The organism is Halomonas sp. MMH1-48, from assembly GCF_022348105.1.
Classification (GTDB): domain Bacteria; phylum Pseudomonadota; class Gammaproteobacteria; order Pseudomonadales; family Halomonadaceae; genus Vreelandella; species Vreelandella piezotolerans.
Window position 1 is genome coordinate 1 of the sequence record NZ_JAKRFL010000020.1, and the last position, 57,589, is coordinate 57,589.

Annotated in this window: 50 protein-coding genes and 1 pseudogene; 31 read left to right on the forward strand and 20 right to left on the reverse strand. The window is 58.3% G+C overall.

Annotated features, from left to right (window positions below):
* Window positions 1–123 precede the first annotated feature (123 nt).
* From MHM37_RS14560 to MHM37_RS14585, 6 genes and pseudogenes are all read right to left on the reverse strand, one after another.
* Window positions 124–513: pseudogene (locus tag MHM37_RS14560) on the reverse strand (LysR family transcriptional regulator); the annotation flags it as partial.
* 49 nt (window positions 514–562) lie between these two features.
* Window positions 563–1,624 carry an oligopeptide/dipeptide ABC transporter ATP-binding protein gene (locus tag MHM37_RS14565; RefSeq protein WP_139528145.1) on the reverse strand — a complete coding sequence of 354 codons (1,062 nt, stop codon included), beginning with the start codon at window positions 1,622–1,624 and terminating at the stop codon, window positions 563–565.
* Window positions 1,621–2,637 carry an ABC transporter ATP-binding protein gene (locus MHM37_RS14570; RefSeq protein WP_239297138.1) on the reverse strand — a complete coding sequence of 339 codons (1,017 nt, stop codon included), beginning with the start codon at window positions 2,635–2,637 and terminating at the stop codon, window positions 1,621–1,623. The genes MHM37_RS14565 and MHM37_RS14570 overlap by 4 nt, the downstream gene beginning before the upstream one ends.
* A 7-nt stretch (window positions 2,638–2,644) precedes the next feature.
* A complete protein-coding gene (locus MHM37_RS14575; protein ID WP_239286228.1) occupies window positions 2,645–3,589 on the reverse strand; it encodes an ABC transporter permease in 945 nt (314 codons plus the stop codon).
* A complete protein-coding gene (locus MHM37_RS14580) occupies window positions 3,586–4,635 on the reverse strand; it encodes an ABC transporter permease (protein ID WP_239297137.1) in 1,050 nt (349 codons plus the stop codon). Before MHM37_RS14580 ends, MHM37_RS14575 begins: the two co-directional genes overlap by 4 nt.
* A gap of 134 nt (window positions 4,636–4,769) precedes the next feature.
* Window positions 4,770–6,341, reverse strand: a complete 1,572-nt coding sequence (locus MHM37_RS14585; protein WP_239297135.1) for an ABC transporter substrate-binding protein — start codon at window positions 6,339–6,341, stop codon at window positions 4,770–4,772.
* A 276-nt stretch (window positions 6,342–6,617) separates the two neighbouring features.
* Between MHM37_RS14585 and MHM37_RS14590 the strand changes: the two genes are divergently transcribed.
* Entirely contained in the window at window positions 6,618–7,130 is a 513-nt protein-coding gene (locus tag MHM37_RS14590) for a hypothetical protein (protein WP_239286222.1), read from the forward strand.
* A gap of 6 nt (window positions 7,131–7,136) precedes the next feature.
* On the opposite strand, the gene MHM37_RS14595 is transcribed toward MHM37_RS14590, so the two are convergent.
* Window positions 7,137–7,529, reverse strand: coding sequence for a glutaredoxin (locus MHM37_RS14595; RefSeq protein WP_239297133.1), 393 nt, complete (start codon window positions 7,527–7,529; stop codon window positions 7,137–7,139).
* A gap of 239 nt (window positions 7,530–7,768) precedes the next feature.
* On the opposite strand from MHM37_RS14595, the gene mpl reads away from it, so the two are divergent.
* Genes mpl through MHM37_RS14610 form a run of 3 tightly spaced genes read left to right on the forward strand, consistent with a single transcriptional unit; the run spans window position 7,769 to window position 10,439 of the window.
* Complete coding sequence (mpl, locus tag MHM37_RS14600) at window positions 7,769–9,154, forward strand: UDP-N-acetylmuramate:L-alanyl-gamma-D-glutamyl-meso-diaminopimelate ligase (RefSeq protein ID WP_239297132.1); 1,386 nt, start codon at window positions 7,769–7,771, stop codon at window positions 9,152–9,154.
* Window positions 9,151–9,819, forward strand: a complete 669-nt coding sequence (locus MHM37_RS14605; protein WP_239286216.1) for a flavin prenyltransferase UbiX — start codon at window positions 9,151–9,153, stop codon at window positions 9,817–9,819. Before mpl ends, MHM37_RS14605 begins: the two co-directional genes overlap by 4 nt.
* Window positions 9,816–10,439: a LysE family translocator gene (locus tag MHM37_RS14610; RefSeq protein ID WP_174788519.1), complete on the forward strand. Its 624-nt coding sequence runs from the start codon at window positions 9,816–9,818 to the stop codon at window positions 10,437–10,439. The genes MHM37_RS14605 and MHM37_RS14610 overlap by 4 nt, the downstream gene beginning before the upstream one ends.
* Before the next feature lie 10 nt (window positions 10,440–10,449).
* Here the strand turns inward: MHM37_RS14610 and MHM37_RS14615 are convergent, their stop codons facing one another.
* The 3 genes from MHM37_RS14615 to MHM37_RS14625 are packed head-to-tail and all read right to left on the reverse strand — an operon-like array spanning window position 10,450 to window position 13,653.
* Complete coding sequence (locus tag MHM37_RS14615; RefSeq protein WP_239297131.1) at window positions 10,450–11,847, reverse strand: bifunctional DedA family/phosphatase PAP2 family protein; 1,398 nt, start codon at window positions 11,845–11,847, stop codon at window positions 10,450–10,452.
* Window positions 11,848–11,875: 28 nt separating this feature from the next.
* Entirely contained in the window at window positions 11,876–12,802 is a 927-nt protein-coding gene (locus MHM37_RS14620) for a diguanylate cyclase (protein ID WP_239297130.1), read from the reverse strand.
* Window positions 12,799–13,653: a hypothetical protein gene (locus MHM37_RS14625; protein ID WP_239297128.1), complete on the reverse strand. Its 855-nt coding sequence runs from the start codon at window positions 13,651–13,653 to the stop codon at window positions 12,799–12,801. Before MHM37_RS14625 ends, MHM37_RS14620 begins: the two co-directional genes overlap by 4 nt.
* A 143-nt stretch (window positions 13,654–13,796) precedes the next feature.
* On the opposite strand from MHM37_RS14625, the gene MHM37_RS14630 reads away from it, so the two are divergent.
* The 11 genes from MHM37_RS14630 (at window position 13,797) to lipB (ending at window position 24,308) form a co-directional block, all read left to right on the forward strand.
* Window positions 13,797–15,104, forward strand: coding sequence for a glutamate-5-semialdehyde dehydrogenase (locus tag MHM37_RS14630; protein ID WP_139528134.1), 1,308 nt, complete (start codon window positions 13,797–13,799; stop codon window positions 15,102–15,104).
* Entirely contained in the window at window positions 15,101–15,775 is a 675-nt protein-coding gene (nadD, locus tag MHM37_RS14635; RefSeq protein ID WP_239297126.1) for a nicotinate-nucleotide adenylyltransferase, read from the forward strand. Before MHM37_RS14630 ends, nadD begins: the two co-directional genes overlap by 4 nt.
* 140 nt (window positions 15,776–15,915) lie before the next feature.
* Window positions 15,916–16,302, forward strand: coding sequence for a ribosome silencing factor (gene rsfS, locus MHM37_RS14640; RefSeq protein ID WP_153843855.1), 387 nt, complete (start codon window positions 15,916–15,918; stop codon window positions 16,300–16,302).
* Entirely contained in the window at window positions 16,299–16,766 is a 468-nt protein-coding gene (gene rlmH, locus MHM37_RS14645; protein ID WP_139528132.1) for a 23S rRNA (pseudouridine(1915)-N(3))-methyltransferase RlmH, read from the forward strand. The genes rsfS and rlmH overlap by 4 nt, the downstream gene beginning before the upstream one ends.
* An 86-nt stretch (window positions 16,767–16,852) precedes the next feature.
* Window positions 16,853–18,760: a penicillin-binding protein 2 gene (gene mrdA / locus MHM37_RS14650; RefSeq protein WP_139528131.1), complete on the forward strand. Its 1,908-nt coding sequence runs from the start codon at window positions 16,853–16,855 to the stop codon at window positions 18,758–18,760.
* Window positions 18,761–18,762: 2 nt separating this feature from the next.
* Complete coding sequence (rodA, locus tag MHM37_RS14655; RefSeq protein ID WP_139528130.1) at window positions 18,763–19,923, forward strand: rod shape-determining protein RodA; 1,161 nt, start codon at window positions 18,763–18,765, stop codon at window positions 19,921–19,923.
* 44 nt (window positions 19,924–19,967) lie between these two features.
* Entirely contained in the window at window positions 19,968–20,993 is a 1,026-nt protein-coding gene (mltB, locus tag MHM37_RS14660; protein WP_239297124.1) for a lytic murein transglycosylase B, read from the forward strand.
* Complete coding sequence (locus MHM37_RS14665) at window positions 20,986–21,951, forward strand: septal ring lytic transglycosylase RlpA family protein (protein ID WP_239297122.1); 966 nt, start codon at window positions 20,986–20,988, stop codon at window positions 21,949–21,951. The genes mltB and MHM37_RS14665 overlap by 8 nt, the downstream gene beginning before the upstream one ends.
* A gap of 69 nt (window positions 21,952–22,020) precedes the next feature.
* A complete protein-coding gene (locus tag MHM37_RS14670) occupies window positions 22,021–23,220 on the forward strand; it encodes a D-alanyl-D-alanine carboxypeptidase family protein (RefSeq protein WP_139528127.1) in 1,200 nt (399 codons plus the stop codon).
* A gap of 105 nt (window positions 23,221–23,325) precedes the next feature.
* Entirely contained in the window at window positions 23,326–23,637 is a 312-nt protein-coding gene (locus MHM37_RS14675; RefSeq protein WP_139528126.1) for a DUF493 domain-containing protein, read from the forward strand.
* Between the two features lie 2 nt (window positions 23,638–23,639).
* Window positions 23,640–24,308 (forward strand): lipoyl(octanoyl) transferase LipB, encoded by a 669-nt coding sequence (gene lipB / locus MHM37_RS14680; protein ID WP_239297121.1) that lies wholly within the window; start codon window positions 23,640–23,642, stop codon window positions 24,306–24,308.
* Window positions 24,309–24,353: 45 nt separating this feature from the next.
* Here lipB and lipA read toward each other — a convergent pair whose 3' ends face one another.
* A complete protein-coding gene (lipA, locus tag MHM37_RS14685) occupies window positions 24,354–25,406 on the reverse strand; it encodes a lipoyl synthase (protein WP_239297119.1) in 1,053 nt (350 codons plus the stop codon).
* Window positions 25,407–25,586: 180 nt separating this feature from the next.
* Entirely contained in the window at window positions 25,587–26,585 is a 999-nt protein-coding gene (locus MHM37_RS14690; RefSeq protein ID WP_239297118.1) for a LysR family transcriptional regulator, read from the reverse strand.
* A gap of 280 nt (window positions 26,586–26,865) precedes the next feature.
* On the opposite strand from MHM37_RS14690, the gene MHM37_RS14695 reads away from it, so the two are divergent.
* From MHM37_RS14695 to MHM37_RS14720, 6 genes are all read left to right on the forward strand, one after another.
* A complete protein-coding gene (locus MHM37_RS14695; RefSeq protein ID WP_239297117.1) occupies window positions 26,866–29,250 on the forward strand; it encodes a DUF3141 domain-containing protein in 2,385 nt (794 codons plus the stop codon).
* Window positions 29,251–29,571: 321 nt separating this feature from the next.
* The gene (gene topA / locus MHM37_RS14700) at window positions 29,572–32,199 is read left to right on the forward strand and encodes a type I DNA topoisomerase (protein ID WP_219863494.1); all 2,628 of its coding nucleotides are present in this window, start codon (window positions 29,572–29,574) and stop codon (window positions 32,197–32,199) included.
* A complete protein-coding gene (locus MHM37_RS14705) occupies window positions 32,196–32,657 on the forward strand; it encodes a DUF6586 family protein (RefSeq protein WP_153843809.1) in 462 nt (153 codons plus the stop codon). Before topA ends, MHM37_RS14705 begins: the two co-directional genes overlap by 4 nt.
* A gap of 119 nt (window positions 32,658–32,776) precedes the next feature.
* Window positions 32,777–33,241, forward strand: a complete 465-nt coding sequence (locus MHM37_RS14710; protein WP_153843808.1) for a 2-hydroxyacyl-CoA dehydratase — start codon at window positions 32,777–32,779, stop codon at window positions 33,239–33,241.
* Window positions 33,242–33,426: 185 nt separating this feature from the next.
* On the forward strand, window positions 33,427–34,059 hold the full coding sequence (locus MHM37_RS14715) for a L,D-transpeptidase (protein ID WP_139528118.1): 633 nt from the start codon (window positions 33,427–33,429) through the stop codon (window positions 34,057–34,059).
* Window positions 34,060–34,283: 224 nt separating this feature from the next.
* Window positions 34,284–34,547 (forward strand): Lpp/OprI family alanine-zipper lipoprotein, encoded by a 264-nt coding sequence (locus MHM37_RS14720; protein WP_016914087.1) that lies wholly within the window; start codon window positions 34,284–34,286, stop codon window positions 34,545–34,547.
* A gap of 99 nt (window positions 34,548–34,646) precedes the next feature.
* Here MHM37_RS14720 and MHM37_RS14725 read toward each other — a convergent pair whose 3' ends face one another.
* Together MHM37_RS14725 and mfd are read right to left on the reverse strand one after the other, a co-directional pair.
* On the reverse strand, window positions 34,647–35,780 hold the full coding sequence (locus MHM37_RS14725) for a L,D-transpeptidase family protein (protein WP_239297115.1): 1,134 nt from the start codon (window positions 35,778–35,780) through the stop codon (window positions 34,647–34,649).
* Between the two features lie 98 nt (window positions 35,781–35,878).
* A complete protein-coding gene (gene mfd, locus MHM37_RS14730) occupies window positions 35,879–39,328 on the reverse strand; it encodes a transcription-repair coupling factor (protein WP_239297114.1) in 3,450 nt (1,149 codons plus the stop codon).
* Between the two features lie 242 nt (window positions 39,329–39,570).
* On the opposite strand from mfd, the gene MHM37_RS14735 reads away from it, so the two are divergent.
* From MHM37_RS14735 to sthA, 9 genes are all read left to right on the forward strand, one after another.
* A complete protein-coding gene (locus MHM37_RS14735; RefSeq protein ID WP_139528115.1) occupies window positions 39,571–41,025 on the forward strand; it encodes a glyceraldehyde-3-phosphate dehydrogenase in 1,455 nt (484 codons plus the stop codon).
* Between the two features lie 316 nt (window positions 41,026–41,341).
* Window positions 41,342–42,691: a Na(+)-translocating NADH-quinone reductase subunit A gene (locus MHM37_RS14740; protein WP_139528114.1), complete on the forward strand. Its 1,350-nt coding sequence runs from the start codon at window positions 41,342–41,344 to the stop codon at window positions 42,689–42,691.
* Window positions 42,691–43,917 (forward strand): NADH:ubiquinone reductase (Na(+)-transporting) subunit B, encoded by a 1,227-nt coding sequence (locus tag MHM37_RS14745; protein ID WP_139528113.1) that lies wholly within the window; start codon window positions 42,691–42,693, stop codon window positions 43,915–43,917. The genes MHM37_RS14740 and MHM37_RS14745 overlap by 1 nt, the downstream gene beginning before the upstream one ends.
* A complete protein-coding gene (locus MHM37_RS14750) occupies window positions 43,917–44,738 on the forward strand; it encodes a Na(+)-translocating NADH-quinone reductase subunit C (RefSeq protein ID WP_139528112.1) in 822 nt (273 codons plus the stop codon). Before MHM37_RS14745 ends, MHM37_RS14750 begins: the two co-directional genes overlap by 1 nt.
* Before the next feature lie 2 nt (window positions 44,739–44,740).
* On the forward strand, window positions 44,741–45,409 hold the full coding sequence (locus tag MHM37_RS14755) for an NADH:ubiquinone reductase (Na(+)-transporting) subunit D (protein ID WP_139528111.1): 669 nt from the start codon (window positions 44,741–44,743) through the stop codon (window positions 45,407–45,409).
* A 1-nt stretch (window position 45,410) separates the two neighbouring features.
* Window positions 45,411–46,028: an NADH:ubiquinone reductase (Na(+)-transporting) subunit E gene (gene nqrE, locus MHM37_RS14760; protein ID WP_044628064.1), complete on the forward strand. Its 618-nt coding sequence runs from the start codon at window positions 45,411–45,413 to the stop codon at window positions 46,026–46,028.
* 68 nt (window positions 46,029–46,096) lie between these two features.
* Complete coding sequence (gene nqrF / locus MHM37_RS14765) at window positions 46,097–47,329, forward strand: NADH:ubiquinone reductase (Na(+)-transporting) subunit F (RefSeq protein WP_219863504.1); 1,233 nt, start codon at window positions 46,097–46,099, stop codon at window positions 47,327–47,329.
* 212 nt (window positions 47,330–47,541) lie between these two features.
* Window positions 47,542–47,796, forward strand: a complete 255-nt coding sequence (gene nqrM, locus MHM37_RS14770; RefSeq protein WP_139528109.1) for a (Na+)-NQR maturation NqrM — start codon at window positions 47,542–47,544, stop codon at window positions 47,794–47,796.
* Between the two features lie 117 nt (window positions 47,797–47,913).
* Window positions 47,914–49,305, forward strand: coding sequence for a Si-specific NAD(P)(+) transhydrogenase (sthA, locus tag MHM37_RS14775; protein WP_139528108.1), 1,392 nt, complete (start codon window positions 47,914–47,916; stop codon window positions 49,303–49,305).
* A 65-nt stretch (window positions 49,306–49,370) separates the two neighbouring features.
* On the opposite strand, the gene MHM37_RS14780 is transcribed toward sthA, so the two are convergent.
* From MHM37_RS14780 to leuS, 5 genes are all read right to left on the reverse strand, one after another.
* Window positions 49,371–50,306, reverse strand: a complete 936-nt coding sequence (locus MHM37_RS14780; RefSeq protein WP_239297113.1) for a PA2778 family cysteine peptidase — start codon at window positions 50,304–50,306, stop codon at window positions 49,371–49,373.
* Window positions 50,307–50,319: 13 nt separating this feature from the next.
* Entirely contained in the window at window positions 50,320–50,718 is a 399-nt protein-coding gene (locus tag MHM37_RS14785) for a PA2779 family protein (RefSeq protein WP_139528106.1), read from the reverse strand.
* 98 nt (window positions 50,719–50,816) lie between these two features.
* Window positions 50,817–51,884, reverse strand: coding sequence for a DNA polymerase III subunit delta (gene holA, locus MHM37_RS14790; RefSeq protein ID WP_139528105.1), 1,068 nt, complete (start codon window positions 51,882–51,884; stop codon window positions 50,817–50,819).
* Window positions 51,881–52,375, reverse strand: a complete 495-nt coding sequence (gene lptE, locus MHM37_RS14795; RefSeq protein WP_239297111.1) for an LPS assembly lipoprotein LptE — start codon at window positions 52,373–52,375, stop codon at window positions 51,881–51,883. The genes holA and lptE overlap by 4 nt, the downstream gene beginning before the upstream one ends.
* On the reverse strand, window positions 52,372–54,957 hold the full coding sequence (gene leuS / locus MHM37_RS14800; protein ID WP_239297110.1) for a leucine--tRNA ligase: 2,586 nt from the start codon (window positions 54,955–54,957) through the stop codon (window positions 52,372–52,374). Before leuS ends, lptE begins: the two co-directional genes overlap by 4 nt.
* Before the next feature lie 162 nt (window positions 54,958–55,119).
* Here leuS and MHM37_RS14805 point away from each other — a divergent pair, with 162 nt between their 5' ends.
* A complete protein-coding gene (locus tag MHM37_RS14805; RefSeq protein ID WP_159341934.1) occupies window positions 55,120–55,638 on the forward strand; it encodes a zinc ribbon-containing protein in 519 nt (172 codons plus the stop codon).
* 3 nt (window positions 55,639–55,641) lie between these two features.
* Here MHM37_RS14805 and MHM37_RS14810 read toward each other — a convergent pair whose 3' ends face one another.
* On the reverse strand, window positions 55,642–56,955 hold the full coding sequence (locus tag MHM37_RS14810; protein ID WP_239297109.1) for a hypothetical protein: 1,314 nt from the start codon (window positions 56,953–56,955) through the stop codon (window positions 55,642–55,644).
* Window positions 56,956–57,589: the final 634 nt, after the last annotated feature.

Sequence of the window (57,589 nt, forward strand, 5' to 3'; positions counted from 1 at the left end):
GCGGGAGCAGCTTCTTGAGGATGGCTTCCCGGCGCTCGTCGGAGTACTTCATCGGAACCTCGTCACGCCCCACATCGTTCAGAGTCTAACAGCCGCTGACACTCCAACTAGCTTGACAGTGGGGGCCACCCAGCCCGTCGCGCGAAGGTAGGGCTGAATGCGCTCCTGCCAGCCGCTGCTGGCTAACCATTCCGGTAGAAAATGCGCCAGCAGACTTTGCGGTGCGGCTACCATGATTCGCCGCTGCTGACCGGCGCTAATTTCACGAACGCGGTCGCGCGTCAAACGCACCCGGTCGGTGACCTGTTCGCAGAGCGTCAAGAACTCTTCACCCGCAGGCGTCAACGACAGCGGTAACGTTTGTCGGTTGATCAACGTGACGCCCATTTCCTCTTCGAGCAGTTTGATCCGCCTTGAAAAGGTAGGCTGCGTGACGTGTTGTTCGTCGGCGGCGCGGGAGAAGTGTCGCGTTCTGGCCAGGGCAATGAAGTCTTCTAGCCAGCGAATTTCCATGCCTTACCTCGCAAAACGACCAAGCGTATGGCGCTTGAAGGGGCCGCGCTCATAGGCGGCCTTCCTCAACAGCGTGACACGCTACGCGGGTGCCGTCATCCTGGGTTATCAAAGCAGGTATTTCTTGCTTACAGCGGGCGTTAGCATGGGGACAACGACCATGGAAAACGCAGCCGCTGGGTAAGTTGACCGGTGTCGGCACTTCACCCGACAGGCGAATATGCTGGGGGCGGTCGTCCTCCAAGCGGGGAATGGCCGACAGCAATGCCTGGGTATAGGGGTGGCGGGGCTTGGCAAACAGCGTGGCGGTCGTGGCGACTTCACATACGGTGCCCAGATACATCACGGCCACCCGTGTCCCAAAGTGCTCGACCACCGCCAAATCGTGGGTAATGAACAGATAGGTCAGGTTGCGATCCCGCTGGGCATCCATCAGCAGGTTGAGCACCTGTGCTTGGATAGAGACGTCCAGCGCTGAAATGGGCTCATCGGCGACGATGAATTCGGGATCGACGGCCAGCGCACGGGCAATGGCAATTCGCTGACGCTGACCGCCAGAAAACTCGTGGCCAAAGCGCTTGCCCCAATCGGGGTCGATACCCACCGAACGCATCACCTCCTCGACTTTATCGAGGATCTGCTGGCGGTTCCAGTCGGGATGGTGCAGCCGCAGTGGCTCTTCCAGCGTCTGCTGAATGGTCATGCGTGGGTTCAGCGACGCGTAAGGGTTCTGGAAGATCATCTGCATGCGCTTGCGGTAGGGCAGGAGCTGCTTCGAGCTGAGATCGTCGATGCGCTGGCCGTCGTAGCGAATTTCGCCCTCTGAGGGAGAAATCAGCCCCATGACCGTGCGCGCCACTGTGGACTTACCGCAGCCAGATTCACCCACCACGCAGAGCGCTTCGCCGCGCTTGATGTCCAGATTGACGCCGTTAATGGCGTGGACATACTCCTGGTGGCGAATCAGCTTGCCGCCTTTGAAGCGTAGCTGCTCCAGAAAATCACCGGAGAGTGAGAAACGCTTTTTAAGACCGCGAATTTGCAGTAGCGAGTCGTTGCTCGCTTCGTTTTGAGTCGGCATGGTCGCGATCGTTTCCGCCTGGGCATTCATAGGCTCTCCTCCTTCAAGCGGCGATCTTCCAACATTTCCGCCACCATGTGGCAGGCCACGCGACAGTTGCCAGACTCGACGAAATCGGGGACTTGCTGGGTGCAGGCCGGCCGGGGGAGCCCGTCGGCTCGGTTGATAAAGTCACAGCGGGTATGGAACGCACAGCCGCTGGGCAAATTAGAGAGTGACGGCATACTGCCACGAATCTGGTTGAGTTTTTCACCCGGCGTCGCCATTTGCGGCAGCGCATTGATCAAGCCTTGGGTGTAAGGATGTTGCGGGTCGTTGATGATTTCCCGCGTAGGGCCCTGCTCGATGACGCGGCCAGCGTACATCACCAGCATACGCTGGGTCACTTGGCTTACCACCCCCAGATCGTGAGTGATCAAAATCAAGCCCACGTTGTGCTGTTCGCATAGCTCCAGCAGCAGCGCCATGATTTCGGCTTGAATCGTCACGTCCAGTGCCGTGGTGGGTTCGTCGGCAATGATGATGTCAGGGTCGAGTAGCAGGGCAATGGCGATGATGATGCGCTGGCGCATCCCGCCGGAAAGCTCGTGGGGGTACTGATCCAAGCGCTTTTCGGGAGAGGGGATCTGCACCTGGCGTAGTTTGTCCAGGGCGATGGCCCGGGCTTCTTTGGTGGAGATGCGGCGGTGGGCCTTCAAGCACTCCACCATCTGTTCGCCGATGGAGAGCACTGGATTCAATGTCATCATCGGGTCTTGGAAGATCATCGAAATGCGGTTGCCGCGCACTTTGCGCAGGCCTCGCTCCGACATGCTGTTGAGCTCTTTGCCTTCGAACGTGATGCTTCCGCCCGCAATGAAACCGGGTTTGGCGATCAAATTCAGCAACGAGAAGGCGGCGACGGATTTACCCGCGCCAGATTCGCCGACGATACCCAGGCGCTCGCCGCGCTCGAGAGTGAAGTTGACGTCGCGCAGGGCGCGTACTTCGCCCTGGCGCAGGGCAAAGCGGACGTCGAGTTGAGAGACTTCAAGAAGTGCCATGGTGTCCTCAGCCTTTGTAGAGTCGTGGGTTCATGACATCGCGCAGCCAGTCGCCCAGAAGATTGATCGACAGCACCAGCACGACCAGCACCGCACCGGGGATCAGCGTGATCCACCAAGAGCCTGACTGAATGTAGTCAAAGCCTGCTTTGATCAGCGACCCAAGTGAAGGGTGAGTTTCCGGCATACCCAGCCCTAAAAACGACAGCGCTGCTTCAGAAATGATGGCGTTAGCAATTTGCACCGTCGAAATGACGAAGATCGGTGACAGCGTATTGGGCAGCACGTGACGGAACATGATGCGCTTGCTGCGCAGGCCCATGACGCGGGCGGCGTCGACGTACTCTTTGTTTTTCTCGGCGAGTACCGAGGCGCGCACCGTGCGCGCGTACTGGGGCCACTCGGCCAAGCCGATGATCAGAATCAGCATCAGCACGGCGTACTGGCTGTAGAAAGCGCTGCCCAAGGTGGCTTTCACCACGGCCCCTACGACGATGGCTACCATCAGTGTCGAGAACGAGAGCTGGATATCCGCCAGACGCATCAGGAAAGCGTCGACGCGGCCGCCCAAATAGCCTGCCATCAGCCCGAAGGTCACCCCCAAAAGCGCTTGCAGCGCCACGGCGCCAAAGCCGATCAGCAGCGATACCCGCGTGCCGTAAAGGATGATCGAAAGAAGGTCCCGGCCCTGAGCATCGGTGCCCAGGGTGTACATCGGGTCGGCGCCATCGATCCAGAAGGGAGGTAGCTCGGAGGCAAGAATGTCTATCTGTGCCAAGTCATAAGGGTCGGTAGGTGCCAGTAACGGTGCCGAAAACGCCGTCACGACCAAGCAAACGAACACCGCAAGGCAGAGCTGTGCCGTGCGGTCGCGCTTGAAGCTGTACCACAAAAAGGAGTCGCGCAGGCGCTCCCAGCGGTTTGGTGCGGGGGTAGAAGTGGACGTTGTCATGCGGGCTTACCAGTCAGTTTTACGGTGGGGTTCACGAAGCCGTAGATCAGGTCCACGATGGTGTTCGTAACCACGAAAATGACGCCGACAATCATCAGGTAGGTCACGATGAGCGGAATGTCGGCACGGTTGATGGCGTCGAGGAACATCAGCCCCATGCCCGGCCATTGGAAAACGGTTTCGGTCAAAATGGTGTAGGCCACCATGGTGCCGATTTGCACGCCGCCCACGGTAATCACCGGCAGCATGGTGTTTTTCAGCGCATGGACGAAATAGACCCGGCGCATGGAAATGCCTTTGGCGCGGGCGTACTTGACGTACTCGGACTGCAGCACTTCCATCATTTCCGCGCGGATCAAACGAATGAACAGCGGCAGCATGATCGAGGCCAGCGAGACAGCGGGTAGTACCAGGTGCTGTAAGCCGTTCCAGGTTGCCAGGTTGGTATCCCAGTGACCCACCACGTGCACCAAGTCATAGCCACGGCCAAACGACGGCATATTGCCTTCGGTCGAAAGCAAGCCATTTAGCCAAGCCCCCCAAGCCGTGCTCTCCGGGAAGAGCGAGACGGTAATACCAATCGAGAAAATTTGAATCAACACGATGGCGGTCAAAAAGACCGGAATCGAAATACCGATAATCGACGCGCCCATAAAGAATCGAGAAATGGGCGAGCGCGGTTTGATCGCGCTATAGACGCCAATGGGCACGGACAGCAGCACGATGATCAGCGTGGCGGCAAAGACCAGCTCTAGTGTGGCGGGCAAGTGCCGAGCGATCACTTCCAGCGCCGGTTCGCGGTAAAAATAGGAGTCGCCAAAGTCACCTTGAACGGCATTTTTGGCAAAGCGCACGTACTGAACCAGGAAGGGGTCGTTGAGCCCCAACCGTTCACGAATGGCTTCGCGCTCACTTTCGGGGACCGACTGTCCGACCATCTGCTGTACAGGGTCACCCAGGTTATCCTGGATGGCGAAGGCCAGTACACTGATGACAAACATCACCAATATTGCGTGCATCAGCCGCTTGATTAAAAAAGCAATCATGGCGTACGCCACCTATGTAGGTTAATCAGAGACGCGCCGCATCAGGGCCGGGGCGACCCATAGAAAACGCTTCGCCCTCCAGCATGACTGGAGAGCGAAGCATCCTTGCGCGGGTGTTCGGTTCAGCGTGGGGCTTAGCGTTCGATCACCAAGTCACCCAGGTAGGGGAAGTCCAGTGCGCTAACGACCGGCTCAACGTCGACGCCTTCCGCTGCCGCGTAGGCCAAGTTTTGCCAGTGCAGCATGACGAAACCAACGTCTTCATACAGCATGGCTTCGGCTTCACGCAGCATATCGTTGCGTTTCTCGAGATCGGTTTCGCCGTCGGCTTCCGTCACCAGCGCGTCGATCTCTTCATTGCAGTAGCTGCCATAGTTGTACTGGCCAGCACCGCTCTCTTCATCGATACAGAACGAGAGATACTGGAAGAAGTTAGCAGTATCTTCGGTATCGGCGTGCCAACCGATCATGGCGATGTCGGACTGGCGGGTGTCGTACTCGGGCCAGTACTGGGCCAGCGGCATGGTACGCAGGTTCACCGTAATGTTGATACGTGCCAACATGTTGGCCACCGCCTGAGCGATTTGCGCATCGTTCACGTAGCGGTTGTTGGGCGCGATCATATCGACGCTGAAACCCTCTTCGTAGCCCGCTTCGGCCATCAACGCTTGGGCGCGTTCTAGATCGTAGCGCGGAACGAGATCCGGATTGTGGCCCGAGTAACCTTCAGGAGAGAACTGGCCAGCCGGTGTGGCGAAGCCGCGCATCAGGCGGTCGGCGATACCTTCCTGATTGATGGCGAGGTCGACGGCTTGGCGAACGCGAGCATCCTGAAAGGCCTCGACACGCTCTTCGTTGAGCTGGAAGCCAATGATACGGGTGCCGGGCACTTCGACCAATTCGACACCGTCGGCTTCACGCACACGATCCAAGTCGTTGGGCGGAACGGCATCGATGAAGTCCACGCCACCGGAGAGGAGGGCCGCTACGCGGGAGGCGTTTTCAGCGATCGGCGTCAAAATGATTTCAGAAACGTTGCCTTCGCTTTCGGTATCCCAGTAATCCTCAAAACGTTTGAAGTCGACGCGGACACCCTGGCGGCGGTCGGTGACGATGAACGGGCCGGTGCCTGATACGTTACGTGAAGCGAAGGAGTTCCCCGCTTTGACGATCTCGCCTTTGTCGTTACCCTCTTCGGTTTCGCCCGTGTAGAACTCGCTATCCATCGGGAAAATGTAGGTAGCAAGGTTCAACAGCAGCGGATAGGGCTCAGACGTGGTGATTTCGACGGTGTAGTCGTCGATGGCTTCTGCGCTAGCCACCGGATCAAATATGGCGCGGTAGTCCGGGCTCTCTTTCAGACGCTCAATGGTCCATACGACGTCTTTCGCTGTGAAAGGGTTACCGGAATGGAAAGTCACGCCTTCGCGCAGGGTCATGCGCATGGTGGTGTCGTCTACCTGCTCCCATTCGGTGGCCAGGCGCGGCTCGAATTGGAAGTCTTTGGTCCAGCGTACCAGCGGGTCGAAAGCGAGGTGCGAAAAACGCAATACGCCTCCGGAGAGCTGCTCGTGCAGGTCCAAGGTTTCAGGGTCGGCAGAGTAACCAATACGCAGGGTTTCTGCGCTTGCCGTCATCGGCAACATGGCGGTTGCTACTACGGTTGCACCAATCACAGAGGTCAGTAGTGTCTTCTTGAGCGTCATCTTTGTTCCCATGTATGTTGTTTATTGTTCGCTTTGCTGGACATGTCGCAGACGCATCAATGACCAGCAAAACAGACACGGTCAGCTCGTAAGCTATGCTGACAACATAGAGAGAGGTCATAGCGTCATACAATCGAAATAATGACTGGCCTCATTCATCTGATAAATGATGAGGCTAACGACGCACGTTGTAGACCAGGGTGTTAGACAAAAGTCGATGCGTGCCAGTGCTTTGGCTGGCTAGCCTCGAACAGACCACAGAAGGTGTCGTAGACGATGTTCAAACAAGGGGTTGGCTGGCTACTCGCCAGTGCATTAACGGGCGGTGCGCTGTTAGCAGGCGCTGACGAGTCGGCGAATATAGTCGGGACATTGGACGGTGACGAGCGTGCTTGGTTCGTATTACGACAAAGTGACGATTCCAATGCGACGTTCATGGATGTCGGCGACCAGCGACAAGTCGAGGTCACCGGTTTCGTCGACCCGCTGGAGTGGGATGCCCAAGAGGCGCTGGTTCTGAGTTTCGTACTGGAGGGGGATGAACTCGTCTCGGCCAAGGTCATGCAGCTCATTGGACCCACGGCCATACCACCCCTTTACACCTCGGAAGGAGGCAATATTGATGTGTCATTGAACCACGTGGAGCAGCAAGGGCGAGAGTTACACCTGCAAGGCGAGATTCACGGCGTTTTAGCGCTTCAACACGACGCTGAGACACCCCCCAGCATATCGGAGGGCATCGATATTCGCGTTAACTTCGAGCTGGCCGCACAAAGGGTAGAGTTCTAAAAGTCGTTAGTGACTCGCAAAGCGCTGATGCAGCCAGCGGTTGATCTCATCCGATTCATAGAGCCACGTTGCCTGGCCGTCATCATGCTCAATTTTCAGGCAGGGGACTTTGACTTTGCCGCCGCCATCCAGCAGCGCCTGTTTGTGGTCGGGGTCCAGCTGGGCATCCCGCAGCTCGATGTTGAGCCCCAGGCGCGCCATCTCTTTACGCACTTTGATACAAAATGGGCACGTTCGAAACTGATAGAGCGCGAGTTTCTGGCATTCGGCATCGACGCGTGCTTGCTCTTCTGGAGAGCGCTCCACGGCGGAAGGGGTCGATAGCTTCTCTGAGATCAGCATGACCGGCGCCAGCAAGATGCGAACACCTCTAAAAAAGTAGCGAATCAATACACGCATGATGGACTCCTGTTCTGCCCTATGGGTCACGGTGCAGGGCTGTCAATGTAAATGGCGAACAATAGGTGGGCGCATCCTGCAATAAATCGTCTCCATTGTCACTTTCTCGGCCGTCTGTCCCCTCTCTTCTTGCGAACAAGGTGAGCATCATCGCGTGGCGTGCTAATCTCAGCGCTCGCTGATTGGTAGGTTCGGTAAGTTCAATCGTTTGAAATGGTTAGGAAGGGAGCGCTTGGCCCATGCGTCTGCACATTATCGGTATCTGTGGCACCTTTATGGGGAGCCTTGCACTACTCGCGCGGGAATTGGGCCATGAGGTGAGCGGCTCCGATGCCAATGTGTATCCACCGATGAGCACGCAGCTCGCGGAGGCGGGCATCACCCTGATGGAAGGCTATCGTGAGGAGAATCTGTCGGGTGCCATCGACTTGGTGGTGGTGGGTAATGCGCTTTCGCGAGGGAACCCCGAGGTCGAGGCGCTGCTCGATAGTGGCCTGCGCTACACCTCCGGTGCGCAGTGGTTGGCCGAGCATGTGCTCCCGGGGCGACAAGTGATTGCCGTGGCGGGCACTCACGGTAAGACGACCACCGCAAGCTTATTGGCGTGGCTACTGGAAAGCGGAGGCCTATCGCCCGGCTTTCTGATTGGTGGCGTGCCGCGCAACTTTGGTGTTTCCGCCCGTTTGGGCGCGCTTGATGCTCCCTTCGTGGTGGAGGCCGACGAATACGATACGGCATTTTTCGACAAGCGCTCCAAATTCGTGCACTACCGCCCGCATATCGCGGTGATGAACAATCTCGAGTTCGATCACGCCGACATTTTTCCAGACTTAGCCGCCATCGAGCGACAGTTTCATCATTTAGTCCGCATCGTACCTCGCAAGGGGCAGTTGCTGGTCGCCGATCAACAGCCTGCGTTGGAACGGGTGCTCTCGATGGGCACGTGGTCGCTGGTGTCCCGTTTTGGCACCGACGCCAGCAGCCAATGGCAGCTTCGCTTGGAGCGTCCCGATGCCAGCCGTTTTCAGGTGCTCCATGTCAGCGACCAGGGCGAGGAGGATGGTGTCGTCGAGTGGACGCTCACTGGTGAACATAATGCGCGTAACGCCTTGGCGGCGCTGGCCGCTGCGCGTCTGTGCGGGGTGCAGTTAGCGCGCGCCTGTGCCGCGTTGGCACGTTTTCAAACGCCCCGTCGCCGCCAGGAGCTCCGAGGAGAGGTCAACGGTATTCAGGTCATCGATGATTTTGCTCACCATCCCACGGCGATTGCTGCCACGCTGGAGGGCTTGCGCGCCGCCACGACCAAGGGCCGCCTGCTGGCGGTGATCGAGCCGCGTTCCAACACCATGCGCTTAGGCGCGCTGCGTGAGCGATTGATTGATAGCGTTGCCGAGGCAGATGCGGTGTTTTGGTTTCAGCCCAGCAACGTGGCTTGGTCAATGGAGTCGCTCGTCGAGGCCCAGGGGGAGCGCGCCGCACTGTTTGACGACATCGAGGCGCTGGTGGAGACCGTGGTCACACAAGCGTCACCGCTAGATCGTATCGTGGTGATGTCCAACGGTGGCTTTGAAGGGGTTCATGAGCGTTTATTGAACGCATTGACCAAGAAGGAGCTAGAACAGTGACGACGACGTTCAAGCCACCGGTCACCGTTGCCCTTACCGGGGCGTCAGGTGCTCAGTACGGTCTGAGATTGATCGATGTGTTGGTGAAGGCTGGGCACGAAGTATGGGTCATGATTTCCAAAGCAGCCCATATGGTGATCGCCACGGAAACCGATGTGTCCCTTCCGGCTCAGCCGCAGCGTTTGGTCGAGGCGCTGACTGAACGCAGCGGTGCGCAGCCTGGGCAGATCCGTTGTTTCGGTCGCGAGGATTGGATGGCACCGGTGGCGTCTGGGTCGGGCGCACCGTCGGCCATGGTCGTTTGCCCCTGCTCAACGGGCACTTTGTCGGCAGTGGCCACCGGCGCGAGTAACAACTTGATCGAGCGGGCGGCGGACGTCGCCATCAAAGAGCGTCGCACGCTGGTCATGGTGCCGCGCGAAAGCCCTTTTTCGCCGATTCACTTAGAGCACATGCTTGCGCTGAGTCGCCTGGGGGTAGTAATTCTGCCCGCCGCGCCGGGGTTCTATCATCGTCCCCAGCGCCTGGAAGATTTGATCGACTTCATCGTGGCGCGCATTCTCAATCAGTTGGGGATCGCGCATACGCTAATGCCGCGCTGGGGCGAAGAGCAACACGTTGCGGCCACCTCTCGCGATGCGCAAAACAAGGAAGGTTCGTCATGATGTCATGGGCGACGCTCTCGGTCTTCGTACCGACGTTTCTCTTCGTCTCGTTAACACCAGGCATGTGCATGACACTGGCCATGGTGTTGGGCATGACGCAAGGCGTCAAGCGCACTCTGTGGATGATGATCGGGGAGCTTATCGGCGTAGGTTTCGTAGCGGCGGCGGCGGGGGCGGGCGTCGCTGCGTTGATGCTGCGCCAGCCCGAACTATTCATCGCCTTCAAGTGGGTGGGCGGTGCCTATTTGGCTTATTTGGGCATCATGATGTGGCGCTCACGTGGGCGAATGGCCATTCCTAGCGAGCTGGATACGGGGCCCGCGGCGGGGCGTCTTCAGTTAGCGACTCAGGGGCTGGTCACCGCGGTGGCCAATCCCAAGGGGTGGGCATTTTTCATGGTGCTGTTGCCCCCCTTTTTGGACGGCAGCAGGCCTTTGGCTCCGCAGTTGAGCTTGTTGATCGCGGTAATTCTGACCATCGAATTTGCCAGCATGCTGGTGTATGCCACTGGTGGGAAAACGCTACGTAAGGTGCTAGGCAAAAGTGGTAATGTCAGGCTATTAAACCGTATTGCGGGTACCTTGATGATCGGTGTAGGTCTTTGGCTAGCGCTTGGTTGAGCGTAACGCCTCAGAGGGGCGGAAAGAACGCTACGCGTACGCTCAATAGCACGAGTGGCCCCAGCAACAGCGCTGCCCAGGGCAGCGCTGGCAGCGGTGGCCGATAGCGGCGCTGCCAGTTGATTTGAACCACGGCGCACACGACCAATCCCAGCAATGCACCGCCGATGAGATCACTCAGCCAGTGAACGCCCAGCACCAAGCGTGACAGCGCCATCGGCAGCGCCGTTACCATGGCTAGCCAATAAACCCACATGCGCCTTTGTCGAGGCAGTCGCGATGCAGCGAAAGCGGCGAATAGGCCAGCGACGACGACCCAGGTCGATGTATGCGCGCTGGGGTAGGAGAACGACCCGGTCAGATACTCCGGTGTGTCGGGCCTGGGTCTTGCAAAAACGGCCTTACCCAAGGTATTGAGCGCGCCGATGCCTCCCAATGCCAGCGCTCCATGGGTCAGTAAATCCCACCGTTTGATCCAGACGAGCCAGCCGAACCAAGGGAGCGTCAGCGCGACGATTCCAGCCTTGTCACCTATTTTGGCGAGCACCAGGCTGGTCGCCGTCAGCCAGTCGGTGTCGAGCCAAGCGAAGAGCCGCTGTGCCTGAAGGTCGATCATCAGTGGCTCGGGGTGCTTCAGCACCAGCAGTGTCCACGCGCATGCCAAGGTGAGCGCGAGGAGCGATAAGAACAGCGACGCCAAGGGCACCTCGCCACTACGGCTCATGGCTAGCCAGGGGCGCCGTATGGCGGGTACGCGCCGAGCCAGCCGAGCGATGAAGAAATACACACGGCCATCACGTCCCACCTGAGCCCGCCCCCATGAGAACACGATAGCGAGCCCCACGATGCTGGCGGCCATGACAAAAAGGGCCATCTCCACGTTAGCAGGAAGGTCGAGCCGTTGCTGCCAGGTGTGGCCCAGCAAGTAGCCTGGTAGCAGATAGGCCGGAGCCCAGAGTGCAGCCGACGTAATGTTGGCCAGTAGAAAAGTTCGCGCTGGCATGTGCATCATGCCAGCGACAAGCGGAATGATAGGGCGCACCGGGCCGACGAAACGGCCAATGAACACCGAGTAAACGCCGTAATGCTCGAAGAAGCGCGCTCCTCGGCCCAGCCACTCTGGATGTTGCGATAGCGGCCAGCGTGTCAGCACACGATCGCTGTAACGCGCGCCCAGTAAGTAGCTCAAGCCGTCGCCAAGTACGGCCCCGATGAAAGCCGCGCCGATTAGCCAAGGGAGGGCAATCATCTGATGCCCTGCCATCGACGCGGCCGCCGTGATCAGTACGACGCCTGGCACGAGTAATCCCACCAGCGCAAGAGATTCAATCAGCGCAATGCCCAGTACCAGAAGTAATAGCGCCGTCGGCGAAAGCGAAAGAGAGAGGAGCGTGTCAGCAGTCGGCAAGAGTGAATCCATCCACAAAACAAGAAAACTAGACGTTGGCCATCGCGTCGGCGCGTGCTTCCAGTCGCTGTATGTAGCGCTCGAAGCTCTCTTTGCGTAGCGGCAGGCAGGTGGCGATGCGGACTTCCAGCTGTCCGGTCTCGACCAGTACGCAGTGTGACAGCGACCGCTGCAGCCGTTCACGCACGAGCAGCGCGCCGCTCTCACTGGTATCTGGCAGCACCAGCCAAAACGTAGCGCTGCCTGCGCGGCCCAGAATGTCGTGGTCTCGGCAGCGACTGTTGACCTCCTGACACAGCGCGGCTAGCAGCGCCGTTTGGGCCCGCAGGCCAAACTGCTCTCCGGCCATGTCTAGTTGCGGGAGGTGGAGCACCAAGACGGCCAAGCGTTTGTTCAACATGGCAGCACGCTGGAATTCGTTGTTCAAGCGCTCTTTTAACGTGTCGACATGGTAGGCGTTGCAGTCACTGTCATTGGGGTCCGTGGCGCGAAGCAATGCGCGACGTCGGGCGTGTTCCCAAGGAGGCAGCGCAAGCAGCAGGGCCAAGACGACCACACCTAGCGAAAGTGGTATGACGCCGACCGGTGCCAGCCACCACCAGGCGATCAAGCTCGCCGTGTTGACCGCCAGCGCACTCCATAAAGGAAGCAGCAAAAACGTCGCAGCCATCGGTAATCCCCACCACAGGGAGGACGTTTCCACGTTGGCATTCACCGCGCTTAGCACGACGACGTAGGTGCTGATCAGCAGTACCAAGCGAGGCAGCGCCGGCTGAGTGCCCTGGCCCACGTGCATTAACAGGCACGCTAATAGCAAGAGTGACACGAACAGAGGCACCAGCAGTTCGCGGTAGCTACCCATGGCATAGAGCCATAGCGTATAGGCGACCATCGCGATAATGCTAGTACCGTAAGCCAAGGTCATGAGACGTTTTGGGGAAAAGAGGGTATTCATGCCACCTCACGTAGGTGGGATGCCGGAAAGTGGCTCAACTCGTCGAGCGTCAACGAGGCAAGCTCGATGTCCATCAGGGGGGTGTGTTGCGTGAGCACGTTATCAGGCAGGGCGGCCACTAATAGCGTCCGGCGGCTGGCAGCTTCTCCTGGGGTTTTGGAGAGCATCAGGGTAGCCAGCGTCGTGCTGTTGAGACGGTAGACGTTCTCGAAATCGTAGGTAAGTTCGCATAGTTTTTGTGCCACCGGCCAAAGCTGGCGTCTTCTTACCCGAACGATGAGTACGTCGGCATGAATGGCTTCACGCTCGGAGCGGGTCTGTTCGCGTATCAAGTCTCGCAACAACTGCTCGCCAGCCCACAGATTCAAACCGGGTATGAGGCGTAACCGCTGACGAATGACGCCATTGATCGTCAGCAGTTGGTGGGTGCGCGACATGGCCAGCAGCAGTAGGATGCTCAAGGAGAGTGTCATCAACAGCCATTCGGGGAGCGGGATATGAGGTAGCAGCACGAGGCAACTGACCAGCGCAGCGCCACCGTTGAAAACGGCCGCCCAACGATCCTGGGGTAGCATGAACACGGCCCCCCAAGCCCAAATGAGTAGCGCATGTCGGTCTGGTGCGGAGGCGATGAGTCCCAGCAGAAGCGTGCCTGCGAGCATTTGCCAGGGCAAGCCTCGGGAGCGGCGATGGCTAAAATCCAGGATCAAGGCGGTGATCAAGAGCCAGCCGATGGAGAGCCACATCATGACGGCCGCTGCAGGTTCCGCGCTGGGTATCCAGAGCGATAAAGCGACGGCCGCGGCAAGTAGATTAGCCTTCAATAGGCTGATTTTGTATTTGCTTTGCATGGTGGCTTACTATTTACCTGATTGCGAATGTCCCTAGCATAACGCATTGCTTGGCCTCGTCCTTCGAATCACTCAGTATTAGGCCATTCGGCGATACGATACGCCGCACTTCATCGGTAACGCTTACGACACAGGGAGATCGCATGCGCGGTTCTGAGACATTCCAACAAGACGCCCAACACCATCTGGCTGCCGGGGATGTGCCCGCATACATGCAGCAGGTAGGGAAAAGTGCCCGAGCCGCTGCCAGCGTTCTGCGTCGCGCCGATACGCATGTCAAGAACCAGGCGCTGATCGCCATGGCATCGCGTGTCGATGCCGCGCGCAGCGAGATTTTACAGGCCAACGCGCAAGACATGCAGCGAGGGCGAGAAAACGGTCTGGATAGCGCGCTGTTGGATCGTTTGTCGCTCAATGATCAGCGCATTGACGCAATGATCGAGGGACTTCGTCAAGTGGCTACTTTGCCGGACCCCGTCGGCGAGATCGACGGTATGCGCTATCGCCCGAGCGGTATTCAAGTGGGCAAAATGCGTGTGCCGCTGGGCGTGATCGGCATCATTTACGAGTCGCGTCCCAACGTGACTATCGAAGCCGCTAGCCTGTGCCTGAAGTCGGGCAACGCCTGCGTGTTGCGCGGTGGCTCTGAGGCAAGCGCTTCCAACGCGGCGCTGAGCCGCTGTTTACAGGCAGGGCTGTCCGATGTGGGGCTTCCAGCAGGCACCGTGCAAGTCGTGGCGACGACCGACCGTGCCGCCGTAGGGGAGATGATCGCCATGCCAGCGTATATCGACGTGATCATTCCTCGGGGTGGTAAATCGCTGATCGAACGCATCTCCCGCGATGCCAAAGTGCCCGTCATCAAGCATTTGGACGGCGTGTGTCATGTCTATATCGATGCGACGGCCGATCCTGCCAAAGCGCTGTCCATAGCGGTCAATGCTAAAACTCACCGCTATGGCACCTGCAACACCATGGAAACCTTGTTAGTGGACGCTGCGGTTGCAGATATCTTACTGCCAGAGCTGGCCCGGGCATATGCCGAGCACGACGTCGAGCTGCGTGGCTGCGAGCGTACACGAGCACTATTGCCCCAGGCGCTCGAGGCCAGCGAGGAGGATTGGCAAGCAGAGTACCTGGCTCCCATCCTGGCCATCAAAGTGGTGGACGGCGTGGACGAGGCCATCGAACACATCGAGCGCTATGGCTCCCACCATACCGATGCCATCGTGACACAAGATTACTCATTGGCGAGACGCTTCATGGCAGAGGTGGATTCGAGTTCGGTCGTCGTCAATGCCTCGACTCGCTTTGCCGATGGCTTCGAGTACGGCTTAGGCGCTGAAATCGGTATTTCTACCGATAAGCTGCATGCCCGTGGGCCGGTGGGACTTGAAGGATTGACGACCCAGAAATACATCGTGCTAGGTGACGGTCAGGTTCGCCAATGAGCGAGACATCAAGACGCCCGCCGCCATTGCGGGTGGGCATGATGGGGGGCACTTTCGACCCGGTTCATCATGGTCACCTGCGCAGTGCATTGGAAGTGCGTGAAGCCCTGGGGCTTGCGACGCTGCACATGGTGCCTGCGCCACAGCCGCCCCTGCGCGATACACCCCAAGTATCGGCCGCCCAGCGCTTTGCGCTCCTGCAAGCGGGCATTGGCGATGCCTGTGGTCTCGTAGCCGATGATCGTGAGCTTCGACGGGAGGGCCCTTCCTACAGTGTCGATACGCTGGCGGAGCTTCGCCAGCACTACGGCGACGAGGTGTCGCTGGTCATGGTCATCGGCCAGGATGCGTTTTTGCGCTTGGCCAACTGGGACCGCGCCGAGCAGGTGTTTGGGCTGGCGCATGTAGTGGTCATTGCGCGTCCAGGCTATCCATCGCCTTGGCCGTCCGCACTGAAGGAACTGGTTGGCCATCGCGAAGTCAGTAGTGTCAGCGAACTGATGACGCGCACGCGGGGTGGTGTTTTACAGTTGCAGCTGCCATCACGGATGGCGATATCGGCAACGTACATACGCCAACGGTTGAAAGAGGGGAAAAGCGTGCGGTATCTGGTGCCTGAAGCGGTGGAGCAAGCAATTTTCAGTGAGCGGCTTTATCAAACCGGTGAATAGCGCTGGCAGTCGCGAAAGAAGCCGTTACAATGGCCCGCTTGCAGTTCGGTGCCACCGATCAGGTGGTGCCGTCATCGCATTTTATCAATCGACACGTCATCACCATACGTCACTACAACAAGGGGTTGCCTTCAGGAGTCATGCACATCGATACACTGAAAAACCTAGCGATCGACGCGCTAGAAGAGCTCAAAGCACGTGATATCACGCAACTCGACGTTGCCAAACTCACCGAAGTGACCGACCTGATGCTGATTGCCAGCGGTACTTCGACTCGCCACGTGGCGGCGCTGGCCCAAAATCTCGTCGAGAAAGCCAAAGCATCCGGACTTCATCCCCGCGGCGTAGAAGGCGGCGACAATGCAGACTGGGTACTGGTCGATTTGGGTGACATCGTCGTCCACATCATGCTGCCCGAAGCGCGTGCGCTCTACGATCTCGAGCGGCTATGGGCAGACTTGCCCAGCGATGCTGGCGCGGTGAGTGAATCGCTCAAGCAGTTCGAAGAGCGAGCCACGATGTCATGAGGATTCGGCTGTTAGCGGTGGGAACCAAAATGCCCGCGTGGGTAGAGCAGGGCGTCGAGACCTACCGCAAGCGGCTCCCTCGGGATTTCACGCTCGAAATCGAAGAAATTCCTCTTGGTCAGCGCGGTAAGAATGCCGATATCGCCAAAGCGCGTGCGCAAGAAGCACAGCGCATTCGCGAAAAACTGCGCGGCGATGAGATCGTGGTCGCGCTCGAAGTCAAAGGGAAGCCTTGGACCACCGAGCAGCTCGCCCGAGAAGCAGATGCTTGGCGTATGGAGGGGCGGGACGTCGTTCTGCTCGTCGGCGGTCCGGACGGTTTGGAGCCTTCTCTGTCCGCCACGGCGGACAAAGCGTGGTCTCTCTCGCCGCTGACGCTGCCCCACCCACTCGTCAGAATCATGCTGGCAGAACAGCTCTACCGCGCCTGGACACTGTTGGTGGGTCATCCCTATCACCGCTAGGCGTTAAAGGCCGATCGACGGCTAAATTGTGTTTACTCCCCACTGGGGCCGCCGCTTTTATTGTTTTGTGAGAGTCCTCTGTTGCCATGCCTCAGCGCCGTGACACGCTAAAAATTCCCGAGCAAGAACTGCGTATTTTCCGTGTCAGGGCACTGCTCGCCGTGTTAGTGGTCGTGGTGCTGACTAGCCTGTTGGTTAGTCGACTAGGCTACCTACAGATCGTGCAGCACGATCTCTACAGCACTCGCTCTGAAAAAAACCGCGTACGGGTCGAGCCTCTGCCGCCTAATCGTGGGTTGATCTACGACCGCAACGGTGTGCTGTTGGCGGAGAACCGGCCTACCTACAATTTGACCCTGGTGCGTGAGCGAGTCGATGATCTCGATGAGACGCTCTCTTTGCTGGTCGATCTTCTGGAGTTGCCTGAGGAGGAGATCGAGGCGTTTCAAGTGCGTTCCCGCCAGCGCCAGCGACCGTTTCAGCCTGCGCTGTTGATGAGCGACCTGAGCGAAGAACAGATCGCTCGGCTGGCCGTCAATCGCCACCGGTTGCCCGGCGTCGAAGTCGAGGCTCAACTGCTTCGCTACTATCCCGATGCGGACGTCATGGCCCACGCTCTGGGGTACGTCGGGCGTATCAACGCAGAAGAGCTACAGGAGCTCGACCCAGGACGCTATGCGGGTACCCATTTCATTGGCAAAACCGGCGTCGAGCGTTTTTACGAGACTGAACTCCACGGCGAGGCCGGACTACGTAAGGTCGAAACCAACGCACGGGGCCGCGTTCTACGCGAATTGGGCCGAACCGACCCCGTGCCCGGTGCCAACCTCACCTTGACGCTCGACCGCTCCTTGCAAATGCTGGCTTACGAGCTGCTTGATGGGCGACGCGGTTCCATCGTGGCTATCGTGCCCAGCACTGGCGAAATTTTGGCGATGGTGTCGACCCCTGGATTCGATAGTAACCAGTTCGTGACCGGCATTGATGTCGCTTCTTATCGAGCGCTGCAGGAAGATATCGACCTGCCGCTGTTCAACCGTGCCATTCGCGGTCACTACCCGCCGGGGTCGACCATCAAGCCCTTCTTGGCGCTGGCAGGGTTGGTCGAGGGCGTGATCACCCCGGATAGCACCATCAACGATCCCGGTTTCTATCAATTACCCAACGATTCTCGCCGCTATCGTAATTGGCTGCGCTGGGGGCATGGGCGTGTCGATATGGAGCGCTCCATTGCCGTATCGAATAACACCTACTACTACTCTCTTGCCCACGACCTCGGTATCGACAAGCTCCACGAACAGATGACCAACTTCGGCTTTGGCCAACGCGTGGCGCACGACGTTCAGGGAGAAAGCACGGGGCTGATGCCCTCGCGTGACTGGAAGCGGGCGCGGTTCAATCAGCCGTGGTATCCCGGCGAAACGCTCTCGGTAGGCATTGGTCAAGGGTATTGGCAGGTCACACCGCTGCAGCTTGCCAGCGCTACCGCTGCCTTGGCCAATCGTGGCCATTGGGTGAAGCCGCGCTTGGCCCTGCGTATTGGCGAGCAGCCGGTGCCCGAAGAGCTCCCCGATACGCTGCCCGATATCGAACTGGCCAACGATAACTGGTGGGATCGGGTATATAGCGGTATGGAAAAAGTGCTCAGCGGCAGCGAGGGCACGGCACGTCGAACTGGGGTGGGGCTCGAGTATCGCATGGGGGGCAAGTCAGGCACGGCCCAGGTGTTCTCGCTTGGTCAAGATCAGCGCTATAACGCGGAAGAGCTCGAAGAGCGCCTACGTGATCACGCGCTTTTCATGGCGTTTGCGCCCATCGACGACCCACAAATTGCGGTATCGGTCATCGTCGAAAACGCGGGGGGCGGCAGCACTCATGCCGCGCATTTGGCGCGGGCGATGACGGATGCTTGGCTGCTCGAAGATGATGCCCCCGAGGTCGAGGAAGTCAAAGAGGTGTTAGAGGAAGATACCGCCAACGTGGAGGGCAACTAGCGATGCCTTGGCAACTGATTACCCGTTCGTTGCGGCGTTATCCAACGCGTCCGCCGGACAGCGGTATCGCCCGGCGCAAAAGTGTGTGGGAACGTATCCACCTCGACCCCTGGCTGCTCGGCATGCTATTGGTGCTGATGAGCGCGGGGCTATTGGTGCTTTACAGCGCTTCGGGGCAGCGGCTCGATACCGTCATCGCCCAGGCCATTCGGTTTGGCGTGGCGCTGGCGGGTATGGTGATCATCGCCCAGTTCTCCCCCTCGACGTTTTTACGCTGGGCACCGCTGGCCTACGGGGTGGGTCTTGCCATGCTGATTGCGGTAGAAATTGCTGGCGATATCGGCATGGGGGCCAAGCGCTGGCTTGAGATTCCTGGCGTCATCCGTTTTCAGCCTTCGGAGATGATGAAATTGGCGGTGCCGCTGATGGTGGCCGCATATTTGAACCGCTGCCAGTTGCCGCCACGTCTTCGCGATATCGTGGTCTGCGCGGTGATCATTGGTGTACCGGTCGTACTAACGGCCATTCAGCCAGATCTTGGTACCTCGTTGTTGGTGGCCAGCGCGGCGGTGATCGTCGTGCTGCTGGCAGGGCTTTCCTGGAAGTTGATCGGTTTGGTCGCAGCGCTGGGCGCGGCGGGCCTACCGGTGCTTTGGATGAACATGCACAACTATCAGCGACAGCGGGTGCTGACGTTTCTAGACCCCGATAGCGACCCGCTGGGTTCCGGGTGGAACATCATACAATCCACTACGGCCATCGGCAGCGGTGGTCTATGGGGCAAAGGGTGGTTAGAAGGTACCCAGTCCCAACTCGAGTTCTTGCCCGAGCGGCATACCGATTTCATCATCGCCGTGTTGGGTGAGGAGTTTGGCCTGGTGGGTATGATGGTGCTGCTGACGCTGTATGTGATGATCGTGGGCCGCGGGCTGTGGCTGGCGGCATCGTCCCAAGATACCTTTGGTCGCCTGTTCGCAGGCAGTATCATTCTGACGTTTTTTATCTATGTATTCGTCAATGTGGGCATGGTGAGTGGCATCTTGCCGGTGGTGGGCGTGCCGCTGCCACTGGTCAGTTATGGCGGCACCTCTAGCGTGACCTTGTTAGCGGGGTTCGGTATTCTCATGTCCATACACGCCCATCGGCGGTTACTGCCACGCTGACGGTCAAGGTCGTGGCAGTATGAATTCACAGGAGTGGTGAGCAAATGAACAGGGCGCGAAGTCAAGCGGGTGGCTATGCCATTGCCATGCTAGTAGCGTGTTCGGCCCCGGCGGTCGTCGCTGAGGAAACGGTCAGTTTCGATCCGCAGCATAATCCGCAAACCCAGCAATTGGCTGACGAGCTGGCCGAGCAGGGCGTGCCAAATGCGTGGCTGGAGCAAGCGCTGGCTCAGGCAAGCTATCGACAGGAAGTGTTGGATGCCATGGCAGGCGCGGCCGAGCGTCGGCTGCGCTGGTTCGAGTATCGCGATATTTTTCTAACCGAGCAGCGTATCGACGAAGGGGCCGCGTTCATGAAGGCCCATGCCGATGCGCTGGCGCGTGCCGAGTCGGAATACGGCGTTCCGCCGGAAGTGATTACCGCCATCTTGGGTGTAGAGACCTACTACGGTCGCCACAAAGGGCGTCATAAAGTGTTGGACTCTCTCGCCACGCTGGCATTTCACCACCCGGTACGCGGCGATTTCTTTCGCGGCGAGCTAGCGGCCTTTTTGACCATCGCCTATCAGCAAGAGGTGGCACCCGAATCGCTCTACGGCTCCTATGCAGGGGCCATGGGCTACCCTCAATTCATACCTACCAGCTATCAAGCTTACGCCGTCGATTTTGACGGTGACGCGAAGCGCGATCTGTGGAATAACCCAGTCGATGCGATTGGTAGCGTTGCCAATTACTTCGCCGAGCATGGTTGGCAACGAGGCGGCGCGATTTACCATGAAGCCGAAGGCCCCGAAGAACTCCCTGAAGCGCTGAGCTTCAATCAGACGGTGCGCCCAAGCACGACGGCTGCCGAAGCCGCTGAGCAGGGTGTGGTGACGGAAACTTCCTTAACGCCCGATACGCCAGTGGTGCCACTGCTGCTTGAGGTCGCTGACGGCCAAGAGCGCTATCGGCTGGGGGAGTTCAACTTCTACGTGATTACGCGCTATAACCACAGCCACCTCTACGCCATGGCGGTCGCCGAGTTGGCAGAAGCTATCCAGCAGCAAGCCGAGGCCGAGAATGACTAAACTGCGGATCGATGTGCGCCTGTTAAGCGGCTCGCTGTTACTCGCGGCCTTGATCAGCGGCTGCGCCAGCTCTTCTTCACCGCAAAGAGTGGCGGGAGACGTAGGCGGTGCCAGCCCAGCGCCCAATGCTCCGGCGGCCGCCAGTGGTGAGCGCTACGCCATGTCAGGGGATGCCTACCCGGTGGCGCCGCCGGATGTCAGCACCGTACCCGATGCCGAGCCGCGAATCGAAGCGCCTTCCCGGGCGGGCAACCGTTCCACCTATGAAGTGTGGGGCGAAACCTATCACGTGCTCCCCGACTCGCGCGGCTATGCGCGCCAGGGTACGGCGTCTTGGTATGGTGAAAAATTCCACGGCTACGCCACGTCCAACGGTGAGATTTACGACATGTACAAAATGTCGGCAGCTCACCGCTCGCTCCCGCTGCCCACCTTTGCCAGGGTCACCAGTTTGAACAACGGACGCTCGGTGATCGTTCGCGTCAATGACCGCGGCCCGTTCCATAGCGATCGTGAAATCGACCTCTCTTATGCGGCGGCAGCACGCTTGGGGATTCTCGATAACGGAACCGGGCCCGTGCGCGTCGAGGCGATCGACCCTGCTCAGTGGTTAGCCGAGCGTGGTCGAGGGGGCAGCGTTTTGTCCCCCCAAGCTACATCGGCGGCCCCCGCCGTTGCGGCTTCCACGCCTGTTTCTGAGACTCGGCCTGTTAGGGCGGCATCAGCCGAGCCGAGCAGTGGTCATGCCGTTTATTTGCAGGTGGCTGCGCTGGGGAGTGCCGAAGGAGCGCAGCAGCTACAACAGCGGCTGTCGGATGAGTTACCCCACGGCGTTCGAGTGCAAAGTGAGGCCGACGTTCACCGCGTTCAGGTCGGCCCCGTCAGTCCCAGCCAAGAGACACAGGCCCGTGAAGAACTTCGTCGCGCAGGCTTTCCTCAAGTATTTGTCGTGAGATAATCGCTCTCAACATGTGCCCAAGTGGCGTATCATGCGCCGCCATTTTTCTTTGTCAGTGAGAAGTATGTGATGAATGTAATGATGTCAATCCGCCGTACCGCCAAGCTCTGCCTCTTCGCAGCGATGACGGCCGTCGTCGCCCCGGCGATGGCTCAGGTGATCCCTCAACCCCAAACGATCATCCCTGCACCACCACAGCTTGCCGCGAGTTCGTGGATTTTGATGGACGCCAACAGTGGGCGGATTCTTGCAGAGCACAACGCCGATGAGCGTTTGCCGCCTGCAAGTTTGACCAAACTGATGACCGCGTACCTGGTCGAACGCGAGCTGGATCGTGGCACCATCAACCTGACCGATATGGTCAATATCAGCGAAAACGCTTGGCGTACCGGCGGCTCGAAGATGTTCATCGAAGTGGGCGATCGTGTTTCGGTGGATAATCTGCTTCATGGCATCATCATCGTCTCGGGTAACGATGCCAGCGTGGCCATGGCAGAACATCTGGCGGGTGGTGAAGCGCCGTTTGCCGACCTAATGAATCAGCACGCCACGCGTTTGGGCATGAACGATACCCACTTCATGAATGCCACTGGCTTGCCCCATGAGAATCACTACTCGACCGCCCATGATATGGCGCGTCTGTCTCGTCACATCATCAACGACTATCCCGAGCACTACGCCATCTATTCACAGCGTAACTTCTCGTTTGCGGGGATCGATCAGCCGAACCGTAACCGCCTATTGTGGCGCGACCCGACCGTAGACGGTCTGAAAACCGGCTGGACCACCGAAGCAGGTTACTGCCTGGTCTCTTCGGCGCAGCGTGATGGCATGCGTCTGATCTCCGTGGTGATGGGCACGAGTTCCGATGAGGCGCGTGCCCAGGAATCGCAAAAGCTTCTGAGCTATGGCTTCCGTTTCTATGAAACCATGAAGCTCTATGAGCGCGGCGCCGTGCTGGCAACGCCGCGTGTGTGGGGCGGGGACATCAACGAGCTACGTGTGGGGGTGGATGAAGAAGTTTTCATGACGCTGCCCCGCAATCGCAATGAAGAGCTCCGCGCCCGTCTAAATTTGGATGCTGACATTCAAGCGCCCGTGGCAGTAGGTGACGACGTAGGTACGCTGGAAGTCTATCTAGGCGAAGAGATGGTGGGGGAGCGCCAGCTCGTCGCGCTGGAAAACATCGAAGAGGGTGGGCTGTTCAAGCGCCTGTTCGATCAAGTGCAGCGTTTCTTCAGCAACTTGATCAGTAATTTCACCAGCTAAACGGCCAGTGTTGGGCCCAGCCTCTCACATACGCCTTGTATTGTGAGAGGCTGGGCCTTATTTATTGGGATTAGCCCAACGATTCACTTAATGTAAAGGCGAGTTATGAAAAAAGGTGCCAAGCAAGGGCTGCGTGATTTACGCCAGCCCGTGGCGAAAGAGCCACCCAAAATTACCTTCCCGTGCGATTACCCGTTAAAGGTCGTGGGCGATGCGGCTGACGATTTTCCGGCCACCGTGTGCCAAGTCATCGTGCGTCACGCGCCTGACTTCGATGAGACCACGTTGGAAGTCGTGGATAGTCGCAATGGTCGTTTCCAGTCCGTTCGAGTCACCATCGTGGCCACAGGGGAACAGCAGTTGAGCCAACTGTTCGACGAGCTGAAGGCCACTGGCCGCGTGCACATGGTGGTATGACCATGAGCGACGACGCCCCGGTTGCTCTGCATCGCCTCGGTCATCGCCCCTATCTACCAGTATGGGAAGCCATGCGTGAGCTTACCGACACGCGCGATGAAAACACGGCGGATCAATTTTGGCTGGTCGAGCATGAGCCTGTATTTACCCAAGGGCAGGCGGGCAAGCCAGAGCACCTGTTGATGCCGGGCGATATTCCCGTGGTCAATACCGACCGGGGAGGACAGGTCACCTATCACGGGCCGGGGCAGGTGGTCCTCTATCCGCTGCTGGACGTGCGTCGGGGCAAGATCGGCGTGCGTGACTTGGTCACGGCGCTCGAAAATGCAGTGATCGACGTGCTAGACGCGTATGGAGTGCGCGGCTGGGCCAAGCCCGATGCGCCGGGGGTTTACGTAGAAACGGCCATGGGGGAGGCCAAAATCGCCTCGCTCGGCCTGCGTATTCGTCGTGGGGCCAGCTACCATGGCGTCGCGCTGAACGTCGACGGCGACCTGTCGCCATTTGCGCGTATCAATCCTTGTGGCTACGCGGGTATGCAGGTCACTCGTCTTGCCGATTTGGTCGATCTCTCTCATGGACAAGACGGGGCTAATGTTAAAGACGTTGGCGAACGGCTTGCGCAGGCGTTGGCCGCGCGACTGAAGCGTAGCCTGGTAGTGCCTGCGTAACGAAGACTGCCTGCAGAGCGCTGTATGCAGGCAGTCCGCGGCGAGTTAGCCGACGTTGAAGGCGGGGATGCGGTTGCTGTCCGGCTCTTGACCTGGAATGGCCGCAGGAGCGGCAAGACCCAAGTTGTTCTTTTCGAACACGCGGTCTGCCCGGTAGCTGGAGCGCACCAGTGGGCCAGAAGGCACTTCCATGAAGCCTTTCTCTAGTCCCAGTAAGCGATAGCGCTCGAACTCGTCGGGGCTGACCCAGCGCTCCACCGCTAGGTGGTTTTTCGTCGGGCGCAGGTACTGCCCTAGCGTCACGATATCGACACCAATCTCACGCAAATCGTCGAAGGTTTGCAGGATCTCTTCGTCCGTTTCTCCCAGCCCCAGCATCAAGCTGGTTTTGGTGATGATGTCGGGGCGATACTGCTTGGCGTGGGCCAATACGTCGAGCGTTTTGCGGTAGCCAGCGCGAGGGTCGCGCACTTTGCTGGTCAGCCGCTCGACGGTTTCGACGTTTTGGGCAAACACCTCCAATCCCGAGTCCACTACGCGCTCGATGGCAGATTTGTCGCCATCGAAATCGGGTGTGAGAGCTTCCACGACGACATCGGGCGTGCGCGCTTTGATGGCACGGATGCAGTTGGCGTAGTGAGTAGCACCACCGTCGTCGAGATCGTCACGGTCCACGGAGGTCAGCACGATATAGCGCAGCCCCATCAGCTCGACGGACTTCGCGGTGTTGTCGGGCTCTTCGTGATCCAGCCAGCCTTTCGGGTTGCCCGTGTCCACCGCGCAGAAGCGGCAGGCACGCGTGCATACGGAACCCATTAGCATGATGGTCGCGGTGCCGTTGCTCCAGCACTCGCCCATGTTAGGGCAGTGGGACTCGGCGCAAACGGTGCTTAGGCGGTGAGTGGCCACGTTCTTCTTCACGGCTTCGAATCGCTCGCCGCCGGGAATTTGCGCGCGCAGCCACTTAGGCTTGCGCTCGAGTGACGGGGCATCCACCTGCGCTTTGCGCTGCTTCATGCCGTCTTTGATCACCGTCATGCCGTGTTCGTTACGGAATTTTTCGCCGCTGGGCACGCGCTGGGAAGGGGTGTTGCTCATAGGAGAGAGCCTCTCTACTGTGCGGCTGGCAAATGGAACGATCGCACGAGGTACGCTGCAAACCACGTTTGTCTAACGGAGTCGCTCGGCGACTGCCTGCCATGCCCTGAGTAACGCTAACTGATACGTAGGTTGTAGATAATGTAACATATCTGAATATCAACAAGACACCGTGTACCGCTACTCATCGTGTGCCAATGAGAGAGGGGGCAGGCAGGAAACGCCATGACTGGGTAGCGGGCTAGCCGGGGCCTGAAAGTGGCGCTGGAACTCGCCTAGGTGCTCACGGACGAAGCGTAAGAAAAGCTCGGCCACTGGCGTCGGGAAGTGGTCGCGGCGATACACCGTGCACCAAGCGCGGCGAATGGGGAAGTTGGGCAGTGCCAGGGTGGCTAGCAACCCCTGTTCGAGCTCGCGCTGTACGGCTAAACGGGGCAACACGGCGACGCCCAGGTGAGCCATGACTCCCTGTTTGATAGCTTCGTTGGTGCCCAGCTCGATACGGTGGGCCAGCCCCACTTCCTGATCCACGGCGAGCTGCTCGAAGGCACTGCGCACCCCTGATCCTGGTTCTCGCATCAGCACGAAATGCCGCGCGAAATCGACCAGCGTCGGTCGAGGCATGCTGAGCAGTGGATGCTCTGGCCATACCACCGCTACCAATTCGTTTTCGAGGATCGGCATGACCATTAAGCCATCGTCCTCGGGCACCATGGCCATGATAACAACGTCATCCTGCTGCTCGGCCAGCCGTTCGAGTGCCTGACTGCGATTGCAGACCTTTAGCCGTAGCTGCACGTCTGGATAGCGTGCGCGAAATTTAGCCAGCACATAGGGCACAACATACTGCGCGGAGGAGACGGCAGCGACGTTCAACTTGCCGCTGATTTTGCCGTTAATGTCTGAAAGGCTCATTTGGAGACGAGAGAGCTGCCCAAAAATTTCCCGGGTCGAGAGCGCCAACGTATCGGCAGCAGGGAGAGCGTGAAGTGTTTTTCCCGCGTACTTGAACAGCGGCTGCCCAACGGCTTGCTCTAGCTGACGCATCTGCGCACTCACGGCAGGTTGGGTCAAGCCTAGCTGCTCGGCCGCTCGGGAGTAAGAGCGTTGACGATGTACCGCTTGAAACACCTGCAACTGACGGAACGTTAAGCGGTTGAGCAGCGTGGGGGATGACATAATTACCTCGGGGTAAGCTTCCTCTAGGTGAGATGCGCAGGCGCTTTGCGTGCCACTGCTAGCGATAAGCGCGGCGTCATCGGTGAAATGCTACCACTGATTGAGCGCTACCGCTTTGAAAGCTGTGGGGATACGACTCTGGTGCGGGTGGCTTAAAGAGGGGCAAGTACAAAAGCGGGCGGTAATCATCGACGTTAGGCAGGGAGTGGCCTAAACTATATTGCATTGCAGCATCATTGCTTCGGGACGGGTGCCCAGCATCAACCCAACGGGAGACTCTATGAACTTTCTCGCAAACCCACTACTGGCGTCGACATCGAGCAGTGACGCGCTCGCAAGCATGATGGACCCCTTTGGGTTCGGACGTGCGGCCATGAACTACTGGCGAGACAGCGTCGAGCGTAACATTCTTTACTGGGATGTCATGCGTGAACGCGGTAACCAATATCTAGCGCACATGGAGCAGACCAAGCCCAATGTGTTGGGATTCGAGACAGAAGTTTTGATGGATGGGCGTACGCTGCCCAACCCGACGAACTATGAGCTGCTGCGCGTTCTTCCGCCTAGTAATGTCCAGGTCGACCCACAAAAACGTCCCTTCGTGGTGGTCGACCCCCGCGCGGGCCATGGTCCTGGGATCGGCGGTTTCAAGCCGGACAGCGAGCTTGGTGTTGCCTTGAAAGCGGGACATCCTTGCTACTTCATTGGCTTCTTGCCTTTCCCGGAGCCGGGCCAAACCGTCGAGGACGTGGTCGAGGCGGAAGTGGCGTTTTTACGCCACGTCATCGAGCTGCACCCAGAAACCACCGAAAAACCCATGGTGGTCGGCAACTGTCAGGCAGGCTGGCAGATCATGATGGCGGCCGCTTTGGAGCCCGATGTCTTCGGCCCGATCCTGATTGCCGGAGCACCGCTCTCTTATTGGGCAGGCGAGCACGGTAAAGCGCCCATGCGCTACACCGGTGGCATGACGGGCGGTAGCTGGATCACGGCGCTGACCAGCGATATCGGCAATGGTCTGTTCGACGGCGCTTGGTTGGTACAGAACTTCGAGCGCCTCAATCCGGCCAACACCTACTGGAAGAAGCAGTACCACCTTTACGCCAACGTGGATACCGAAACCAAGCGCTACTTGGAGTTCGAACGTTGGTGGGGAGGCCACGTGGTATTGGGCGGCGACGAAATTCAGTACATCGTCGACAACCTATTCGTGGGCAATCGTCTCTCGACCGCGCAACTGGTCACTCGCGACGGTCGTCGCATCGATTTGCGCAACGTGCGTTCGCCGGTCGTGGTGTTCTGCTCGCGTGGCGATGACATTACGCCGCCGCCCCAAGCGTTGGGCTGGATTCGTGATCTTTACGAAGGCGAGGAAGATATCATCGCCAACGAGCAAACGATCATTTACTGCCTGCACGATACCACCGGCCATTTGGGTATTTTCGTCTCTGGTAGCGTCTCGCGTAAAGAGCACTCCGAATTCACGGCGAACATGGATTATATCGACGTCATGCCGCCGGGGCTCTACGAGACGACCATCTCCCATGCCAGTGAGCGTACGGATGCCGAACTGATCGAGCGGGACTACCTGCTGGAGTTCACGCCGCGTAATTTCGCAGAACTCGACCAAGACGTGATGCACAAGCCAGAGGATGATCGGCGCTTTGCGACGGTCGCGCGTATCTCCGAAATCAATTTGGGACTTTACCGTCTTTACCTGCAGCCCTGGCTACAGGCTGTCATGACACCTGAAGCTGCCCGCTGGATTCGGCGCATGCATCCCATCCGCTTAGGATACAAGCTCCTCTCAGATCGCAATCCGCTGACGGTGCCGCTACCCGTCATGGCAGAGTACGTTCGTCGTCATCGTCAGCCGGTCGAACAGGACAATATGTTCAAAGCATTGGAAAGCATGGCGTCCGATCAGATCGTGGCGAGCTTGGATGCTTGGCGAGATCTGCGCGATAGCAGCACTGAGCGGATGTTCATGGATATTTACGGTCAGCCGCTTCTGCAAGCAGCCGTCGGCTTGTACGGCGATGCCCACGTCCATCGTCGCCGTCCGGGCGCCGAGCCTGAGCACCGTCGTTTTATCGAGCATCGTCAAAACGAACTGCGCCACAAAATTGCCCAGGGGGGGCCTCATGAGGCCGTGATGCGCTCCGTTATTTACGTGCTTGGCGGTGCACCGGCCACCGACGAGCGCAACTTCAAGCGGTTGCGTGCATCACGCGCAGAACTTGAGCCGAGCACTTCGCTTAGTGAGTTCAAGCGTTTGGTTCGCGAGCAATTCTTCATTCTGAAGCTCGATAGGGAGCAAGCGTTAGCATCGCTGCCCACGCTGCTGAAGGGTCAAAGCAACGAGCGCATCGATGGCTATATCACTCACCTCGAACACGTGTTTGCGGCGAGCGGTGAGCTCTCGGAGCACGCGGCCGAACGCTTCGAGCAGGTTAAGGCTCTGTTTGACAAGGCGCGCCCCAAAGCCGTGAGCGCACCTGCAGCCAAGGCGTCCGGCGAGGCTGAGAACGCCTCCGTCGAGAGTGCCAAGACAACGGAGGTGGCCCCTGCTAACGCCGCGCCGGATACGGCCAGCGATACGGCTGCTAAAAAGCCCTCACGTCGAGCGCCAAGCCAGCGAAAAGGAACCCAGCGCAAGCAATAATACGCTTGCCTGACGTCACTGCGCCCCCACTCACTCGTGGGGGCGTTTTTTATGCAGGGCGACTGTTTGGGTTGCCGAGCGGCAAGCGGCAGTCTAGTGTCTAGCTACCCCTTGATAAAACGGCATCCCCTATCTTTCGAGTGTGACGCACTGACGATGCGAAGCGTCAACCCTGCATTTCCCGGTTAGGTTGCTACTGGCGCTTCATCAAGGGCTGGGGTAGGGTAGGCGCATTTTTTCATGGTCGTCATGCCAAGGTGGTGGCGGCAACGTATTCAGAGCATGGGCGACAGCGCCTGGGCAATAGGAAAGTGGAGCACTATGGGCAAGTCACTGGTCATCGTCGAATCGCCCGCGAAAGCGAAGACGATCAATAAGTATCTCGGCAACGATTTCATCGTCAAGTCGAGCGTGGGCCACATCCGTGACCTGCCGACCAGCGGCTCAGGCAAGGCAGCCTCCGACCCGAAGGAGCGCGCTCGCCAAGCCGCGGCAACGCGTAAGATGTCGGCGGAAGAGAAGGCTGAGTATAAAAAGCGCAAGGCCCACGATCAGTTGATTCGGCGTATGGGTATCGACCCCGATAACGGCTGGGAAGCTCACTATGAGGTGCTGCCCGGTAAAGAGAAGGTCGTCGCCGAACTCAAAAAGCTCGCCGAGAAAGCCGATGCCGTCTATCTCGCGACGGATTTGGACCGCGAAGGGGAAGCCATTGCGTGGCACCTTCGCGAGACCATTGGGGGCGACGACAGCCGCTATAAGCGCGTGGTGTTCAACGAAATTACCAAGAACGCCATTCAAGATGCCTTTAAAGCGCCTGGCGCGCTGAACTTGCCCCGTGTCGAAGCCCAGCAGGCACGTCGTTTTCTCGATCGTGTCGTGGGCTTCATGCTGTCGCCTTTGCTGTGGGCAAAAATTGCTCGGGGGCTTTCTGCTGGGCGCGTGCAGTCGGTGGCGGTGCGCCTGATCGTCGAGCGTGAGCGGGAGATCCGTGCGTTCATTCCCGAAGAGTTTTGGGATGTGCATGCGGACCTCGTCTCCCCAGAAGGCGAGCTGGTGCGGTTTGCTCTGGCGAGGCAAGATGGGAAGGCGTTCCGCCCCACGTCCGAACAAGAGACGATGGAGCGCATCGCTCAGCTGCGTAAAGCCAAGCTGTCGATCACCTCTCGCGAGGATAAGCCGACCAGTTCCAAGCCCACTGCACCGTTCATTACCTCGACACTTCAGCAGGCCGCCAGTGGTCGATTAGGGTTTTCGGTCAAGAAAACCATGACCATGGCTCAGCGCCTCTATGAAGCGGGCTACATCACCTATATGCGTACTGACTCTACCAACCTCTCTAAAGATGCGGTTGAGAGCGTTCGTTCGTTTATTGGTGATGAGTATGGGGCGCGCTATTTGCCCGAGTCGCCCAACCGTTACAGTAGCAAAGAGAGCGCCCAGGAGGCCCACGAGGCCATCCGGCCCTCGAGTGTCGAGCGCAAAGCAGCGGATCTCTCTGGCATGGAGCGCGACGCCGAGCGTCTCTACGAGCTCATTTGGCGACAATTCGTGGCATGCCAAATGACCCCTGCCGAGTACCTCTCCAGTACGCTGAGTGTGGAAGTGGATGGCTATGAGCTGAGAGCCAAGGGCCGCGTGCTGAAATTCGATGGTTACACACGTGTGATGAAGCCCACCGGCAAAAATGAAGATCAAAGTTTGCCGGACCTGCCGACCGGCACGAACATGCGTCTCGAGACGCTCGATCCACAGCAGCATTTCACCAAGCCGCCTGCTCGCTACACCGAAGCCAGCTTGGTCAAAGAGCTAGAGAAGCAGGGCATAGGGCGCCCTTCGACCTACGCGTCGATTATCTCGACCATTCAGGACCGCGGCTATGTAAAGCTGGAGAGCCGCCGTTTCTATGCCGAAAAACTAGGGGATATCGTCACCGAGCGGCTGAAAGAATCCTTCCCGGATTTGATGGATTACTCCTTCACGGCGCGCATGGAAGATAGCCTCGATGAGGTGGCCGAAGGCGAGCGTAATTGGCAGGCGCTGCTCGACGCGTTCTACGATGAATTCCGCATGGAGTTGATGAAGGCCGAAAGCGAGGAGGGCATGCGCCCCAACCAGCCGGTGCCTACCGACATCGACTGCCCGAGCTGCGGCCGGAAAATGCAGATTCGCACGGCCTCGACCGGCGTCTTCCTGGGATGCAGTGGCTACAATTTACCGCCCAAAGAGCGCTGCAAGACGACCATCGACCTGATTCCTGGCGAGGAAGCGGTGGCAGAAGATGCCGGTGAAGAGGCGGAAACCGATGCGCTGCGCGCCAAGCGCCGCTGCCCGAAATGCGGCACGGCCATGGATAACTACCTGATCGATGAAACCCGCAAGCTGCACATTTGCGGTAACAGCCCTGACTGCGAAGGCTACGAAGTCGAAAGCGGCAAGTTCAAGATAAAAGGCTATGACGGCCCGCTCATCGAGTGCGATAAGTGCGGCTCGGACATGCAGCTCAAGTCCGGCCGATTCGGCAAGTATTTTGGTTGTACCAACAGTGAGTGTAAAAACACCCGTAAGCTGCTGCGCAGCGGCGAAGTAGCGCCGCCCAAAATGGACCCCATCCCCATGCCAGAACTGGCCTGCCAAAAGGTAGATGACCACTATGTACTGCGCGATGGGGCAAGCGGACTGTTTTTGGCGGCGAGTAAATTCCCTAAAAACCGGGAAACACGCCCGCCGCTGGTCAAGGAACTCAAAGCGCATGCCGATGAGCTGCCGGAGAAGTACCACTTCATCTTGAAAGCGCCGAGTGAAGACCCGGATGGTCGTCCTGCGCAAATTCGCTACTCACGTAAAAACAAAGAGCAGTACGTGATGACCGACGAAGAGGGTAAAGCGACCGGGTGGAAAGCAACCTTCGAAGGCGGCAAATGGCACGTGGAGGATAAACGTAAGTGAGCCCGCGTTCCCGTACTAACCAGTTATTGTATCAGGCCGAACTGCTGGTAGGCCTACCGGTAGGCGATGACGAGCACAGCCCTGCCCGTCGGATGGCCATCGAGGAGAGCGCGCTGGCGCTGTTCGAGCTAGCACTGGGCTCGCTGCTCAAAGAGGTGACCGAGCACGCACGTTTGACGAACCATGACTGGCGCGCGCTACTCGCCAATGACGGGCCCGATGTGGCCGAGCTTCAGCGTCTGCGTGACGCCATGCATCAACCCGACCACTGGCTTCATTGGCTTGTGGGGCAGCTAGACAAGCTGCACAGTGACGAAGGAGCCGCACGGCGCACCGTGCAGAACCCTGCCATGATCGCCGTTGGCAGCCAGCGCTCGCTGGCAGAGCAGCTGTTGGACAACCTAGCGGCTGCCAAACGAGAGATCGCTTCGCTGAGAGAGACCAGCGAGGAGTGGTAGATCGCACTGCGCTGACATAGGGTCGAGGGAGGCGCGATGAGGAAATCGGCGCTGTGCGTTAGCCTTGAAATGGGCTGATTCGCCCTCAGGTTCTTAACACAACCACAGAGGAGACACGGATGCGCTACAACCAAGTCAAGGATCTCATCGAGTGGGCGACAGGCTATCATGCTCGTATGGCGCGTCAGTATAGCGATGCTGCCAGTCAAGCCGAGCACGAACGTTTGGCCATGGCGCTACGCTATTTAGCGGACAGCGAGTTGAAAATGAAAACGGGGCTAGAAGCGCTGTTTCATGATGGCTCAGACCACCGCGAAGTACTGGAGACCTGGTTCGATGATTCCAGCGATTTCCCGCAGCCCCCTGAGCTGGAAGCGCTTGCCGAGCAGAGTGTGGCGGGCTCCATCGATGAGCTAACCGAGACGGCAGTAGAGGCTCATCGTAAGCTTCAGAGCCTCTATGAGCATCGGGCGTCAAGAGCCAAAATCGAGCCAGAGGAAACGTTTTTCAATGCTCTTGCTCAAGGCCACAACGCAGAGGCTCGCAAGCTCGTCGTCAGCATGCAAGAGTTCGACGACCTCTAGGTGCGGGCTGCTCGATGTAGCGCCATCGATTGCACCGTTTTGCTGGCGCATCGTGTAGAGCGAGCGATGCTTATCAACTCATATTGCTCGCTAATACGCTGACAATGGCGGCATCTTTAAGGTATAACAGCCATCGTTAACGCATTGTCGGTCAGCACCGCTGGCCCGTTTTTTTGAGAGCCATAATGATGCCTGTGAACCGCCGCCGATTTTTAGCGATGGCCCTGAGCTGGCCCGCCGTAGCCACCGCTGCGACGACCAGCACCGTCGACGACTATGCGCCGCCCGACCTAGTGGCGACGTTGCTTACTCGTGCGCCAGTGCCGCGCCATAGCAATGAGCTATGGGTGCTGATCGACGACAAAGACGCTACGCTGAGTATTTTCCGTGGCAATGCATTGATCGAACGCTTCGCGCCTATCTCTTTAGGCCGTGGTGGGGCCAAGACCCAGCGTGTTCGCGGTGATAACGTCACGCCGCTGGGCGAGTTTCGGATCAATCGATTTAATTACGAAAGTCAGTGGCATATCTTCATCGGTATCGATTATCCTACGCCACCTCACGCCCGAATGGCGCTCGATGCAGGTATCTACTCCCAAGCGGATTACGAGGCCTACTTCGATCACTACCGGCGTTTTGGCTCTCCCCCGCAAAATACGGCGCTGGGAGGCGCTATTGGCATTCACGGGATCGGCGGCGGTGATCCAGACATTCACGGTAACTTCCACTGGACCCAAGGGTGTGTGGCGGTGACCAACGAAGAGATCGAACGAGTCGCCCAGCTAGTAGATGTTGGCACTCGCGTGGTGATCCGCTAGGCTTGTGTTGTTGAAGGAAGTTCTAGGTTTTGAACACGTGGCTATAGACAACCGCTGTGGTCTATTATAAAACAGCGTTTGACTTGCGTGCCCTGGTACGTAACCCTGGTACAAGTCGCTGTAACGAACCTGCACCGCAGGTAGACAAATTTAAGCTAACGTTTTAGCCTTATTTTTTGTCATACCCTTAACGTAGTACCCAAGGAAGACTCAAGGAGAACACTATGACTCTGAAGACTGCTCTGAAGATGACTGCCGCTGCCGCTTCTCTGGCAATCCTGGCTGGCTGTGCTTCTACCAGCGCTCTGGAAGAAGTTCGCATGACTGCTGAATCTGCACAAGCTGACGCTGCAGAAGCTCGCAGCATGGCTTCACAAGCTCTGAACACTGCAAACCAAGCTCAGCGCGACGCGCAAGCTGCTCTGCAGATGTCTGAGCAGAACCGTGAAGAAATGAACCGCATGTTCCAGCGTTCCATGCAGAAGTAATTCTGCTTGGGCCACCGGACATGATGCATGTTCGGTGGCTGCTGTAGATGTGAAAAACCCCGCCTTGGCGGGGTTTTTTGTTGTCTAGCGTTTGCCTTATCAGGCATCGCCTTCCACACGGACGGTAGTGGAGAGCTCGACACCCTCCAAAATTCCTTCCAGTTGTTGTGTGGGCTGCGGTTCGGGTTCCGGCTCAGGAGCAGGTGCCTGTGGGCCGTAAAGCGCCACGAAACGGCCATTTGGCGCTTCTACCGCACGCTTGACCTGTTCGTAGTCTATCTCCGCTTGATCTTCAGCAAGTTCGCTGACGCGCTCGATGGCATTGAGCAACGGCTCGAAGTCACCGACGTTCTCTTCCAGCTGCGGATAAGACTGCACGAACAGCGTACCGTCAGCTGCCCAACCCGCTTTGAACGGTGCATCCATCAGGTTGACTTGAGTGCCGCTAGGCAGACGCTCGTAGAGTGATTCGATATCTTCCGGGTACATGCGAATACAGCCGCGGCTGACACGCATACCCACGCCATCAGGCTTATTGGTTCCATGGATCAAGTAGCTCGGCATGGCCAGCAAGATGGCGTGACGGCCAAGCGGGTTGTCAGGCCCTGGTGGAACGATAGCAGGTGCAGGCTCGCCCCTTGCAGCCGCTTCACGACGCATCGAGGCGGGCGGTGCCCAAGCAGGGTCTTTGACTTTGACCGTGGTCCGCGTGATGCCTACTGGAGTTGCGAACTCCTCGCGGCCAACGCTGACAGGGTAGGTTTCCACAATGCCGGGATTGTCGGCAGGGTAGTAGTAAAGGCGCAGCTCGGAGAGATTGACCACCACGCCCTCACGTGGCGCAGGCGGCAGAATGTAGCGCGCCGGAATCACTACCTCGGTACCTTCACCCGGTACCCATAGACTAACGTCTGGATTCGCCATGCGAATCTCTTCGTAGCCAATATTATGGCGACGTGCGATGTCGATCAGCGTCTCTTCCGGATTATCGACGGTGACGGTGTAGTACTCACCGATGATGTCGCCATGTTCGGGTAAGCGGAAATGGCCACGCGGCAATTCACGGGCGTCGGCAACCTGCTCGGCACTGGCAGCGGCATCGCCGGTGATGGCCACCGCCGTCTCGGCTTGTTCGGCCGACGGTTGAGCATGAGCGGGGCCCGCCAGGCTGGCTGCTAGCAATACGGCTAGGCTAGTGGAGCCCCAACGGGTGATAGTCTTACGAATGGTCATGGTCGATCCTAGTCAATGTATGCACGGCTGGTACGCATGGTAACAGGCAGCGTTGCGTAACCGATGTGTGCTGCTTAAACATAAGTTTGCCCCAAGGTTCACGCTGCCGCTACTTTTTGATTGAGGGTCGTGAGCAGGGTTTCGATCTTTTCGAAACGCTGTTCGGCCGATTCCATTGGAAATTCAAATCGTAAGGTGTCAGAGCCGTCCAGGCGGTAGTGCTGGGGGGATGTCTGGATCAGGGTGACAAGCGTTAGCGGGTCGATCTCGGTGCTGCTATTGAAGATCACTCGCCCGCGCTGTTCGCCCGCTTCAATGCGGGCCACGCCGAGCTGCTCGGCTCGGTGGCGTAGCTTGGTTTGGCGTATCAGGTTTTTCAACGGCTGGGGGAGTAGGCCGAAACGGTCGATTAGCTCCACCTGGAGCTCTTTCAGCTCGGCATCCGACTGAGTGTTGGCAATGCGTTTGTACATGACAAGACGCTGCTGTACGTCATGCACGTAGTCATCTGGGATCAAGGCGGGCAGATTAAGGCTAATCTCGACGCCGGTATTGAAGGGGGCGTCGATATTGGGCGTTTTGCCCGCGCGAATGGCCTTCACCGCTCGGTCCAGCATCTCCATGTAGAGAGTGTAACCGATGGTTTCCATTTGGCCGCTCTGCTCGTCACCCAAAAGCTCTCCGGCGCCGCGAATTTCCATATCGTGGCTGGCCAGTGTGAAGCCTGCGCCGAGATCGTCGGACGCGCTGATGGCTTCGAGGCGTTTGACCGCATCGCGGGTCATGGCTTTGGGGGGCGGCGTCAGTAGATACGCATAAGCCTGATGATGGCTGCGTCCCACGCGGCCACGCAGCTGGTGAAGTTGCGCCAAGCCAAACTTGTCGGCTCGCTCGATCAGAATGGTATTGGCACTGGGGACGTCGATCCCCGTTTCGATGATAGTCGAGCAAACCAGCACGTTGAAACGGCGATGATAGAAGTCTGACATGACACGCTCGAGACTGCGTTCAGGGAGCTGGCCATGGGCCACGGCCACGCGCGCCTCGGGTACCAGTTCGCGAATCTGTTCAGCCGCGTTCTCGATGGTTTTGACTTCATTGTGTAAGAAGTACACCTGGCCACCGCGCAGAATCTCCCGCAGCAGCGCCTCTTTGATGACGCTGTTGTCTCGCTGCTGCACAAAGGTTTTGACCGACAGGCGCCGAGCGGGAGGCGTAGCGATGATGGACAGATCGCGGATGCCGCTCATGGCCATGTTGAGCGTGCGAGGAATCGGCGTGGCCGTTAGCGTGAGAATGTCGATTTCAGCTCGCAGGGTTTTGAGCTTCTCTTTCTGGGCGACGCCGAAGCGGTGCTCCTCGTCGATGATCAACAGGCCCATTTTGGGTAGTTCGACGCTCTTTGAAAGCAATTTGTGGGTGCCGATGACGATATCGGTCTGGCCACTTTTGATGCTCTCCAGCGTTTGGGTCATCTCTTTGCCGCCGGTAAAACGCGAGATCAAGCTGATATTGACGGCGGTATCGGCAAAGCGGTCGCGGAAGTTTTCGAAATGCTGGCGCGCTAGCAGGGTGGTGGGCACCAGTACCACAACTTGTCGGCCGGACTGCACGGCGAGGAATGCCGCCCGCATGGCGACCTCGGTTTTACCGAAGCCCACATCGCCGCACACCACCCGGTCCATCGGCTGGGGCGACACCATATCGCCGATGACGGCCTCGATGGCCGCCTGCTGGTCGGGTGTCTCTTCGAAGGGGAAGCTGGCCGCGAAGCGCACGTACTCCTCCCCTGGCGTTTCGTAAATCACGCCCTGCTGGGCTTCGCGGCGCGCATAGATGTCGAGCAGCTCGGCAGCGGTATCGCGGATTTTCTCGGCGGCTTTGCGACGGGCTTTTTCCCACTGATCGGAGCCCAGTTTGTGCAGTGGGGCGAGCTCGTCATCGGCGCCGCTGTAGCGGGAGATGAGGTGTAAGCTGTCCACCGGCACATACAGCTTGGCGCCGTCGGCGTAGGAGAGGGCAAGAAACTCATTGGCCTGACCGCCTGCCTCTAGGGTTTCCAACCCCAGGTAGCGACCCACGCCGTGGGCCTGGTGAACCACCGGCGCGCCCTCGCGCAATTCGGAGAGGTGTCTTACCGCCAATTCATTGTCGTCGGTGGCCTTTTCCCGCCGACGGCGTTGGCGCACCACGTCGCCAAACAGCTCGGTTTCGCTGATCACCGCCACATCCGGCTCGGTGAGCCAGAGGCCGCTGCCGACCAAACTTTCGGTAATCGCCATGCGTCGGGTGCCGGCCAAGAATGCTTGGAAACTGTCGCTATGAGGCAACGACAGTTTCAGCGGAGCGAGGACGTCTTCCAGGGCTTCCCGACGTCCGCGGGATTCCGCGACGAACAGCACACGGGTGTCGGCGTGCTGTTCCAAAAAATTGGCCAGCTCGCTCAACGGCTGCTTGGCGCGGGCGTTGATCGAGAGGGTAGGTAGGGCTTGTGCCAGTGGGCTCAGCGCGTGGCGCTGGGTGTCGTCCTCGGTGAGCTCCAGGCGCGGCCGCGCTTTGATGGCGGAAAACACCTCGTTGACCGGGAAAAAAGCGCGATGGGGCGGCAGGAGCGGGCGCGTCGGGTCGACGCCAAGATTGACATAACGCGATTCGATGGCCTGCCAGTGCTGCTCGGCAGCTTGAAATACGCCTGGCAGAAGGGCGACGCGGGTGTCGTCGGTGACGTGCTCGAACAGGGAGGCGGTTTCGTCGAAGAACAGCGGTAAGTACTGCTCTAGCCCGGGAGAGGGGATCGCTTTCAGCGCGTCGTTGTAGAGTGGGCACTGGCGCGGGTCGACGTCGAAGAGCGTTTCGAACTGTTCGCGGAAGCAGGCAATCGCGCTACGACTCAACGAGTACTCATGTGCGGGCAGCAGCTCGATGGTGTCGACTTTGTCCGTAGAACGCTGACTGCCAGGATCGAAGTGGCGCAGTGTATCGATCTCGTCATCGAAGAGATCGATGCGGATCGGTTCGTCCATGCCCATGGCAAACAGGTCGATGATGGCGCCACGCATGGCGTACTCGCCTGGCTCGTACACCGTTTCGACCGCACGATAGCCTGCCCGGGAGAGCGATTCACGAAACGTCTCGCGGTTTAACGTAGCGCCAGCCTTGAGCGTCATTACGCGGCCAGCGATATAGGAGACCGGCGGCAGGCGCTGCATGAGCGTATTGATCGGCACGAGCACGATGCCGCGCACACCATCTTGCAATTGGCGCAGCGTTCTCAGCCGCGCAGAGATGATGTCCTGGTGCGGCGAAAAGCTGTCGTAGGGCAGCGTTTCCCAATCGGGCAAGGGGAGTACGGGCACGCTGCTGTAAAACGCCAGATCCTGCTCCAGACGCTGCGCGCTGGCTGTGTTGGGGGTGATCACCAGCAGTGGCGCATGGGAGGCTGTCTGAGCGAGCGCCAAGGCAGTCGCACTGCCCGGCGGCGCTTTCAGGTAAAGCGTGTCGCGTATCCCTTGCGGCTGAGGCGGTTCGAGCAGAGAGAAAGAAGACATAATTAAGGTATCGTTTTGCGCAGAAACGGAACCAAGATCATACACGATCCGCCCTTTGGCGCAGAGGCTTTGGCGCCATGGGGCGTTAAGATCGCTTGGTCGCTGCATCATTGGCGTTTGTAGTCAATACCCTTTTTCTGTAATACCCCTACATGTTGTGCGACTATCCATTCATTGCGGCACCTTAATAAGCTCCGGATAATACTCAGGACATCCCCGTTCATAACTCAATGAGGCCGCACGTGAGTCAGCAAGCGCTCGAAAACGTTTTTCAGGAATGGCAAAACAACGAAGCTCTGGCGGAGCAAATGATCCCACTAGTAGGGCAGCTCTATCGCCAGAACAACGTTGTGGCCACGATGTTCGGACGCTCTCTGATCAAGCGGTCGGTCATTCGCATTCTCAAAGATCACCGTTTCGTGCGTAAGATCGAAGGGACCGAGCTGTCCGTGGCGGATACCTTTCCTATCGTCAAGGCGATGAGCGAGATGAATCTGGGGCCTGCCCACGTGGATGTAGGCAAGCTGGCGGTCAGCTTCAAGCGGCAAGGTGGCGGTGACTTGAATGCCTTCTTGAACAAGGAGCTGAACGAGATCATCGACGGCTACCAGCCGGGTGCCAGCACGGGTGAGCCAAAAGATGTAGTGCTTTACGGTTTTGGGCGCATTGGACGCCTGCTGGCCCGGGTCATGGTCGAAAAAGCCGGTGGCGGTAACTTATTGCGTCTACGTGCCATTGTGGTACGTGGACGCGGTGACGTTGCTAAAGATCTAGAGAAGCGCGCTAGCCTGCTGCGCCGTGATTCTGTGCACGGCCCGTTCGATGGCACCATCACTGTCGATGCCGACGCGCGTACCCTGACCATCAATGGCAACGTGGTCCAAGTGATCTATGCGGATTCTCCGAGTGACATCGACTACACCGCTTATGACATCCACAACGCGGTCATCGTCGACAATACCGGTATCTGGCGCGACGAAGCGGGCCTGGGGCAACATTTGGAGTGCAAAGGAGCAGCAAAAGCGCTGCTGACCGCTCCAGGTAAAGGCGATATCAAAAACATCGTGTTCGGTATCAACCACGAATCGATCGGCGATAGCGACCGTATCGTCTCGGCGGCATCGTGCACCACCAACGCCATCGTGCCGGTTCTCAAGGTGCTCAACGATGAGTTTGGCGTGGTGACGGGGCACGTGGAAACCGTTCATGCTTACACCAACGATCAGAATCTCATCGATAACTATCACAAGGGCGATCGTCGCGGGCGCAGCGCAGCGCTGAACATGGTGCTGACCGAAACCGGTGCTGCCAAAGCCGTTGCCAAGGCGCTGCCGGAGCTGGAAGGCAAGCTGACCGGTAACGCCATCCGCGTGCCCACGCCGAACGTATCCATGGCGATTCTAAATTTGACCCTGGAGAAAGGCACCGACGCCGAAGCGCTCAACGACTATCTCCGCCGTATGTCCATCGATTCCGCTTATCAAAAGCAGATCGATTTCGTCGACTCGGCCGAGGTGGTCTCGTCGGATTTCGTCGGCAACCGCCATGCGGGCATCGTCGATGCCAAAGCGACCATTGCCAACGGCAACCACGCGGTCGTGTACGTCTGGTACGACAATGAGTTTGGCTATAGCTGCCAGGTCATTCGCATCCTACAGCACATGTCCAACGTGCAATTTTTGAAGCTGCCACACTAAGCCGATGCGGCTATAGACGCGGTAAACGCTAAATTAGCGTATCAGCGACATCGGTTTGACCAACGCCACCCTCGGGTGGCGTTTTTTGTTCCAGAAACGAATGGCCTAGAACGGCACATAGCACTTTTGGAGGCCATCAGGGATGTGGTCATTGGCCGCGCTTATCTTTATAATGCGATAGATTTTTCGGGGTGGTTCAAGCGTGCTTGAGCCTGACTGGTAACGATCTGAACAGCAAAACAAGAATTCACTGAACAGAAAATAAGCATTCGAACCCCTTACCTTCGTATATCCGATCCATCAACTGGGCGAGACTATGATCGAAGTCAAAAAAGGCCTGGATCTCCCCATCACGGGAGCGCCCGAGCAGCGTATTGACAATGCGCAGCCTGTGCGTCACGTGGCAATCCTGGGCACTGACTATGTTGGCATGAAGCCAACCATGGAAGTTCAGGAAGGGGATAAGGTCAAATTAGGCCAGCTTCTCTTCACCGACAAGAAAATCGACGGCGTTCGTTTTACGGCGCCTGCCGGTGGTGAAGTGGTCGCTATTAACCGTGGCGAAAAACGACGTCTACTGTCTGTGGTCATTAAAGTCGATGAAAATGAAGAAGCGATGACATTTGCTTCTCATGATCGTGGCGCTTTAGCACAGCTCGATCGTCAAACCGTTGTCGACCAGCTCGTCGAGTCTGGCATGTGGACCGCTCTACGTACGCGTCCTTTCTCACGCACGCCAGCTATCGACAGTGTGCCTGCCGATATCTTCGTCACCGCCGTGGATACCCATCCGCTGAGCGCTGACCCCGCCTTTATCATCAACGAAAATGCTCAAGCATTCGAAGACGGCCTCAAGGTGCTAACCCGCCTGACCGAGGGCAACGTTTTTCTGTGCACCGGAGCAAACGCTTCCGTACCCGGCGGCGATATTAGCGGCGTCAAGACAGAAAGTTTCGCTGGGCCGCACCCGGCAGGCTTGGTAGGCACGCATATTCATTACCTTTCGCCCGTCGCGCTGCACAAAAAAGTGTGGCACATCGGTTATCAGGACGTGATTGCGTTCGGTAAGCTGTTTACAGAAGGTAAGCTGGACATGAGCCGCATCGTTGCGGTGGGTGGCCCGCGTGCTGAAAAGCCTCGTCTGCTGCGCACCCGTATCGGGGCGAGCACCGAGGAACTCTTGGCAGGTGAAATCATCCAACCAGAAGACACTCGTGTGATTTCTGGCTCGGTCTTCTCTGGCGCTGCCGCAGAAGGCAAGGTGACTTACTTGGGGCGTTTCCACAACCAAGTCAGCTTGCTGGAAGAGGGCAACAAGCGCACGTTCATGGGTTGGCTCTCTCCCGGTGCCAATCGCCACTCGGTGATGGGTATCTATCTTTCAAAAATCAAAGGCCTGAGCAATTACGCGCCGACCACCTCGACGAATGGTTCCGAGCGTGCCATGGTGCCGGTGGGTAACTACGAACGCGTCATGCCGTTGGATGTCATGCCAACGCAACTGCTGCGTTCGCTGATTGTGGGCGACATTGAGGTTGCCATGCAGCTTGGGTGTCTTGAGCTGGACGAAGAGGATCTGGCGCTATGTACCTACGTTTGCCCCGGCAAATACGAGTACGGCCCAATCCTGCGTGACAATCTCACCATGATCGAGAAAGAGGCCTGATGATGGGTATTCGACAAACACTCGATAATCTCGAGCCGCACTTCCACAAAGGTGGTAAGTACGAAAAGTTCTACCCGCTCTATGAAGCGGTAGATACGATTTTCTACTCGCCCCCCAGCGTTGCAAAAACCACCGCTCACGTGCGTGATGGCGTCGACCTGAAACGCATCATGATCACGGTATGGATGTGTACCTTCCCGGCCATGTTCTTCGGTATGTGGAACGCAGGCTGGCAGGCGAACACTGCCATCGAAGCGGGTTATGCCTCCATGAACGGCTGGCGCGAAGCCATCATGATGACCCTCGCGGGCGGTCATGATCCCAGCAGCCTGTGGGCTAACTTCGTTCTTGGCGCGACTTATTTCCTGCCCATTTACCTCGTGACGTTCGTCGTGGGTGGTTTCTGGGAAGTGCTGTTTGCCATCAAGCGTGGCCATGAAGTCAACGAAGGTTTCTTCGTGACCTCCGTGCTGTTTGCGCTGATTCTGCCGGCCACCATCCCGCTTTGGCAGGTCGCTTTGGGGATTACCTTTGGCGTCGTGATCGGCAAAGAGATCTTTGGCGGCACGGGTAAGAACTTCCTGAACCCCGCGTTGACGGGTCGCGCGTTCCTGTACTTCGCTTACCCGGCGCAAATTTCCGGTGATGCAGTGTGGGTCGCCGCCGATGGCTACACGGGTGCGACAGCGCTCTCCATGGCGTTTCAAGACGGTATGTCTGCGCTGACCAACACCTATAGCTGGTGGGATGCGTTCCTGGGCTTCGTGCCAGGTTCCGTGGGTGAAGTCTCGACCCTGGCTATCCTGATCGGTGCCGCCGTACTGCTTTGGACCAAGATCGCCAACTGGCGCATCATGCTGGGCGTCTTCCTGGGCATGGTGATCACCAGCACGCTGTTCAACCTGATCGGCTCCGAGACCAATGCCATGTTCGCGATGCCGTGGTACTGGCACCTCGTCATTGGTGGTTTTGCCTTTGGTATGGTGTTCATGGCGACCGACCCAGTGTCTGCCGCGATGACCAACCAAGGTCGCTTGGTGTTCGGTGCCCTGATCGGTGTGATGACGGTCTTGATCCGCGTAGTCAACCCGGCTTTCCCGGAAGGCATCATGCTGGCCATTCTGTTCGCCAATCTGTTTGCGCCGCTGATCGATCACTACTTCGTCCAGGCCAATGTTAAGCGCCGTCTCAAGCGTACTGGCGTACCGGCCGAGGAGACTGCCTAATGGCACAAGGTAACAACTCCATCAAGAAAGTTCTGATTGTCGCTTTCTCGCTGTGCATCGTGTGCTCGGTCATCGTCTCGACGGCGGCCGTGGCACTGCGCCCAGCGCAGCAGCTCAATCAGGAGCTGGACCGTAAAACCAACATCCTCAACGTGGCGCGTCTTTACGAGCCAGGAATGGATGTGGAAGAGACGTTCAGCAATCAGATCACTGCCCGCGTCGTCGAGCTGGAAACCGGTGACTACACCGAACAGTTCGACCCCAGTACCTTCGATGGTTTCGAAGCTGCACGCGATCCGGCCACTGGCCGTACGCTGTCTGGCGATCGTGACATCGCGGGACTCTCGCGCGTAGAAAATTTCGCGACTGTGTACTTAGTAGGCGATCCTGAGAATCCTGACCAGATCGTTCTGCCTATTCGTGGGCAGGGCCTGTGGGGCCGTATGATGGGATTCCTGTCGGTAGAGGGTGACGGCAATACCATCGTTAGTATCACTTACTACGACCACAGTGAAACGCCGGGCCTGGGTGCCGAAGTCAACAATCCGCGTTGGCAAGCCCAGTGGGAAGGTAAAGAGATCTACAGCGAAGAGGGCGACCTCTCTCCTGAAATCCACCTGACCAAAGGCGGTGCGAGTAACGAGCACGAAGTCGATGCGCTCTCCGGTGCTACGCTGACCAGTAACGGCGTGACCAACATGCTGCAGTTTTGGCTGAGTGAAGAGGGCTTTGCTCCTTACTTGGCTAAATTCCGCAGCGGAACCGAGCCATCAGACGCCGAAGACACCGAGACTGACTTCGACGACGTTGAGGGGGCCTGATCATGGCGGATGTAAATGCAAAAGGCGTTTTAACGGCGCCTATTTTCAAGAACAACCCCATTGCGCTTCAGATTCTGGGGATCTGTTCTGCACTGGCGGTGACCACCAGCATGAGCGTGTCGCTGGTCATGTCGCTGGCGGTTATTTTCGTAACCTCTTTTTCGAACCTGTTCGTATCGCTGATTCGGAATCACATTCCGTCTTCGATTCGTATCATCGTTCAGATGACCATCATTGCCTCGTTGGTCATCGTGGTCGACCAGATCCTCAAAGCCTATGCTTACGAAATGTCCAAGCAGCTGTCGGTGTTCGTCGGTCTGATCATCACCAACTGTATCGTAATGGGCCGCGCGGAAGGTTTCGCGATGTCCAATACGCCGGGCATGTCGTTCCTGGATGGTATCGGTAACGGCCTGGGCTACGGTTTCGTCCTGATGGTGGTAGGTTTCTTCCGCGAACTGCTGGGTGCTGGCAGCGTCTTCGGCTTCACCGTGCTGCCGACCATTCAGAATGGTGGCTGGTACGTGCCGAACGGTCTGCTGCTGCTGCCGCCGTCTGCTTTCTTCATCATTGGTCTGTTGATCTGGGTACTGCGCTCTGTCAACCCGGAGCAAGTCGAAGAGAACGAGTTCAAGATGAAGCACAACACCAAGCCGAAGGAGGCCGTGTAACATGGAACACTATCTGAGCCTTTTCGTCGCTTCGGTATTCGTCGAGAACATGGCACTTGCCTTCTTCCTGGGCATGTGTACGTTCCTCGCGGTATCCAAGAAGGTGTCTTCTGCCATCGGTCTCGGTATTGCGGTTATCGTCGTACTGACGATCACGGTGCCGGTCAATAACCTGGTATTCACGTACCTGCTGCAAGAAGGCGCGCTGACCTGGACCGGCATTAGCGGTGCTGAAAACATCGACCTGTCATTCCTGGGTCTGCTCTCATACATCGGTGTTATCGCGGCCCTAGTACAGATCATGGAAATGTTCCTTGATAAGTACGTACCGTCGCTTTACAACGCCCTGGGTGTCTTCCTGCCGCTGATTACCGTTAACTGCGCCATCCTCGGTGGCGTACTGTTCATGGTGGAGCGTAGCTACAACTTTGGCGAGGCCGTGGTGTATGGCTTCGGCGCGGGTACCGGTTGGGCGCTAGCGATCGCTGCACTGGCAGGCATTCGTGAAAAGCTGAAGTACAGCGACGTGCCGGGCGGTTTGCAGGGTCTTGGCATTACGTTTATCACCGTTGGCTTGATGTCGCTGGGCTTCATGTCCTTCTCTGGCATTCAGCTTTAATCGGAGCCGGTTTTCTCGGCAGCCCAGGCTGCCGAGGTACAGAAAACCTTCAGCAATAGGAAACCGACATGGTTGATACATCTGTCATCTTGCTCGGTGTTGTCATGTTCACGGTCATCGTTATTAGCTTAACGGCGATCATTCTGGCAGCGCGCAGCAAGCTAGTGAGTAGCGGGGACGTGACGATCGAAGTCAACGGCGACCCCGAGCACACCCTGAAGACCCAAGCCGGCGGCAAGCTACTGAATACCCTGGCGGCCAACGGTATCTTCCTCTCCTCTGCGTGTGGCGGCGGCGGTTCCTGCGCCCAGTGCAAGTGCCGCGTTGAAGAGGGCGGCGGTTCTATCCTGCCGACGGAAGAGTCGCACTTCACCATGCGCGAGAAGAAAGAAGGCTGGCGCCTCTCTTGTCAGGTTCCTGTGAAGCAGGACATGAAAGTAGAAGTGCCGGAAGAAGTCTTCGGCGTGAAGAAGTGGGAAACCGAAGTAACGGCCAACCCGAACGTCGCGACCTTCATTAAAGAGCTCAACTTGAAGCTGCCCGAAGGCGAAGAAGTCGCTTTCCGTGCAGGTGGTTACGTTCAGCTCGTGGCTCCGCCTTACGACATCAAGTTCTCGGACTTCGATATCGAAGAAGAGTACCGTGGCGACTGGGAAAAGTTTGGTCTGTTCGACATTTCCCACAAGAACAACGAGGAAATCATCCGCGCCTACTCCATGGCGAACTACCCGGAAGAGAAAGGTCTCCTCAAGTTCAACATTCGTATCGCGACGCCGCCTCCTGGCACCAGCCATCCCCCGGGTCTCATGTCGACCTACGTCTTCAGCCTGAAGCCGGGTGACAAGGTGACCGTCATGGGGCCGTTTGGTGAGTTCTTCGCCAAAGACACCGATGCCGAGATGATCTTCGTCGGTGGTGGTGCGGGCATGGCGCCGATGCGTAGCCATATCTTCGACCAGCTCAAGCGTCTGAAGACCGATCGTAAGATTTCGTTCTGGTACGGTGCGCGCTCCTGGCGTGAAACCTTCTACAACGAAGAGTACGATCAGCTGGCAGAAGAGTTCCCCAACTTCGAGTGGCATCTGGCGCTCTCCGATCCGCAGCCGGAGGACAACTGGGAAGGCCCGACGGGCTTCATTCACAACGTGCTTTACGAAAACTATCTGAAGGACCATCCGGCTCCTGAAGATTGTGAGTACTACATGTGTGGGCCGCCCATGATGAACGCCTCCGTTATCAAGCTGCTGCTTGATATGGGGGTCGAGCCGGAAAACATCCTGTTGGATGATTTCGGCGGCTAATGTCGCATCCGCAGACGTTAGACACGGGGCTAGCCTTAGGGCTAGCCCCGTTCGTTTATGGAGTGATCGACATGCACATCGTGGGGAATTTGCCCGGAATGCCTGATCATTTTGCATTGGCTGGGGTACAATAGAGGATAATTTTTTAAGGCACTTATCGGCGCGATGGCTGTCGGCAGGTAAGGCACTCAACGCAATGTCGGGAGGACCACATGGCAATTTGGCTACTGGTATTCGGTTTTATGGCGCTGATCATGGGGGCCATGGCCGTCGGTGTTTTGATGGGCCGTAAACCCATTGCAGGCTCCTGCGGCGGCTTGAACCAAATCGGCATGAAAGAGGGTTGCGATATTTGCGGTGGCAAAGACGAGGTTTGCGAAGAAGAGAACCGCAAACGTGGCAGCGTGCGCCGTCGCAGCGACGAAAGCCGCGGAGCAGACCTAGGCTATGATGCGACACGCCGTTGAGCCGCATCACGGCTAGTGATTCATGATATACACGCACACACGTTCAACGCTCGCTTAATCGCGGGCGTTTACGTATGTGTTGGCGAAAATATAAAGGAATGAGGAGATCCAAACCGTATGGCGGTTCACAATTACGATGTCGTGGTTATCGGGACCGGTCCCGCCGGGGAAAGCGCTGCCATCAATGCTGCCAAACACGGTATGCGGGTGGCGATCATCGAGAAACAGACCCAGGTCGGTGGTAATTGCACCCACTGGGGCACCATTCCTTCCAAAGCGCTGCGCCACCAGGTCAAGCAGATCATGGCGTTCAATACCAACCGGATGTTCCGCGATATCGGTGAACCGCGCTGGTTCTCTTTTCCCAAAGTCATGGAGCGCTCGCGCGGCACGATCGACAAACAGGTCGAAATGCGTACGACATTCTACGCGCGCAATCGAATCGACCTCTTTCACGGCGTCGCGCGTTTCAAAGACGAACATACTGTCGTCGTTCGCGACCGCCAAGAGGGGATGGAAGAGTTAGTGGCCAAGAAAATCGTCATCGCCACCGGCTCACGCCCTTATCGCCCGGCGGATATCAACTTCCGTCATCCGCGCATCTACTGTTCCGATACCATCCTAAGCCTTTCCCATACCCCGCGTACGCTGGTGATTTTTGGCGCCGGTGTCATTGGCTGTGAGTACGCCTCCATCTTCTCGGGGTTGGGCGTCAAAGTCGATCTGATCAACAACCGCGATAGTCTGCTGTCGTTCTTGGACGACGAGATCAGCGATGCGCTCTCGTACCACCTACGCAAACATGGCGTACTAATTCGTCATAAGGAAGAGTACGAGAGCGTCGAGGGTGACGAGGCGGGCGTGGTGGTCCGCTTGAAATCCGGCAAGAAAATCCGCGCCGATGCGTTTCTTTGGGCCAACGGCCGCACGGGTAACACCGACAGTTTGGGGCTCGAGAACATTGGCTTAGAGGCCAACGGTCGTGGCCAGCTCAGCGTCGATGAACACTATCGAACGTCGATCCCGCATATTTATGCGGCAGGGGACGTGATCGGTTGGCCAAGCCTGGCCAGCGCCGCCTACGATCAGGGCTTGAACTCCTGTAACGAGCTCTTGGAGAAAGAGTACCGCTTCGTTAGCGATGTACCGACCGGTATTTATACGATTCCCGAGATCAGCTCCTTTGGTCCCAACGAGCGTGAGTTGACCGAAGCCAAAGTGCCCTACGAAGTGGGCAAGGCCTTCTTCAAGGACACCGCCCGTGCTCAGATCACCGGCGATACCGTGGGTATGCTCAAGATCTTGTTCCACCAGGACACGCTAGAAATTTTGGGTATCCATTGCTTTGGTGACCAAGCCTCCGAGATTCTGCATATCGGCCAGGCGATCATGCAGCAAGAGGGTGAAGCGAATACGCTCAAGTACTTCGTGAACACCACCTTCAACTACCCGACCATGGCCGAAGCCTACCGGGTCGCCGCGCAAAACGGTTTGAATCGCGTTTTTTAAGCGCCCATAAAAAGGGGGCTGATGCCCCCTTCCTGTTGCCACACCACTTTTCCACGGTTATGCCTTTACAGCGACTCCAGCAGCTGCCGTGCACGGGGCTGCCATTCGCCTTCGAGCGCAGCGGCACGCTCAAGCGATGCTCGTGCGTCGTCGATGCGCGCTTGTTGGTATTGTAAAATAGCGAGGTTCAGCCACGCTGCGCCCATCGTGGGGTCTAGCTCTGTGGCAGACTTGAACGCGCTCAGTGACGCGCTCGCCTGCTGGTCGGCATACAGCACATTGCCCAGCGCAAACTGCCCCATCGGGTTTTGCGGGAAGCGCTCGACAAACGCCTGCCAGCTACTCAGTGCCTTCTCGGCGCCATGCTGCTCTTCATAGGCGCTAATCGCTTCCAGAGCATTACGTGCGGTTACGCCCTTGGGTAGGCTGCCCGGCTCGCTGACCACAAAGCCCCAGCGCTCAGAACGAGCCCAGGTCGCATCGAATCGGCTAAACGATAGGGTATGCCGCTCGATCTCACCGCTGCGCAAAACCAGCGTTTCGTTCGGCAAATCAAAACCAATCGCCACCGCATAGTGCCACATGGGAAAGGCGGGCAGGGCGAGGTTCTGCATCACGACGACCGGGTCGCCAGCTTCCAGATGCGTGAGCAGGGCATCCATGGTACCGCGAATGGGAATCGCCAGCCGTTCGTAGCGGCGTACCGTGGCCAGCATCTCTGGTTGCACGCTGCCATCTCGGCCCGGTAAAAAGACTTGAGGAATCAGCTCGTCCAAGCCGACGTCCACGCCTTCGTGATTGAGTACCATCGCCAGGGTTGCCGGGCCGCACTGATACTCGGTTTGGGCGTAAAACGGCACGTCGGTAAGCTCGGTTTGCGGAGTAAGGCTTGCTTTGGTGCTTTCCAGCAGCACGGGGCTGCGAGCACAGCCAGTTAGCAGCAGGATCAGCAGGCTCAACACCAAAACGCCCGCAGAGCGGGCGTTAACGGAACGGTCCATGGTCACCAATACGTTAGCGAGTGAACGGATAAACATCGGTCAACCCTAGGATGTCCGTTACCAGCAGAATGACGAATACCGCGAACAGCGCGCCGATCACACCGGCACCGGCAGGCAGTTGTTCGAGCTGCTGTGCCATTTGCTGAGCTTCGGCATCGCTAAGGGCTGCAACACGCGCCTCGACATCGGCGGGATTGACGCCCTGTTTGAGCAGTTGATCTTGCACATCGGCACGGGCGAGGATTTCGTTGATACGCTCGCGGTCAGCGCCAGCACGGTCGCCTGCCAAAACAGACTGCGTCGATACCAGATCCATACCTTGTGGAGCGGTAGGGGCCGCCACGACGGGCAGGCTGGTCAGCACTAACGCAGCAATCAAAAGGGTCGAGAGGTAAGCACGCACTGTTTTCATCGTCTTCATCCTTAGACTGGTCGGGGAGCAGGCCATCGAGGGCCCGTTAAATAGTATAGAAACAAACAGATGCGGTTTTAAGATAAAAATGCAAAGTACTAATTATTTGCACTAATGCGATAGGTCCAGGGCGTTTCCGCTAAAATGCCCTTGGCGCCCGCCATGGTCATGGCCAGATCGTGCAGCCCCGGCCACAGCGGTACGACAGAAGCCCCCTTGACCGCCAAATCCAAGCGCTGCGCCATGAGCAGCAGCTTGTGCAAGCGCTTCATGGAGAGTCGGCCAATGGCTTTTTGATAGGCCGGGCGGCGTTTATCGAAAATCATCGGCTTTTGGGTTTTGCAGGCGTGTTCGAAACTCTGGCCCTGGTCGAGATGCTGATGCAGGGATAGCAGGGTGCGCAGCTCGCGGGTCAGCGCCCATAGGACGATGGGCGCTTCCACGCCTTCGCTCTTCAGGCCGTGGACGATCCGCGAGGCGCGGCTGGGTTCGCCCTTCAAGCAGGCGTCTGCCAGATTGAAGACATCGAAGCGGGTGCTGTCTTCGACGCCTTGAGCAATGTGTTCGACGTTGAGCCGAGTGTTGGCGGGGTAGATCAGCGCCAGCTTCTGTAGTTCCTGATCCGCCGCCAGCAGATTGCCCTCGGTGCGCTCCCCCAAAAGCCGAGCCGCTTCCAGGTCGATCTGCAGGCCGTGATGCGAGGCCCTATCGCGCAGCCAGTAGCCAAGGCGCGAGGCATCGACCGGCCAAACGGGCACGAACAAGCCGTGTTTATCCAGCGCCTTGAACCAGGCGCTTTTCTGCTGCTTGGCATCGACTTTGCCCATGCTGACCAGCAGCAAATCATCGCTGCCATCCATCATGTCTGCGTACTGCGCCAGCGCTTTGGTACCTTCCTGCCCCAGCTTTTGATTGCCCAAACGCAGCTCCAACAGTTTATTGGAGGCAAACAGCGAGAGGTTGCTCGCGGTTTCCAGTAGCCGTCCCCAGGCAAAGTTGGGCTCCACGTCCAGCACTTCGCGCTCTTCGATACCCGCTTGGCGAGCGGCGGCGCGCACGGCATCGCAGGCGTCACGATGCTGAAGCGGCTCGTCACCCGCCACGATCACCGCTTTCGGCAGCTTCTTGGCCAGAGCGGCAGGCAATTGATCGGCAAATACCTTCACCGCAGCGCCTCGAGATTGGCCAACCGTTCGATGATGCGCTGGGCAAGCTGGCGGGTCAGCGTTTGCTGGGCTTCCTGGAAGAGCGTCTCCCGGTTCAGCAGGTCGTCATCGCTGACGCGGATGCGCGTGCTGGTCGCCACCGTAGCATCGTTCAACGCGTACGCGCCGGTGTCGCGCTGCTGCACCGACAGCGACGTGCTCAGCGTTAGTTCATGCTCTCGGCTTGCGCGACCCTCGGTGCCGATGGGCCGCTGCTGTAGCGAGGGCGTGCCCAGCGTCACGCGCCAGGGCGCCCCGCTTGTCACCTCGGTGCCCAGTTGCTGCAGACGTGTGCGAAGCTGCTGAGCGAGAGCGCTATTGTCATCGCCCTCTAACGATAGCGCAGGAAGACGTGGCATGGATTCCGAACCGCGCAAGCGGAACCCACAGCCGCTGAGCAGCACCGCCACCGAGGCGGCAGTGCTCAGGATCAAGAAGCGACGGCGATTCATCCACTCACCACAATGTTAACCAGCTTGCCGGGCACCACGATCACCTTACGAACCGTTTTGCCTTCCAAATGGCGCTGGACGTTATCGTTTTCCATCGCCAGTTGCTCGATGGCGGCTTTATCAGCGCTGGCCGGAGCTTCCAGGCGGGCGCGAAGTTTACCGTTCACCTGTACCACCAGCTCGATGCTGTCGCGGGTCAGGGCGGCTTCGTCGACGTCCGGCCACTGGGCTTCGATGGCCGGCTGTTCGTGGCCGAACTGCTGCCACAGCGTGTGACACAGGTGCGGCGTGATTGGGGCCAGCAGCAGGACGCAGGCCTCTAGCGCTTCACGGCTGACCGCCAACCCCAGCTCGGAGGTGTCCTCGAACTTGGCCACCGCGTTGGAAAGCTCCATCACGGCGGCAATGGCGGTGTTGAAGGTGGTGCGGCGGCCAATGTCGTCGCTGGCTTTCTTGATGGTTTCGTGGGTCTTGCGGCGCAGCGCTTTCTGATCGTCGTCGAGTGCGTCGACGTTCAGTGTGCCCGGCGTGCCCGCTTCCAAGTGCTCGCTGACTTGACGCCAGATGCGCTTCAAGAAGCGATGCGCGCCTTCCACACCGGAGTCCGACCACTCCAGCGACTGCTCGGGCGGTGCCGCGAACATCATGAACAGGCGTACGGTGTCGGCACCGAACTTGTCGATCATCGATTGCGGATCGACGCCGTTGTTCTTCGACTTGGACATCTTCTCGATGCCGCCCATCTCCACCGGCTGGCCGTCGCTCATCAGTATGGCGCTCAGCGGGCGGCCTTTCTCGTCGCGCTTCACTTCCACATCGGCGGGATTAAACCACTCTTTACCGCCGTTCTCTTTGATGCGGTAGAAGGTTTCGGCGATCACCATGCCTTGGGTGAGCAGCTGCTGGAACGGCTCGTCGGAATCGACCATGCCGAAATCGCGCAGCAGCTTGTGGAAGAAGCGGGCGTAGAGCAGGTGCAGAATGGCATGCTCGATACCGCCAATGTAGAGATCCACCGGCAGCCAGTAGTTGGCGCGCTCGTCCAGCATGGCTTCGTGGTTATCCGCACAGCAGAAGCGGGCGAAGTACCAGGAGGACTCCATGAAGGTATCGAAGGTGTCGGTTTCACGCACCCAGCCGTCGCCCAGCTCGGAGAACTCCGGCATCTTCTTCAGCGGCGAGCCGGAGGCATCCACGGTGACTTCCATGGGCAGGGCAACCGGCAGCTCGTCATCGGAAAGCGGTACGGTTTGGCCTTCCGGGCCGTACTTCACCGGAATCGGCGCGCCCCAGTAGCGCTGGCGGGCAATGCCCCAATCGCGCAGGCGGTAGTTGGTTTTCACCTCGCCACGGCCTAGCTCGGCCAGTTTGGCGGCAATGGCATCGAACGCTGCCTGGAACTCCAGGCCGTCGAACTCGCCGGAATTGATCAGCGTGCCGTGTTCGACATACGCACCTTCGGAGATATCCGGCGTGTTGCCGTGCTCGTCGGCGACCACCGGCTTCAGCTCGACACCGTACTTGGTGGCGAACTCCCAGTCGCGCTGGTCGTGGGCAGGCACGGCCATGACCGCGCCGGTGCCGAACTCCATGAGCACGAAGTTGGCGACGAATACCGGCACTTCTTCACCACTCAACGGGTGAATGGCTTTATGGCCCGTGGCCATGCCCAGCTTCTCTTTGGTGGCCATTTCCGCTTCGGAGGTGCCGCCTTTGGCGCACTCTTCACAGAACGCCGCGATCTCGCTGCTCTGCTCGGCGGCCTGTTTGGCCAGCGGGTGACCGGCGGCAACGGCTACGTAGGTCACGCCCATCAGCGTGTCCGGGCGGGTGGTGTACACCGCCAGCGGCTCGCAGGCGCTACCATCGGCGGCTTTGATATCGAAGCTCAGCTCGACGCCACGGGATTTACCAATCCAGTTGCGCTGCATGGTTTTGACCTGCTCGGGCCACTTGACGTTATTCAAATCCGCCAGCAGCTCATCGGCGTAGTCGGTGATCTTCAGGAACCACAACGGGATCTCTTTACGCTCTACCGGCGCGCCGGAACGCCAGCCGCAGCCGTCGATGACCTGTTCGTTGGCTAGCACGGTTTGGTCGACCGGGTCCCAGTTCACCGTGGACATCTTCTTGTAGACCAGCCCTTTCTCCACCAGCTTGGTGAAGAACCACTGCTCCCAGCGGTAGTAGCTGGTATCGCAGGTGGCGAATTCGCGGCTCCAGTCGTAGGCAAACCCCAGTGCCTTCAACTGGTTGCGCATGTAATCGATGTTTTGGTAGGTCCACTTGGCAGGCGGCACCTGATTTTGGATCGCGGCATTTTCCGCCGGCATCCCGAACGCGTCCCAGCCCATGGGCTGCATGACATTTTTACCCTGCATGCGCTGGAAACGTGAGACAACGTCGCCGATAGTGTAATTACGCACGTGGCCCATGTGCAGCTTGCCGCTGGGGTAGGGGAACATGGATAGGCAGTAGAATTTTTCGCGGTTGGCGTCTTCTACGGCTTTAAAGCACTGGTGTTTGTCCCAGTACTGCTGAGCATCACGTTCGATATCACGGGGGCTGTAATGTGCGTCCATCGGTGTTTTCAATGCCTTGGGGTCATTCGCCCAAAAAGGGCGCAAAGTGAATAGTAGATGACGACTGTCAGATAAGTAGCGTCGATTGTATCCTATGCAGGTGTATCCTTGAACGGCTAGCCGATGATAGGCAGCACCTGTGGCGACAAAAGGAGAGGACCCATGGAAAAACATAACGATCACCGCCTTCGCGAAGGCTACGAGCGCCTGTTAGAGCGCATGCAAGATGGCGCCAACGAGCTCACTTGGGACAACCTGCAAAAGGATTTGGACGACGCCGTTGCCTTCGAAGCCGAGCTGGAAGAGTACACCAAAGACGAGCTGGCCCTGCTACGCGCCTGGGTAGAGCGCGACCTGAAAGACATGCGCTACTACATGGCCGATACCGGCAAGCAGGTGGCAAGCTGGCTAGGGATCGACATCGACCAGCTCTCCCGACGCGTGGCGGAATCGCTACTCTCGATTGCCGACCGCAGCATCGTCGAGCGCGAACGCTTCGAGGATGACCTGGAAGCCGCCCGCGCCGACTACTGCGAAGGCGAAATGGCCGCCCCTGGCTTGATGGCCTGCACCCACTGCGATGCCCAGGTGATGCTCAACGAAGTCGCCCGGCTGGAACCCTGCCACCAGTGCGGCCACCGCTACTTCTACCGCTTCCCCAATAAAATCATCGAAACCTGATGGTTAACCCAGCCAAGCGCCCAAGCCTGCGATCGCCCCCAGCGAGAGCAGGCTCATCATCGCCGCGTAGGGCAGGTTGTCTTTCATCATGCGATACCCGCTCACCCCATAGCGCCCCTGCAGTGAAAGATTGATACCGGAGAGCGGCCCCACGCTGGTGCCCACCGCCCAGGCGCTCAGCGCCACGAAGGCGAACAGCGTTTGCTCGCCGCCGCTCAAATCCAAAATAGACGCCAGCACCGAAACGCCAATAATCGGGTGTAGCCCCGCCAGCGCGCTCAGCGTAATGGCGGCAAAGCTGGCCATGGCCTGCCAGGTGCCAAAGCGGGCAAACAGCGTCCATTCATCGCCCGCAGCGGCGGCCACCAGCGTCGAAAGCCCCAATGTCAGTAAGCCTGCCGCTAGGAATAGCGAGATTTCCCCACGCATGGCGGGCAGGCGGGTCACGGTATGCTGGCGAATACGCCGCAGGGTAAAGCGCGGCCCTTCCTGCAGGTTGCTTAACAGCGCCACCCCCGGCAGTAAAAAGGTAATGATGCTGACGATGGTCAGTGACGGCGTGATCCAGAAGTGAAACAGCATCACCAGCGCCGCCATGCCCGCTGGCATCAGCAGGCTACGCGGCGATAGCGAAAAACCATCCACCTCGGTTAAATCAAACCGCCGCCGCAGCTCCAGCGTGGTCAATAGCCCCGAGAGCATCGCCATCGGAAAACCCACCACGGCAATTTGGGCGTACTGCACCGACGGCACCAGGGCAATCACCACCGCCATGGAGGCAAAGAAGGGCGACCAAAGCGCGGCGCTGGAGAGCCCCCGGTTCAGCGCCAAAAGCTGAGGTGTGGTCAACGGCGCACGGCGGGCCAAGCGGTCGCCCACCATGAACACCGTCGATAGATTCAAAATCGTGCCAAGAAAATGAACCCCCAGCCAAGTGCGCAGCACGCCGTCCGCCCCTGTTACCCGCTTACCCGGGGCACGCTTGTTGCCCTGGGTGCCAATCAGCGAGATAAAACTCACGCCCACCAGCATGGAAGCCACGAACACGTTCCCCTGCAGCATGGCAGGCCAGTTCACCGCCGCGCCATACACGGTTTGCGCCACCACCAGCATCACCACACCCAGGGCAATCAACACCCCCGCCTGAAGGCGCGAACGCTTGGGAATATCCCGCCACAGCAGCGCCACCGCCGCCCACAGCAAATAGCTCACCGCCTGCGCGGTCGGCACCGCCCCGGTAAAGCCCAAAATCTGTGCCAAAAGCCCCAGCAGCACCAACACCCCCGCCAAGCGCTGCCGCCTCGTCGTCTCTTGCATCTCAATCCCTTACTGGTTGAGTTAGCAGGCTAATCGGGTTTGCGCGAGAAGGCTAGTCGCAAGAAGTGATGGGGGAAGGTGAGATAACAGATGTGGGGGATGCATCATCTGAGAGATAACAGGTTGGGGGGTAACAGGTGTGAGAGGTGACAGATGTGGGAGGGCGCTTCAGCGCGCGATGATCCAGCCACCACTCCAACGATAACGCCATCAACCCCGTAGCGCGGCGTAACGAACGAAGTGAGGCACCCGCGAAGCACCGCAACGCGGTGCCAATAACGCCGCGCAGGCCAATCAGGCACTGCAGAAAAATTAACCGAACGCGTGACCTAAGCTGAATTTGTTAATAAAGTGTATGAGCAGCAGGGAATTAAAGGTTTGAAGTGCTGTTTATGATTGCCTTTGATTTTTATGGCTTAAATAGAAATTCACTGGAGAGAAGATGAAAGCTATCGATCTGCTTAAGGTTAATGGTGAGCTTTTTCATAAATCTAGAACTGAGACAGACGATGCCTGTCAAGCTTGTTGGAACCTGGAATCAGGCGGCTTCTAATCGCTGATCGCGTTGAACCAGCGGGTCTTCCCGGTCCGGGTTCAGCCAGACCGTCCGGCGCGGTGTCCAGTTCCGAGTGGC

Bases quoted from the DNA above. Each gene is read 5' to 3' on its own strand.
- MHM37_RS14565 (WP_139528145.1), bottom strand. From the start codon at position 1,624: ATGAATGCCCAGGCGGAAACGATCGCGACCATGCCGACTCAAAACGAA.
- MHM37_RS14570 (WP_239297138.1), bottom strand. From the start codon at position 2,637: ATGGCACTTCTTGAAGTCTCTCAACTCGACGTCCGCTTTGCCCTGCGC.
- MHM37_RS14575 (WP_239286228.1), bottom strand. From the start codon at position 3,589: ATGACAACGTCCACTTCTACCCCCGCACCAAACCGCTGGGAGCGCCTG.
- MHM37_RS14580 (WP_239297137.1), bottom strand. From the start codon at position 4,635: ATGATTGCTTTTTTAATCAAGCGGCTGATGCACGCAATATTGGTGATG.
- MHM37_RS14585 (WP_239297135.1), bottom strand. From the start codon at position 6,341: ATGACGCTCAAGAAGACACTACTGACCTCTGTGATTGGTGCAACCGTA.
- MHM37_RS14590 (WP_239286222.1), top strand. From the start codon at position 6,618: ATGTTCAAACAAGGGGTTGGCTGGCTACTCGCCAGTGCATTAACGGGC.
- MHM37_RS14595 (WP_239297133.1), bottom strand. From the start codon at position 7,529: ATGCGTGTATTGATTCGCTACTTTTTTAGAGGTGTTCGCATCTTGCTG.
- mpl (WP_239297132.1), top strand. From the start codon at position 7,769: ATGCGTCTGCACATTATCGGTATCTGTGGCACCTTTATGGGGAGCCTT.
- MHM37_RS14610 (WP_174788519.1), top strand. From the start codon at position 9,816: ATGATGTCATGGGCGACGCTCTCGGTCTTCGTACCGACGTTTCTCTTC.
- MHM37_RS14620 (WP_239297130.1), bottom strand. From the start codon at position 12,802: ATGAATACCCTCTTTTCCCCAAAACGTCTCATGACCTTGGCTTACGGT.
- MHM37_RS14625 (WP_239297128.1), bottom strand. From the start codon at position 13,653: ATGCAAAGCAAATACAAAATCAGCCTATTGAAGGCTAATCTACTTGCC.
- MHM37_RS14630 (WP_139528134.1), top strand. From the start codon at position 13,797: ATGCGCGGTTCTGAGACATTCCAACAAGACGCCCAACACCATCTGGCT.
- nadD (WP_239297126.1), top strand. From the start codon at position 15,101: ATGAGCGAGACATCAAGACGCCCGCCGCCATTGCGGGTGGGCATGATG.
- rsfS (WP_153843855.1), top strand. From the start codon at position 15,916: ATGCACATCGATACACTGAAAAACCTAGCGATCGACGCGCTAGAAGAG.
- rlmH (WP_139528132.1), top strand. From the start codon at position 16,299: ATGAGGATTCGGCTGTTAGCGGTGGGAACCAAAATGCCCGCGTGGGTA.
- mrdA (WP_139528131.1), top strand. From the start codon at position 16,853: ATGCCTCAGCGCCGTGACACGCTAAAAATTCCCGAGCAAGAACTGCGT.
- rodA (WP_139528130.1), top strand. From the start codon at position 18,763: ATGCCTTGGCAACTGATTACCCGTTCGTTGCGGCGTTATCCAACGCGT.
- mltB (WP_239297124.1), top strand. From the start codon at position 19,968: ATGAACAGGGCGCGAAGTCAAGCGGGTGGCTATGCCATTGCCATGCTA.
- MHM37_RS14665 (WP_239297122.1), top strand. From the start codon at position 20,986: ATGACTAAACTGCGGATCGATGTGCGCCTGTTAAGCGGCTCGCTGTTA.
- MHM37_RS14670 (WP_139528127.1), top strand. From the start codon at position 22,021: ATGAATGTAATGATGTCAATCCGCCGTACCGCCAAGCTCTGCCTCTTC.
- MHM37_RS14675 (WP_139528126.1), top strand. From the start codon at position 23,326: ATGAAAAAAGGTGCCAAGCAAGGGCTGCGTGATTTACGCCAGCCCGTG.
- lipB (WP_239297121.1), top strand. From the start codon at position 23,640: ATGAGCGACGACGCCCCGGTTGCTCTGCATCGCCTCGGTCATCGCCCC.
- lipA (WP_239297119.1), bottom strand. From the start codon at position 25,406: ATGAGCAACACCCCTTCCCAGCGCGTGCCCAGCGGCGAAAAATTCCGT.
- MHM37_RS14690 (WP_239297118.1), bottom strand. From the start codon at position 26,585: ATGTCATCCCCCACGCTGCTCAACCGCTTAACGTTCCGTCAGTTGCAG.
- MHM37_RS14695 (WP_239297117.1), top strand. From the start codon at position 26,866: ATGAACTTTCTCGCAAACCCACTACTGGCGTCGACATCGAGCAGTGAC.
- topA (WP_219863494.1), top strand. From the start codon at position 29,572: ATGGGCAAGTCACTGGTCATCGTCGAATCGCCCGCGAAAGCGAAGACG.
- MHM37_RS14710 (WP_153843808.1), top strand. From the start codon at position 32,777: ATGCGCTACAACCAAGTCAAGGATCTCATCGAGTGGGCGACAGGCTAT.
- MHM37_RS14715 (WP_139528118.1), top strand. From the start codon at position 33,427: ATGATGCCTGTGAACCGCCGCCGATTTTTAGCGATGGCCCTGAGCTGG.
- MHM37_RS14720 (WP_016914087.1), top strand. From the start codon at position 34,284: ATGACTCTGAAGACTGCTCTGAAGATGACTGCCGCTGCCGCTTCTCTG.
- MHM37_RS14725 (WP_239297115.1), bottom strand. From the start codon at position 35,780: ATGACCATTCGTAAGACTATCACCCGTTGGGGCTCCACTAGCCTAGCC.
- mfd (WP_239297114.1), bottom strand. From the start codon at position 39,328: ATGTCTTCTTTCTCTCTGCTCGAACCGCCTCAGCCGCAAGGGATACGC.
- MHM37_RS14740 (WP_139528114.1), top strand. From the start codon at position 41,342: ATGATCGAAGTCAAAAAAGGCCTGGATCTCCCCATCACGGGAGCGCCC.
- MHM37_RS14745 (WP_139528113.1), top strand. From the start codon at position 42,691: ATGATGGGTATTCGACAAACACTCGATAATCTCGAGCCGCACTTCCAC.
- MHM37_RS14750 (WP_139528112.1), top strand. From the start codon at position 43,917: ATGGCACAAGGTAACAACTCCATCAAGAAAGTTCTGATTGTCGCTTTC.
- MHM37_RS14755 (WP_139528111.1), top strand. From the start codon at position 44,741: ATGGCGGATGTAAATGCAAAAGGCGTTTTAACGGCGCCTATTTTCAAG.
- nqrE (WP_044628064.1), top strand. From the start codon at position 45,411: ATGGAACACTATCTGAGCCTTTTCGTCGCTTCGGTATTCGTCGAGAAC.
- nqrF (WP_219863504.1), top strand. From the start codon at position 46,097: ATGGTTGATACATCTGTCATCTTGCTCGGTGTTGTCATGTTCACGGTC.
- nqrM (WP_139528109.1), top strand. From the start codon at position 47,542: ATGGCAATTTGGCTACTGGTATTCGGTTTTATGGCGCTGATCATGGGG.
- sthA (WP_139528108.1), top strand. From the start codon at position 47,914: ATGGCGGTTCACAATTACGATGTCGTGGTTATCGGGACCGGTCCCGCC.
- MHM37_RS14780 (WP_239297113.1), bottom strand. From the start codon at position 50,306: ATGGACCGTTCCGTTAACGCCCGCTCTGCGGGCGTTTTGGTGTTGAGC.
- MHM37_RS14785 (WP_139528106.1), bottom strand. From the start codon at position 50,718: ATGAAAACAGTGCGTGCTTACCTCTCGACCCTTTTGATTGCTGCGTTA.
- lptE (WP_239297111.1), bottom strand. From the start codon at position 52,375: ATGAATCGCCGTCGCTTCTTGATCCTGAGCACTGCCGCCTCGGTGGCG.
- leuS (WP_239297110.1), bottom strand. From the start codon at position 54,957: ATGGACGCACATTACAGCCCCCGTGATATCGAACGTGATGCTCAGCAG.
- MHM37_RS14805 (WP_159341934.1), top strand. From the start codon at position 55,120: ATGGAAAAACATAACGATCACCGCCTTCGCGAAGGCTACGAGCGCCTG.
- MHM37_RS14810 (WP_239297109.1), bottom strand. From the start codon at position 56,955: ATGCAAGAGACGACGAGGCGGCAGCGCTTGGCGGGGGTGTTGGTGCTG.